Origin of the sequence: Paenibacillus sp. CFBP 13594, from assembly GCF_014842675.1 — a bacterium.
In the GTDB taxonomy this organism is placed as follows: Bacteria; Bacillota; Bacilli; order Paenibacillales; family Paenibacillaceae; genus Paenibacillus; species Paenibacillus amylolyticus_B.
Genome location: NZ_JACYVQ010000010.1, coordinates 173,015 through 230,685 on the forward strand (window position 1 = coordinate 173,015; position 57,671 = coordinate 230,685).

The following is a 57,671-nucleotide window of genomic DNA, read 5'->3' on the forward strand; positions in this document are numbered from 1 at the left end:
ACAAAATCGGCTGAAGGGTCACTGTTTGGCAAAATCATTAAAATGGTGGAGGAAGCGCAGGCAGAAGTGCCGGATTCCCAGCGTTTTATGGAGCGGTTTGAAGGGGTATACGCACGCATTATTGTAGGGGTGACTTTACTTGTGATTGCAGGAACTCCACTGCTGCTTGGCTGGACATGGAACGAGGCATTTTATAAAGCGATGGTATTTCTGGTTGTTGCATCACCTTGTGCATTGGTGTCTTCGATCATGCCTGTCATGCTGTCCGCGATGTCCAGCAGTGCGCGCCGTGGCATTCTCTTCAAGGGTGGTGCCCATATGGAGAATATGGCACGCACGCAGGTCGTGGCTTTTGACAAAACAGGTACATTGACCATGGGCACCCCGCAAGTCACCGATATTATCACGGCTGAAAATGTAGATCGCGCCCAGCTCTTAGCTGCGGTAGCGGCAATTGAGAACCTCTCCATGCATCCTTTGGCTCGTGCCATCGTAGATCAGGCGAACATGGAGAACATTACACTTCAGGAAGCGGAGCACGTCCAGGCTCTAACAGGCTGGGGTATCGAAGGAACTATAAATGGTGTGGTCTGGAGCATTGGCAAAACAGGTGTATTGGGATCAATGCAGTCAGAGGAGATGAAAGATAGCAACGTTGGTGATCCAGATGAACATGGTGTTAACCATGTGAGGGTATCTTCTGAGTGGGGCGATGTACGCTCCCGTCTTGAGGGGGAGGGGAAAACCGTATCCGTTGTTATGGCTGATGGTGAATTAGTTGGGCTGATCGCCATGCGGGACACCGTACGGCCACAGGCAGCAGCTGCAGTGAAAAAGCTGGAAGCCATGGGTGTAAAAGTTGCGATGTTAACAGGAGATCGGGCCAGATCAGCTTCTGTGATTGCGCGTGAAACGGGGGTAAGCATGGTCTATGCAGACTTGCTGCCAGAAGATAAAGTGAAGAAGGTCCAAGTGCTCCGCAAACAGTATGGTCCTGTGCTGATGGTAGGGGATGGCGTAAATGATGCACCAGCACTTGCAGCAGCTACTGTGGGTATGGGGATGGGATTGTCCGGCAGCGGAACTGCACTGGAGGTCGCTGATGCGGTACTGATGAACGATAACATTGAAGAGATCGCTTGGGTCATTGGGCAGGCTCGTCGAGCTCAGCGTACGGTGAAACAAAATATGTTTTTTGCCATCACCGTTATTCTGGCCTTAATTGCAGGTAACTTCCTCCAAGACGTCGCATTGCCTTTGGGTGTGGTAGGTCATGAAGGCAGTACAATTCTGGTTATTCTGAATGGGCTTAGGCTGCTACGGTAATCAGATTTGGAGAGGAAGATGGTTAATTGGTTTCGCTGGTAGTATGCGGCTGGTTGAACGGCTTACGTTTGAACCTTGGGTCAGTGGGTAATGATTCGAAGAGACGGTTCGATAATAAGGGAGCTGTGAAATATGGGACGTTATGTACAAGTGGAACCAAATGTAAAAGTATATGTTGAAGATATTGGCGAAGGCACCCCGGTTGTCTTTTTGCACGGCTGGCCTGTTAATTATAAAATGTTTGAATATCAGTTGAATGTACTGCCGAACCACGGCATTCGTGCCATTGCGATAGATTTTAGAGGATATGGCTTATCGGATAAGCCTTCCACAGGATATGATTATGATCGCATGGCAGATGATGTTCGTGCCGTTATCGATGATCTGGAATTGAAAGACGCGGTACTCGCAGGGTTCTCCATGGGTGGAGCGATTGCAGTACATTACATGGCCAGACATAAGGGACATGGTGTCTCCAAGCTGGCCTTGTTATCTGCGGCAGCACCTGTGTTCACACAGCGTGAAGGTTATCCGTATGGACTGACTCCAGAGCAGCTGAATGAGCAGATCATTGAGCCGATCTTTGCAGATCGTCCGAAGTTGCTGGAGACATTTGGCGGCATGTTCTTCGCGAAGAAACACAGCCAGCCATTCATGGATTGGTTCCACGCTCTCGGCATGGAAGCTTCATCTTATGGTACCATTCGCAGTGCAATTGCGTTGCGGGATGAGGACTTGCGAGGTGACCTGAGTTCGATTCGGGTGCCAACAGCCATTTTGCACGGGAAAAAAGATGAGATCTGTCCGTTTGAGTTCGCCGAGCAGATGCACCAAGGCATCGCTTCGTCTCAACTGATTGCTTTTGAAGAGAGCGGTCATGGTGCATTCTATGATGAATTGGAAAAATTCAATTCGGAACTGATTCGTTTCATCCAATCCTGATCAGGAGAGGGCGAAATACCTCTGACAGACGGTCCCAGTAATTTCATGGAATCTTCATTTGTGGCTAAACAAAGAACCCGGTCGACAGTCTTGGACTGTTCGCTCGGGTTCTTTAGTCTTCAATTAAAACAGTTCGGTCAGACCAATCATCGTGATGAGCCCGAGCAAAAAGGACATCGTCGCCACACGTGCATTGCCATCGCCGTGACTTTCGGGAATAAGTTCCTTATAAACAATGAACATCATCGCACCAGCTGCAAAGGCCAGACCATAAGGCACAAGACCAGCTACGAGACTGCTTAATGTGTAACCAATCATAGCGGTAATAATCTCTACCGCTCCAGTCAGGGTGGCAATACCCAGCGCTTTGAAGCGGCCAATGTTCTGGTTCACAAGAAAGAGGGCGACCAGGAATCCCTCCGGTGCATTCTGCAATCCGATGGAAAAGGCAATGAGATTGCCCAGGTTCTCATCCGAGCTTGCATAGCTAACGCCAACGGATAACCCTTCTGGCAGGTTATGCATGGTGATGGCTGCAATAATCATGAAGGCTTTGGTTTCAATTTTAAAAGGCATTTTCTCGGGATTCTCCAGATCGACGTGTGGAATCTTCATCTCCAGCACCAGTAGAACCAGGCTACCAAGCATAATACCAAATGCAAGTACAAAGAGATTCGATTGGCCAAGCGCTTCCGGAATGAGATTATACACCGAGGCCGAGGTCATAATACCTGCGGCGTATGCCAGCAAGATATCACGCAGACGGTGCGATATTTTGCGCATAAATAGAATGGGTACGGCCCCTAGGCCGGTTGACATGGCTGATATAAAACTGCCAATGAGTGCATCGTTCATGCTTCCATTTTCCCTCCTGATGAAGACTTCTTCATAATCGCTGCCGAGCATTGACACCGTACATAAAAGAGATCATAATGAACAACAGATTAGAATGATTATAAATTAGAATTCCGTTTCTGCATAGGGCCATTGTCATATCACATGCAGGTCTTGTGGACATGATATGGGCTTTTCGTTCTAGTGTATGCAAAAGCCTAAGCTTTTGATGCCGGAGGGTCTAACCTTTTTGCAGAACCCGGGGGAGGAACTATACATGTATAAATCAATTATTATTGGAACAGGCCCTGCAGGGCTGACAGCAGCAATCTATCTGGCACGTGCCAACTTGAACCCGCTCGTTATTGAAGGTCCACAACCTGGTGGCCAACTGACAACAACAACGGAAGTGGAGAACTTCCCAGGTTTCCCTGATGGCATCATGGGTCCTGAACTGATGGACAACATGCGTAAACAAGCTGAGCGTTTCGGTGCTGAATTCCGCACTGGCTGGGTGAACAACATCGACATGAGCGAGCGTCCATTCAAGATTCAAGTTGAAGGTATGGGGGAACTCGTATCCGAAACATTGATCCTGTCTACAGGCGCATCTGCTAAATACCTGGGTATCCCAGGTGAAGAAACGAATGTAGGGCGCGGTGTCAGCACATGTGCAACATGTGATGGATTCTTCTTCCGTAACAAAGAGATCATCGTGATCGGCGGTGGTGACTCTGCCCTTGAGGAAGCAAGCTTCCTGTCCCGTTTCGGTTCCAAAGTAACGCTGGTACACCGTCGTGAAGAACTGCGTGGCTCCAAAATCATGCAGGATCGTGCACGCAGCAACGAAAAAGTAGAAATGGCTTTGAATCGTACACCACTTGAAGTCCTTGCTGGTGACAACGGCGTAACAGGTCTGAAAGTATTGAACAACGAAACAGGTGTAGAAGAAGTGATTCCGGCAAGCGGCGTATTCGTAGCCATCGGTCACACACCAAATACCGGATTCCTTGGCGGACAGATCACTACCGACGAACACGGTTATATCCTGACTACACCAGGCACATCCGAGACAAACATCCCAGGCGTATTCGCATGTGGTGACGTTCAGGATACACGTTACAAACAAGCAATCACAGCGGCAGGTAGCGGATGTATGGCTGCCATGGACACAGAGAAATACATTGAGAGCTTGGAGCACAGCGCAGTTGTTCTGTAATAGAACTAGCTGATTCCAACCAAACTATAGATTAATATAAAACCATATGAGGTGAATTAAACATGGAAAACGTAATTGTATATACATCAACGAACTGCCCGAACTGCAAATCCGTAAAAACATTCCTGGCTGACAAAGGTATCTCTTATGAAGAGCGCAACATCGAAACTAGCGATGAATTTGCACAACAAGTATGGGACATGGGCGTACGTGCCGTGCCATTGACTGTAATTGGTGAACACCGCATTCTGGGTATGAACAAAACTCAATTTGCTAAAGCATTGGACGCTTAAATCAGGCTGATTATCTGAATCATCATATGTTGAAAGAAATTTTCGATTCATATGCAATTCCGGTTTTCGCGAGCCGTTAGGATATAGAAAGAACCGTACCCGGAAGGGTACGGTTTTTTGTGCATAAGGCAGAATATAATTTAGAAAAAAATACTCATGAAAGTCTGAAACACAACATATACCAGCACTCCTGACAGCATGTACATGAAACCAGCCTTCTTTTTGCTCTGAAACAATCGGAGTATGCCAAGGCTGAACAGGGGCGCAAGCACAATCAGGAACAGGAGTACGGTGACAAACATTTGCGCCGAGATATCTGAAGTATCCACGTAGGTCACGCTTCTTTTCACTCCGTTTCGTTATCGGAATTAACACAGCTATATCCACACAGCCATGACAAAAATCACATAACCCCATTATACATCTGGATTTCTTTAACAAAAAGGGAGGAAATGGGGCGAAATGATGTCAATTTTCATCTGTTATTAGACGGACACTCTTATTTTACCTAAAAATTGGGATATTGCAGAGTAAGCGGCACCAACCCGGGTGGAACGGCTGCCTAGAGCTGCCCATTCAATCTGCAAACTGCGGCGATGATAGGGTAACGTACGTTCTTCGACAACCTGTTTTAATGCCGTTTCAATCCAGGGACCTGCTTCAGAGAGCGGTCCACCAATAATAATACGTTCCGGGTTGAAACTGTTAACAATATTGGTAATGCCAATCCCCAGTTTGCGTCCAATCGTGTTGTATAATTCTTGAACAGCATCGTGGCCTTGCTCCGCATAATGAATAAGCTCGCGTGTGGTATGAGCAGGTAATTTTAGCTGATGATCCGGGTGCTCATAGGCTTTTTCCGATGCGTATAACTCCCAGCAACCACGATTACCACAGGAACAGGGAAGACCTTCCGCTTCAATGGACATATGGCCTGTTTCCCCGGCGTATCCCCACGCACCTTTGTATAATTCACCATCCACCATGATGCCTGAACCAATCCCCATGCCTGCACTGATGTAGATCATGTGACGGACACCGATACCTGCCCCAAAATTCAGCTCTCCATGGGCACCAGCATTGGCTTCATTATCGATCGTTACAGGCAGTTCAAATTCTTCTTCAAGCATCGAGCGCAGAGCTACCTTCTCCCACCCCAAGTTGGGTGCAAACAGGACCGTTCCTGCCTCATCCACCATGCCCGGCACTCCGATGCCAATACCAATGACACCGTGAGGGGAAGCAGGAGCTGCTTCAATGAGCTGTTTTGCTGCCAATTTCAATTGCTCCAGTACAGAGGAGACGTCATGATGTTCCAAGGTTACTGCGTACTCTGTAATGATGTGTCCTTCGAGATCTGTAAGCACGCCTTTCAAATGGGTCACACTGAGTTCCAGACCGACTGCATAGCCTGATGTCCCTCGAAATAGCAGCATAAGTGGTTTACGTCCGCCGCTGGATTCCCCAGGGCCAATCTCCTGTACCAGGTCATCACTGATCAGATCAGCAACCAGGTTGGATACCGTTGCTTTGTTCAGCCCCGTAACCTCGGACACTCGTGCGCGAGAAAGAGGGGCATGGCGCCGGATCGTATCCAGAACGATCGACTTGTTTATTTTTTTGACCAGCATCTGGTCTCCGGTTATTTTCATATCGTTAAGGCACTCCTATTCTTCTGTTAAAGGGTTCTGACCCACATCCGAAACAAGTTATTCGACTATTATAGCGTAAACAAGCGTGTAAAAAACAATTTTATTTTTACTTTGTTTAACCAATAGACAAAGTAAATTCGATGTGATAGGATAACGGTGTAAACGATTTCTTAAAACTATTGAGGAGGCATTTTACACATGGCCTATTTTGAATCCGTTAATAAAATTTCATTCGAAGGTAAAGATTCCAAGAATCCTTTTGCTTTTAAACATTATAATCCGGAAGAAGTGGTAGCCGACAAATCGATGGAAGAACATTTCCGTTTCGGCATGGCTTACTGGCATACATTAACTGCAGGCGGCAGTGACCCGTTCGGTGCGGAGACAGCTGTTCGTTCGTGGGATAAATACTCGGGTCTGGACCTCGCGAAAGTACGCGTGGAAGCGGCATTTGAATTTTTGGAAAAAATGAATCTCCCGTTCTTCTGTTTCCACGATGTGGACATTGCACCAGAAGGCAACAACCTGCGCGAGTTCTACAGCAACATCGATACAATCGTTGATCTGATTGAAGATCATATGAAATCCAGCGGCAAAAAACTGCTCTGGAACACGGCGAACATGTTCTCGAACCCACGCTTCATGTTTGGTGCAGCTTCGACTTGCAACGCAGACGTGTATGCTCATGCTGCAGCACAGATCAAGAAAGGTCTGGAAGTGGGTAAACGTCTGGGCGCTGAAAACTATGTCTTCTGGGGCGGTCGTGAAGGTTACGACACATTGCTGAACACAGACATGCAACTGGAGCAAGACAACATTGCTCGCATGTTCCACATGGCTGTAGACTACGCGAAGGAAATTGGTTTTGACGCACAATTCCTGATCGAGCCTAAACCAAAAGAGCCAACGAAACACCAATATGATTATGATGCAGCAACTTCCATTGCTTTCTTGCAAAAATACGGTTTGGACAAACACTTCAAACTCAACCTGGAAGCAAACCATGCTACACTGGCTGGTCATACATTCGATCACGAAATCCGCGTTGCTCGTACCAACGGTATGCTCGGTTCCCTTGATGCGAACCAAGGCGATATGCTGATCGGTTGGGATACGGATGAGTTCCCGGTTGATATGTACGATGCTACGTTGACTATGTATGAAGTATTGAAAAACGGCGGTATCGGCCGTGGCGGAGTGAACTTTGACGCGAAAGTACGTCGTGGTTCCTTTGAAGCAGACGATCTGTTCCTGGCACACATCGCAGGTATGGATACGTATGCTAAAGGTCTGAAAGTGGCTGCAAAACTGATCGAAGATCGCGTATTCGATGACTTCATCGAAAAACGTTACAGCAGCTTCAGCGAAGGTATTGGCGCAGATGTGGTTGCAGGTAAAGCAACACTTGCTTCCCTTGCTGAGTATGCACTCAACAACGAAAGCCCACGCAAGAACCAATCCGGACGTCAGGAATTGCTGAGAGCACAACTCAACCAGTACATCTTGGCTGACTAATAGCGCATTAGGCAGGGTTGGTGCACGTCGACCACCGATGGTTACTCAACTCATATGTGTTGGACATTAGTATCCAAGCTTGCCTGTGCACAAGATTAGCTTGTACCATGGAACGCCTGAACAAGCATGACATTCGGACCGTCCCCGACTTTCCCTTGGGAAGACGGGGGCGGTTTTTTGGTTAAATAACGCGATTTTTTAAAATTTTTGATATAAATGTTGTTTAAGATGGTGCATGCAGAACGAAGTGAGCAGAAAGGACCCGAGGAAGCGGAGCGTGCGCTAAGAGCTTTCTGAAAGAAAGCTGGCTTCGGAAGCATAGGCTTATCCCCGGATTTCACCCTTGCTAAAGGGTATAAAGGAAATCTGGGGGTAACGGCGATCCGAGGGTTTTCTGATCACGAAGTGACCACATGAGCATCAAGGATTTCATTTATAACCAATGACGAATCAATGTCATTGGATCAATCTTTCTGTTATAAGAACGAGTATGTTTTACACGTTTCATATCCATGTGTGTCCAGTACCATGCATGCAAAACGGAGTGAGCAGAAAGGACCCGAGGAAGCAAAGCGGTCGCATTTATCCCCGGATTTCACCCTTGCTAAAGGGTATAAAGGAAATCTGGGGGTAACGGCGATCCAAGGGTTTTCTGATCAGGTAGTGACCTTATGAGCATCAAGGTTTCATTTATAACCAATGATGAATCAAGGTCATTGGATCAATTTTTTTGCTACAAAAACGAGTACGTTTTTACTGTTTTGATATAAATGGTTGTCTAAGATGGTGTATGCAGAACGGAGTGAGCAGAAAGGACCTGAGGAAGCAAAGCGGTCGCATTTATCCCCGGATTTCACCCTTGCCAAAGGGTATAAAGGAAATCCGGGGGTAACGGCGATCCAAGGGTTTTCTGCTCACGAAGTGACCACATGAGCATCGAGGTTTCATTTATACAAACCTGTTATAAACGAGAGGAGTTAACCTATGAGTTACGTAATTGGCGTCGATCTGGGAACCAGCGCGGTCAAAACCGTGTTGGTCAATCGCGAAGGAAAAGTGGCATTTGAAGCATCCGAGGCATACCCGTTGTACCAGCCCAAGGCTGGATACAGCGAACAAAATCCCGAAGATTGGGTAGAGCAGACCATTGTTTCCTTGCGTAAATTGTTGGAAGTGTCTGGCGTGCAGCCTTCGGAAATCGAAGGATTGAGCTTCTCGGGCCAGATGCATGGACTGGTCTTGGTGGATGCAGAAGGTAAACCGCTGCGTAACGCAATCCTGTGGAACGATACACGTACTACGGCTCAGTGCCGCCGGATCGAAAAAGTACTGGATGGCAAGCTGTTAAGCATTGCCCGGAACCGTGCACTTGAAGGCTTTACATTGCCAAAAATTCTGTGGGTTCAGGAGAACGAGCCTGAATTGTTACAGCAAGCATCCTTGTTCCTGTTGCCTAAAGACTACGTGCGTTATCGCCTGACCGGGGATTACGCTATGGATTATTCGGATGCAGCGGGTACCTTGCTGCTGGACGTTGCAGGCAAACAGTGGAGCAACGAGATTGCAGAAGCTTTCGAGCTGCCCATCTCCCTTTGTCCACGTCTTGTGGAATCGTTTGAGGAAGTGGGCACGTTGCTTCCTGAGATTGCGGATCAAACGGGTCTGGTGGCTACGACGAAAGTATATGCAGGTGGTGCGGATAATGCGTGTGGTGCGATTGGCGCAGGCATTCTGAGTGAAGGACAGACAATGTGCAGCATCGGAACGTCCGGGGTGGTGCTTTCCTACGAAGAGCGCAAAGATCTCGACTTCGAAGGCAAAGTACACTTTTTCAATCACGGGGAGAAAGATGCCTTCTATATTATGGGGGTAACGCTTGCCGCAGGATATAGCCTGTCCTGGTTCAAGGATACGTTTGCCGCGGACAAATCATTTGATGTGCTCTTACAGGGCATCGATCAGGTTCCGGCGGGCAGCAACGGATTGTTGTTCACACCATATATCGTTGGGGAGCGTACACCTCATCCGGATGCGAATATCCGTGGCAGCTTCATCGGTATGGATGCAGGACACAAGCTGGAGCACTTTGGACGTGCGGTGATGGAGGGCATTACCTTCTCGCTGCGCGAGTCCATTGATATTCTGCGTGGTGCAGGCAAAACCGTCAATGAAGTCATCTCCATTGGTGGCGGTGCCAAGAACGAAGCTTGGTTGCAAATGCAGGCGGATGTCTTTAACGCCACGATTGTGAAGCTGGAGAGCGAACAGGGACCTGCGATGGGTGCAGCAATGCTGGCTGCCTATGGTTGTGGCTGGTTCACGTCCTTGCAGGAATGTGCAACAGCGTTTATTCGTCCAGCGAAGTCCTATGAGCCGAACCCGGAAACGGTTGCCGTCTATGATGGACTGTTCACACTGTACCAGGAAGTCTATGGACAGACACGTAGTCTCAATGATCGTTTGGCTGAATACCGTTAATTCATTTATTTCACTACATTAATCTTGTGATTACCTTAAAAGCATCCGCGAAGGCGGGTGCTTTTTTTGTCGTTCATCAAGATTAACCCCATGAAAGGTTTACTTGGCCTGCATATCCGCATTCCGGCTCTGCATAGATTGGAAATAGAGGATTGTGATTCGTCCAGGTATCGTGTGTCCGACATTTTAATAGGTAGAAGCTTGAGCAAGGGGGTGAAGCTTTGGATAGACATGAGGAACATGGAAGACCACATATTACCTTGTCGATGATCGTTCGTAATGAAGAGAATCGCTATCTCAGGCAGGCACTGGAGAGACATCGTCCCTGGATTGATCGCGCAGTAATCATTGATGACGGAAGTACAGATGCAACGGTCGCGCTGTGCCGGGAACTTCTGGACGGTATTCCACTCGTATTAGTGGAGAACGCTGCTTCACGTTTTGCAGACGAGGTAAGCCTGAGAAAACAGCAATGGGAAGAGACGGTGGCGACCAATCCGGAGTGGATTTTGAATCTGGATGCGGATGAGATTCTAACCAGTGACTTTGGGGTGGTACGTGATCTGCTGCTCAGTGGCAATGAAGATGCGATCTATTTCAGATTGTTTGATATGTGGAGTGAGACGCATTACCGGGAAGATGAGTTCTGGCAGGCGCATGCCTATTATCGGCCATTTCTGATTCGTTATCACCCGGGGATGAACTATGAATGGAAAGAGACACCCCAGCATTGTGGGCGTTTTCCGTTAACGATCCAGCATTGGTCCTATGGGTGTCATGCTCCCCGGGTGAAGCATTATGGCTGGTCGCGCGAAGAAGACCGCATCCGCAAATATGAACGCTATCAAGCACTGGACCCTGAAGCAAAATACGGTTGGAAGGAACAATACGAATCGATATTGGATCAAGAGCCGCGACTGCTGGCATGGCTCGAATAAGGAAAGGAGAGTGAGCACGTTGAAGAAAGACCCGTTACATCCATCGCAAGAAGAATCCAAACCTCAAATAGAGACGAATTCCGAAGAAGATGAGAAGCAGAAAGAGAAGCAACATGAAACCCAACATGAAACCCAACATGAAACCCAACATGAAACCCAACATGAAACCCAACATGAAACCCAACATGAAACCCAACATCCAATCGAGAAAGAGAGCAAGAGCAATCAAACACCGCCCAGACGTTCGGCCGAATCGCAGGAAACCCGCCAATCGGAAAAGCATGAAACGCTTGGTCAGAAGAGAGTACTGATTGCCAGCCCGGTTCGCCAGACAACGCCGGTGCTCCGTGAATTTCTGGATTCTCTGCATGCACTGGAACGAACAACAGTGAAGACGGATTATCTGTTTGTTGACGATAACGTGGAAGAAGCCGCATCGAATATATTGCAAGAATTTGTGCTTCAGCATAAGGGGACGGTTATTCAAGCAGATGAACATGGTAGCGGTAGTCCTGACAACAAAGGGGTGTACAGCAAGGATGAGGGAGGACACTATTGGCAGGATGAGCAGATTTGGCGTGTAGCCGGTTTGAAAAATCGCATATTGCAATATGCACGCGACAATCACTACGATGCGGTTTTCCTGATTGATTCTGACTTGGTGCTGCATCCGCGGACGCTGGAGCAACTTGTATCGAGTGGCAAAGACATTGTATCCAATATCTTTTGGACCCGCTGGCAGCCAGATGCCAGGGAAATGCCGCAGGTATGGCTGCAAGATGAGTATGCCTTGTATCGCCGCGGTGGTAAAACATTAGACGGAATCGAGGCGGAGGACGAAGGCACACAAACGACTGCTTTTCTGAGTCAGTTGCGGATCCCGGGTTGTTATGAAGTTGGAGGGCTGGGGGCATGTACTCTTATTCGCAAAAATGTTCTGGCAGCAGGAGTTTCATATGACCAGATTCCCAATGTATCCTTCTGGGGTGAAGATCGTCATTTTTGCATTCGTGCTCAGGCACTGGGTTTTCGTTTGTTTGTCGATACTCATTTCCCTGCGTACCACATTTATCGATTGTCCGAACTGCCGGGGGTATCCGCCTTTAATCGCAGGGCGAGAAGAGGTGAGGAGACGATCAGTATTACCCTGTGTATGATTGTGAAAAATGAAGAAGCTTCCCTCGCCAGATGTCTGGACTCGGTCAACGGTATTGCCGATGAGATTGTAATCGTGGATACCGGTTCGACGGATCGTACCCGTCAGATTGCTTCCAGATATACGGATCGTATTGTTGATTTTGAGTGGGTGGATGACTTTGCAGCAGCACGCAACTATGCTTTCGATCAGGCAAAGAGTGAATATATTCTGTGGCTGGATGCCGACGATGTGTTTGAACCGGAAGATCGGGCGAAACTGATCGCCTTGAAACGTTCGCTGGACCCGGATGTTGATAGTGTCACGATGGATTACAATCTGTCATTCACAGCAGATGGCAAGGTAGCCTACAACCTGCGCCGGAATCGTCTGGTGCGTCGGGATCGACAATTTCGCTGGATTGGCGCGGTGCATGAATATCTGGCTGTAGCGGGCAATCTGCTGCATAGTGATATAGCGGTTACCCACAAGAAAGATAAGGAGTATACCGATCGGAATCTGCGGATCTATCGCAAAAGGGAACAGGCCGGAGAGGAATTTGGGCCGCGTGACTTGTACTATTTCGGTAATGAACTGAAGGACCATGGACAGCATGAAGATGCGGTGAAGTACTATGAGAAGTTTCTGGATACCGGATTGGGCTGGATGGAAGATCAGATCGCTGCGTGCCAGAAAATTGCGGATTGTGAAGCTGCACTTGAACGTCCGGAACAGGAAGTCACCGCGTTGTTCCGATCATTTGCCTATGATTTGCCAAGAGCCGAGATTTGCTGTCGATTGGGTGGTTATTTTGCTGACCGTGAAGATTATCGCAAGGCCCTGTTCTGGTACGAACAGGCGACTCGTGCTGTACGTCCCGATGATCCTATGGTAGTGCTGAATGAAGCAGCCTGGACCTGGATGCCGCATCTGCAACTATGTGTGTGTTATGATCGGATGGGTAACCGTGCCAAGGCCCGAGAACATAATGATATCGCACTCGCCTATCATCCAACACATCCGAGCATGTTGTATAACGATCGATACTTTAAAGATTTGGAGAAGGATAACGTATTGGAAAATGCTTAGTATTTTCAGTCGAAATACTGCCTCTTTCGTGGAATTGAATGGGTGAATCATCCCCATTTCCATGGAGAGGTTTTTTGCATTGTGATAAAAGCACATCATAGAGTTGGTGACAGACGCATTCACATTGAAATGGATTAATGGATTTCATCCAGGGGAGGATATGCCTTACAATAATGAATAACGGAAAAGCGGTGACCATGATTGCCTGTCTTCGGCTGCCGAATTGATGAAGCAAGGGGAACTGGATATGAATCTGACGGAAGTTTTATTAGAGTCGAGGCTGGTCGCGATTGTGCGTGGTATAAGTCGTGAAGCGGCAGTAACAGCTGGACAAGGTATGACAGGTGGTGGCATCCGACTGATGGAAGTCACACTGAACACACCTGGAGCACATGATATTATTGCAGACTGGCGTGAGCGGCATGAAGGAAAGGCTTATGTTGGAGCGGGTACGGTTCTGAATGTGCAGATGGCGAAGGAAGCAGTCGCTGCAGGAGCACAATTTCTGGTGTCTCCCAATGTCGATCTGTCTGTCATTGAATATGCTGTAGAACATGGTGTCGAGATCTGGCCTGGAGCCATGACACCCACGGAGATTGTCGCTGCCCATGAAGCGGGAGCACGAGTTGTGAAGTTGTTCCCGATGGCGAGTCTGGGCATACCGTATCTGCGGGAGATCAAAGCTCCATTGAATCATATTCCACTGCTGGCAACAGGCGGCGCCACACTGGAGAATATTGCTGACTACTATGCAGCAGGTGCTGCTGCCGTAGGTCTGGGAAGTGCACTTTTACCACGAGAAGCTCTTGTGGCAGGAGATCATGAGCGGATTGCAGCATGTGCACGGAGATTTGTGGAAGCAGCTGAAGTCTAGGATTCCAGCGTCAGATGAGGAATATGTATATTTGGGTATATATAAGGGTGCCTATAGATTATTTTTGAATCAATCTTTATCATAAAAACCCATGTGACTTAACATGCCGTTCACTCTATTGTTTTATGATGGATGTATGCCAGAATTCGGAGAGGAGAGATGCCCTGTGAAAGCTAAAACAATGATAGGCGGCATGCTCGCCGTGGCCGCAGTAACGGCAGGTGGTTTATGGAAGGCAGCGGTAAAGAGCCAGACACCTAAGAAGATTCCAATCACACTGACACCCCCAATGCCATTTGAGGATGTGACCTTTGACAGTGGGGGAGGTCGGGTGCATGGCTGGTTCATCCCGGCCAGAGCCGACATTCCGAAACCATGGCCGCTCGTTATCATTGCACATGGATGGGGCTCCAATCGCTCCCGTGTTCTTCGTTACGCACGTCCGATCTGGGAAGCTGGATATGCCTTATTTATGTATGATGTGCGTAGTCATGGGGCCAGTGATCCGGTTCGTGCTGCATCTGCCTACCTGTTCCGGGATGATCTGCTCGCGGCGTTGCAGTATACGACTGCACGACCAGAGATTGATGCGGATGCCATCGGAGTACTTGGACATTCTTTGGGTGGACTGGGTACGATTCTTGCAGTGACGGAGGGAATTCCTGTATCAGCAGTGATTACGGACTCGATGCCATCGCAATTTGAGGTAATCGTCAGTTCAGAGCTGAGACGCCGGCGTCTGCCCTTATTTCCACTGGCCCAGTTAATTCCGAGAATCTGGTTCTGGCGACTGGGTGAATCTCTGAAATCCTATCGTCAGCGTGAACCGGTGATGATGCTGAATGAACGGCGCAGGGGGATGCAACTGCCAATGCTTATGGTGCACTCCAAGGGAGATAATTTCATTCCCCCGAGTGAGCTTGAATATTTTATGTCCAAAGCCGATCCGCCTGTTGAACATCTATGGGTCAACAGCGGAGGACACAGTTGTTCCGAGGAAGATCCCGCCTTCTGGGATACCGTGATTCCCTTTTTGAAAATCCATGTTCAAGGTCAGGCGAAGTCGAACGATTCGTCTATAGCGAGTAGTTGACAAGGTAGAATCAGCCTACATAAGAGTGCAGGCTAATAGAGAAAACGCCAACGTGGTTGGCGTTTTTTTTGCTGTTAATAGCAATATGCAGAAATTCACATTTGTAAAATTGCCCCGAAAACGACGATTAAAAAGGAAGCTTATGGTATCATAGAATAGACTGGCAATATTCATGCGAGGTTATTTGTTATGCTTCTTTGTATGAAATTGAAGGGAGAGGTCCAGATTTGAGTTTGAATTGGAAGTGTAATCTAACTTTGAAAATGTTCGCAACCAAAGCAACAACCGCAGCGATGGCAACACTGCTGCTTGCTTCGCAAACACCAGGTTTTGCAGGCAGTGCATCAGCCGCGCAAGCAGAGCAGTTGACCGAAGCGACAACGGGGGAAAATGAACAACTAGACGCAACGAGCAATGACGTGCCAGAGGGAGCAAAAATCTCATCCAGGCAAGCCAGTGAAAATATACTGAAATTGTTTCCATTGTTAAAAAAAGCAACAATCTCATCTGCACGATTCGATTCACCTAATTCCTATCCAACGCCAGACTACAAGGCATGGGAGATCGGGTTCCAGATTACACAAGGTAATCATACGTCGGGATTCAGTGGAACTGTACATGCAGGCACAGGGGAAGTGTTAAGTGTACATTTGCCGTCGGATATCCTGGACAAACATGTCTCGGAATCGGATGTGAAGCTAACCAAAGCTGAAGCTGAAGAAAAGGCCGTGGCATTGTTGTACCAAGCGATTCCAGGTCTTAAGGACAATGAATATGCTCCGCTTGGAGATCTGTATTCTTCCATTGAACAAGAGTCATTGTTTGGCAGAACAGAGTATCGATACGGGTACCAGTTAAAACATGATGGATTGTTATCTGATGCAGAGACAGTCTACATTAATGTGGATGAAAGTGGTTTGGTGACAGGTTACTCACGAGGTACTATTGAAGCCAAGTATCCCTCATCGAAACCGGCAGCTTCAGAAGAGAAGGCAAGACAGCAGTTTGAAGAACAGTTCGATGTGGAACTGGCTTATATCGCCAAAGATCGTCTATCTTCCAAACAGGGTCAGCAGTATTATCTTGCATATACACCAAAAAATATCAGTATCGTTCCGATTGAAGCCAATACGTTGGAACGGATTAATACATTAACAGGTAAAGCTGTGAATGAAGATTCTTTGCAGCAGGATACGAAGTTGAAAGGTGATGTAACGCCTTTTGTGCCGGCCAATGGTACGAGGTTAAATGTTCAACAGGCCGCCAATCGGGTCGCAACAAACTTTGATATTCCCAAGGGTTATAAGCTGGAACATAGCCAGCTGGGCAAGGGATATTACTCAAGTCCGAACAATCAGGTGTGGAGTTTGAGCTGGAGTGATCGAAGTGCCAATATGTCCTATATGTTCATGCGGGATATCTCAGCACAGGTAGATGCAGTTACCGGGCAGATCTACAGCTATACGATGATGCAACGAATCGGACCGGAGATGGAACAGGAGAAGCCGGCTGAGGAGAAGGCAGGCAAATTGGTAACGCGGAAGCAGGCTGAGAAACTGGCGATGGACACAGTGATTGCGCTAGTTCCAGACGCAACGGAGCAGTTCCGACTGGCTAACGTTATTGAGATAGACGATGCTCGTACGTTTATGTTCCAACGCTATCTGAACGGAATTCAGGTGAAAGATGATACGGCACAAGTGCAGGTGTTGAACGATGGAACCGTGAACGAGTTCTATACACGCATTGCCGCAAAACCTGAACAATTGCCAGCAGATGATAAGCCAGCCATCAGTTATGAAGAGGCCAAGGCACTCTATCTGGAGGAGTTCAAGCTGATCCTCGCATATTCCCGTTATGGCGGATATGGTACGAACGGTGGTCAAGTCATCCCAGCGGGGGTGAACCTTGCTTATATGCCTACACGTGATGAGAATTCAATCTATGGCAACTATGAAGCGCTGGATGCGAACACAGGAGAGTGGAAGCTTTTATACGGGGACACAAGCTCTGCAACCAAGGCTGAACCTACGGACATCTTGGGTCATGTGGCCGAAGCAGCTCTACGCAATATGACACAGCATGGCGTATTGCTTGCTGATGAGCAGGGACGCGTATTCCCGGATCGTGTGATTACCCGAGGAGATTGGTTTAACTATCTGGCAAGAGCGATTAATCCAAATATGGATCTTTACTACAGTGGGGACGGAGATGACAAGTTATACGCTGATGTGACACCTGACAGCCCGTATTATAAGGCAGTTCGGGCATTAATCGATCAGCGCTGGCTTGCCGGAGCGGACCCTGAACAGAATTTGAATCCGCAGGAAGAGATGACACGTGAAGAATTGGCAGTGCTGCTTGTACGTATTTTACGCTATGAGAAGCTTGCCGGATTCTATACGTTGCCATCGGATCTTCCCAACATTGCGGATGCCAGTGCCATTACAAGTAAGGGAGCGGTTTCCCTGAGTCTGAAGCTGGGATTGCTTCCTTCGATTGAAGGACGGTTCATGCCTGCACGCAAAGTGACGGTAGCTGAAGCGTCACAGGTATTGGAACGGCTGGCGAAGCTTCAAGGTAAAACAGATACATTTATGAGTGGTAATCGCCTGTATTAGACGAGGAATCACTCATATCATGCCCAAGCGAATCATAGGATGAAGATAACGGGTAATCGTGATTCAATGAACTAAAGATCAAAGGGACCTTCCATAGAAGGTCTCTTTTGATTTGCTTTTACAAAACTAGAATGACGACAGACCCTTTTGTGATACAATAGGGCGTGAGAACTTTGCAAAGAAGGGTGGGTTCCTTTCATGGGTAAGAACGGGAAACGAATTATCACCATACTGCTGGCAGGCTGTCTGATTGCTGTAGCATTACCACGTACGGTTGATCTGGATCAACTATACGCTGCATCAGGAACATCAGATATATCCACGGCAACAGATTTGCGCCAGACCTTGCTTACCGCAATGTCACAGCGAACGGAGGAACTTGTTTTTACATACAAAGGCAATGTGAAAGGCCTCAAAAAACAATTACAAACCTCCATCGATGAGGCAATGAAGAGTGACCCTTATATCCAATATACCGTTAAAAGTTATGCATTCAATTATAAAGGCTCCAATGTGTCGGCCGAGGTGCATGTGACGCTCTCCTATCGGGAGACCAAGGAGCAGACCGATTATGTGAATCGTAAAGTCACAAACGTGTTGAAAGAAATCATCAAACCAGGCATGACGGATCATGAGAAGGTCAAGGTCATTCATGACTGGATTGTGCTTAACCTTTCCTACGATACCTCTCTGAAGAAATATACGGCTTATGACGGGCTTGTTACAGGCAGTACCGTCTGTCAGGGATATTCACTGTTGGCATATCGGATGCTGGAGCGAGTGGGTATCGATAACCGGATTGTGGAAGGTACAGCGGGCGGGCAGCTTCATGCCTGGAATATCGTGAACCTGGACGGCAAGTGGTATCACATGGACACCACCTGGGATGATCCTACTCCTGACCGCAAAGGTAAGGTGAGCCACAGCTATTATTTGCTGAGTGATGATGAGATGGCACGTGACCATATCTGGACAGGCAAAAGCAAGTACCCCGCTGCGCCAGCCCCATATCGAGAAGCTTTATTAAAGCTGGTGAAGGCCGGAGATAGCAAAAAAGCCGCATATCAGAAGCTGTACCACGCTCTGGACTATTCCCTGTATGATGAACAGGATGCTGTTAAAGGCCATGCTGCGCTGAAGACCAAAGTTCAGAGTAAGCTGAAGGAAGGCGGAACCTCACTCACGTTCAGGTACAAGGGTACGGAGGCTGGACTGATTGAAGATTTGCAGGATTTGTACCAACTTGGCATGAAATCGATATCTTATTATGTGTCCAAAATGGAAGGTACTACGGATCTGCGCGTCAAAATTAACTGGACACTATAACAACCGTTTGAACAGGATGCTCCGCTTGAGGAGTATCCTTTTTTGTGTTCAATTTTGTGTTCAAAAACGAGGATTTTAGTGTTGTCTATTTTTTGTATATGTCGCTTTGCTATTCTAATCTTCGGCGTATGCCAACACTACGTACGAGGAGGATATGCAAACAATGAGGAAAAAAGTGAGCATAGTGATCATTGCTCTGTTACTGGTCACGCAAATGATGCAGGGTTGGATATTTACACCAACAATGCATGCTCAGGATGAATTAACTAATTTGCCAGCCAGTGCAATCAGCGATACAGCATCAGAAGAAGGTTTGGCAGGTTCGGAAGAGGTCAACAACGTTGACGTTGCTGCCACACCGGAAGAAGAGGGGGAGGGAAACCTCAACCAGAGCAGTTTAGCAATGGCAGCTGCAGGTCCGGTAATTACAGATCAATTGATTACCAGTGTGCAGATGTACAATCAGGCACCAGAAGACAACGGGAATGGCACGATTGAAGTCAAAGGAGATAAAATCGAGGATATTCGACCACGCATTCAGGATGAGGTGGCTGTAGTCTTTGCATGGGGACTTGCAGACGACAACCACAACTACAGCGATGGCTCTACGTTCACTTTTAACTTGCCCGATAAATTCATCATCGGATCACAGCTTAAGGGTAATCTGGATGGCGGTGTAGGGGAGTATGTGGTGAATCCAGATGGCACAATCATCTTTACCTTTAATGAACTGATCGAGCATGCGAAGCTGGAAGGCAACTTCTACGTGTGGATTAAGTTCGATGAGAGCAAGATGGAAGATGGTTTGAAACAACAGATAGACTTTAGTTCCGTAGGGCAGGGCATCATTGATGTGCATTTTGCCAACACAGCCGTAGATAAGTTGAAGAAATCGGGAAGCGCAAACAAAAACAACTTCAACTCGGATGAAATTAAATGGACCGTAGATTTTAACCAAGGCGAGAAGGCTATGAAAAATGCTGTTCTTGCAGACACGTTCCCGGCAGAGCTAGAGCTCAAGGGCAATATCGAAATTCGCGAATTGGAAGTGCAATTGAATGGATCTGTTAAAGAAGGTCCAGGGGTTCGCACAGAATCACAGTTTCCAATTCAATTGGGAGACACGGATAAGGCCTACCGTGTGACTTACACGACAAGTGTTAAAGCACCAACCACTGCTCCGTTCACCAACGTGGAGTATCAAAATCAGGTTGCGCTTACAACAGATCAGAGCGAGCACAACGAAACAGATATTGGCCGAGTTCGTGTAAGTTTTAATGAGCCTTTGAACAAGTCAGGGCAAGATAGTGCGTATGATCCGGTAACACAGACGATCACATGGAAAGTGCAATATAACTACAATCAGCAAGAAATCATGCAAACGAATGCATGGATTGAAGACCGCTTTGATACGGCAAAACAGCAACTGATCAACAATTCCGTCAAAGTGTATCAAGTGGACATTAATGCAAGTGGAGCGGCTTCGAACAGAACACTGATCAATCCAAATGAATACACACTCGAAGCGATCGGTACAGGGTTTGATGATGGCTTCAGATTACATTTTAAGAACGATATTACAAAGGCCTATGAGATCGAATATGATACACAATCCATTCATCGTGTTTATACAAACGACACCATTACGAACACAGTGAACATGTATGATGGTACTTCCAAAACAGGCCGAAGAGACATTCAGGAAGTCATTTTTGCAAAGAGTGTAAAAAGTGAAAACTTCAACACAAAAGAAATTGAATGGCAGATAGTGTTGAACCGTGATTTGCAGGACATGACGGATATCGTCATCACCGACAATTACGAAGGCAGACATATGAAACTGATTCCGGGTAGTCTTCATGTGAACGGTGTTAACAAAGACGACTTTGAACTGACTCCAGACCCGGCTGATCCAACGTATGAAAAAGGATTCTCACTTCGCTTGAAGGACGGGGTAACGCTCAGTACGGAGCATGTTATTACTTACAAGACAAGCTTTGATCCGACAGCAGGTATGCCAACGAATGATGAATATCGCAACTCGGCCAAGATCGATTGGGAAGAGTCTGATGTAAAACAGACTGCGATTACAAAATCTGCTGCGGTCAAACCGCAGGACTACACGATTCAAAATGGTAACAAAAAGGGTGAATATAGCGCCAAAGATAAAAAGATCACCTGGACAATCGATGTAAACTACAATTTGTTTGATATTCAGGATGCAATCCTTAAGGATGTTTACACTGGAGACCAAACTTTCGTAGACGGCTCATTGAAGGTTCATGAGTTAGAGTTGCAGGGAGCCAATAATGTTACTGCTGTAGGTAGCGAGGTTCCGCTCACACCTAGTCAATTCCAGCTGAACCCGGACGCTAAAGGTTTTGTGTTGGATCTGGGTAACATGGGCAAAATGGCTTATCGCATTCAGTACCAAACAAGTCTGGATGGACCATATTCTGTCGTAGGCGCATATGCCAACCAGGCTGTTCTGACGGATGGTGAGGGTGGTGCAATACGATTTAATAGATCAGCCAGTGTTACACCTGCCAACGGTGGTGTATACGTCCGCAAAACAGGAAAGCAAGAAGGTACAACGGACAAAGCATCATGGACGGTAAATATCAATCCAAGTCAATCTTTCATTCCTGCGGGTAATCAATTAACAGATACCTTGTCAGAGAACCAGATTTTATTGGCTGATTCATTGAAATTATATGCAACCAATTTACCTGCCAGCAATTCAGGCAATGTATCCACCAAAGCTGGACTTGTTGATCCGGCTGATTATGAATTGGACGTGGAGGGCAATACATTTACCTTTACCTTCAAGAAAGATATTCATACCGCATTCATTTTGGAATATCAGTCTTATATTAATGCCGATCATGGTGCCCGAATTGAGAATAAGGTTGAATTTGCAGGCCAATCTTCCTCGGTAATCGGAGAAGGTAATCAGTCGGGAATCAAAGTTTCCTTGGCTGGAGCAGGTGGAGGAGCCTCTACAGGTCTGGGCAAAATCAGAATTCACAAAGTCAGTGATACAGGAGTTCCGCTGGAGGGTGCAATATTTGCAATCTATAATGCGTCTGGAACTACGCTTCTGGAAACATTGAAACCAACGGACGAGAATGGTGTGGTCGAAAGCTCCAGAAACTATCGATTAAACAATCTAACCAACGGTATACCTTATAAGTTAAAAGAATTATCTGCACCGGCAGGATACTTGGTTGATCCTGAATATGGCTCTGCCTTAGGTAAAACGATTGAATTTAAGGATGCGGATATCGCTTTTGAAATTGAAAATAAAAAGATTCGTCAAGGCTTTGAATTAACCAAGGTAGATGCGGTGGACTCCTCGAAGACACTTAAGGGTGCAACTTTTGAATTGTACTCCAAGGACGGGCCAACGCGAGAGAAAATCGATGAGTTAACGACAGGGGAAGATGGGAAGATCGCCAAAGGTGGACTATCGCCAGGGGAATATGAGCTGGTAGAAGTCGTGGCACCTGAGTTTTATCAATTGGATGCTACACCAATTCCGTTTACCATTGTAGAAAATCAGACGGAGAGTATTACATTGACGAAGTCTAATGCAATGGGTACAGGTGGTAAACTTGTCGTTACCAAAGTAAATGCCAAGGATCAGTCCGTATTAAGCGGAATTGAATTCGAATTGCGTGATCGTTCCAACAGTGTCATCGATACAAAAGTAACCGACCTAAATGGGGTCATTGAATTCGACGGTTTGGAATATGGTCCATATACATTGGTAGAGACCAAGGCAGAAGGCTATGTTATTGAACAGCCGGAGACGCTTGTATCTATTATCAAACCGGAAACTCAATTGACCATTGAAAATAAAAAAAATGATCGTTCCGTGAAATTGATTAAAACCAATGCGGGTAGAACTCAGCACCTGCAAGGAGCTGTGTTTGAATTACGGGCCCAAACTGTATTGATGGATGCAAATGGGAATTGGGAGTTCCACAAGGTAACAGGTCTGGATGAAGCTACACTGACAACCAATCAACAAGGTGAAATTGTACTTGAAGGCTTGGATATCAATAAATATCAGTTGGTTGAAATAAAAGCGCCTAACGGATATGTCTTAGACACAACCCCAGTATCATTTGAAATTACGAGTACACAAACCGAAGTTGTAATCGTGGAGAAAACAAACCAGGCTATGCCAGTATCAGGTGGATCGAGTGGGCCTTATAATCCGGGAACACCTAATACGGGGGGAACGCCGCCAGATCCGGATAAACCAACAACACCGGAACCGGAAACACCAGGAACGTCTATCCCAGGCACTGTTGTTACTGAACCTACTGAACCTACAGAACCTGGAGGCGGAACCGAAATTCCAACAGATGAAGATAACGGAGTAGCTCCTTCTTCACCAGGCGATTCCAACGGTGACGATACTGCATCTCCAGTTGGGGATACAGATGCACCGGATGGGGATGGTGCACTTGCACCTCCTACTGGAACGGATACAGATGGATCCCAGGGCAATGGAAATTCTGCATCACAGCCAAACGGAAATTCTGGATCTCAGGGAATGCTGCCACAGACAGGTGAAGAGAGTACAATGGCTTACACTGCTGTGGGCATGATGCTGATGGCGTTAGGTAGCGCGGGATTCATGTACTTCCGCCGCAGACAACAGCTTCAACGCTAGATTCAAACACGTAATATCTAAAATTCATCGTGTGTAGATAGAAATACCCTCTAGCAATCACTACGAAGACTTAGCGTCGACGTGTGAATATGCTAGAGGGTATTTTTTGGTGATATTTAGGGAGGGTCAGGTCCCCGCAACAATCGGTTTCACTTCAATAGCTCTTACAATTAGGCGATGTGTTGGATTGACGAGTGGATCACAGGTAATCAAGGTAAGGACCTGTCCAAGTCCGGGATCCTCCAGCACAGATAAGTCAGTAGGCTCCACTATGGATATCTGATCTACCTTATATTGGATAGTCGTTCGATCTGCCAGGGTGACTTCCATTGAATCACCAATCTGGAGTTCTCCCAGACGATTGAACAACCGACCTTTTTTGTGGGCGCGATGAGCGGCTATGGCAGCATTACCTTTGTTACCGATACTAGTGGTTTCGACAAGATGGGTTGCAGCTACCTTCATGTTGTCCTCCGTTGCACCTTCCAGAATCGGTAAGCGGACATCAATCTTGTCAATCGATAGTATCCCCAACGTATCCGAAGAGGCGTCTTGCACTGTATCTGTACTATCCGTAGTCGGCTCGGCAGAAGCTGCATCCTGTATGCCTTGTTCGAAGGAATGATTAAGCTTAGACAAGCCGTTTTGCAATTGCTCCAGATCGTTCATGACACGGGTTTGCTGCCAGTCATAATACGTTTCCCGCAGGAAAGGAAAGCTGATGATCAGGATGCCCAATAGAACGAGCAGAATAGAGAATTTTTTCATTATACATCAACTCCCGTTGTCCAAGAAAAATAGTATACCCTTCTCTATTCTACTTACGGATCTATACAAAATATGGACAGGGACGAAAGGACGTACAGAAATGTTCGAAGGGGGAGCCGATCCAACACAAAACCTCCCCGTTTCGCTACAGTAGGAAGACTGCAACGCCCCGGGGAGATATTATTATATGGTGTCAATTGTATCAGCTGTATAAGTTAAACTAACCATTTACATGAGAACGTAGAGGACAGAAATAGCGTGATTCTTCGTTAGTGCTTATCACTTGGTGAATCGGTAGGTGTGAAGTCACATTCCTGCAGCGGCACCACCTTGGTCTTTTTGATCCATTTGTAACCGAGCCACAACACCAGGAATAGGGGTACGCTCAGGTAGGCAACGATGGCTCCACTCCAATCGATCTGATCACCCGTGAATGCCTGGTAGTTCTGTCCGATGATCACGATGATACACAGGACAAAAGCAAAGATCGGCCCAAACGGGAACCAGCGTGCACGGTAAGGAAGATCGCTCAGATCCCTGCCTTGTGCAACGTATGCACGACGGAAGCGATAATGACTGATAGCGATACCCAGCCAAGTGATAAAACCACACATACCGGATGCATTCAACAACCAGGTATACACAATCCCATCGCCGAACAGGGAGGCAAGGAACGCCAACATACCAACAGCTGTTGTAAGCAAAAGTGCATTCATTGGAATGCCTTTTTTATTCAGCTTGCCCAGGAAACGAGGGGCTTTACCGTCACGGGCAAGGGCATAGAGAACCCGGCTCGAAGCGTACATGCCTGAGTTACCGGCAGAGAGTACAGAAGTCAGAATAACTGCATTCATGACGGAAGCAGCAATGGCGAGGCCGGCTTTCTCAAACACCAGTGTGAACGGGCTGACACCGATATTCTCCAGATCACCCTTGAGCAAATTTGGATGCGTATACGGGATGATCAGACTGATCACGGTAATTGCCAAAATGTAAAAAATCAGAATGCGCCAAAATACCTGACGAATTGCACGAGGGACATTTTCGCGCGGGTTTTCACTCTCACCGGCGGCTACCCCGATAAGCTCGGTACCTTGGAATGAGAATCCCGCAGCCATGAACACACCAAGCACAGCGAAGAATCCGCCATGGATGGGCGCATCACCGATGGTGAAGTTACTGAAACCAACCGCTTCTCCGCCCATAATACCAAAGATCATGAGCACACCAACGGCCAGGAAGATGATGACAGTAGCGACTTTGATAATGGCGAACCAGTACTCGGACTCTCCATAACCTTTAACGGACAACACGTTCAAGGCAAAGATCAGCACGAGGAATAATAAGCTCCATAACATGGACGAACTGTCGGGGAACCAGTATTTAATGAGTACTGTAGCGGCAGCAAGCTCTGCTGCAATGGTTACCGCCCAGTTGTACCAGAAGTTCCAGCCCATGGCGAACCCGAGAGCAGGATCGACAAAACGTGCGGCATACGTATTAAATGAACCGGAGTCCGGCATAAAGGTAGCAAGCTCACCAAGGCTGGTCATTAGGAAATAAACCATGATGCCAACGGCCGCATAGGCAATTAATGCTCCACCAGGGCCTGCGGTTGAGATGGCGGTACCACTTGCGAGAAACAGCCCGGTACCAATCGAGCCACCGAGGGCGATCATCGTCATATGGCGTGCGCGTAATCCTTTTTTCAGGGAAGGTCCAGTTGTTGTTGGGTTACTGCGGTCTTGCATGGAAACACTCCTTCATTCGATATACTGATGTTTGCGATACTTGAATTCATAAACAAAAAGACCACAGGCATCAGCCTGCGGTCTTTAATATTTCAATGTCCGCACCATGTCCCAGATGATTAAGATAGCTCAACACAGAAGAATTCATACCTTTATATAAAGGAAATGTACTTCCGTGACAGTTCTGCGCCTTTCGACAGCAGCCCCAGCTCACCGGACCGTATAAGGAACGTCCAGCGAGCTTCGGCGGGTACACCTTTCGGCTGATCTCATAAGCGGCTCCTTAGCGCCTCCATCAGCGTACTGATCGCACCCGCGACCTCTACCTCACCATCAATGGATGAGGTGTATCTATTGTCTATGAAATTATGAACAACACAACTTAACACCGTGTGTCCTGTTTAGTAAACAGACAATCAGTATAACGCGCATGGTTTTCCAGTGCAATAACAATTGTTGGATGTGAGGTCTGAGAGACGACTATTCCTCTTTTTTGTTACGACCAGCCATTTGCTGCCATACTGTTCCAGCGGCCTGTTCGCCCGATTCGATCCGCTCCAGAGCCATCTTGGCCTGCAGGCTGACTTCAAATTCGGGATCATCGGCTGCAACTCGCAACGCTTGCTCTGCTTCTTCAGTTCCGACCTCATAGAGGAAACGTGCTGCACGCCAGCGTACAAGTTTACTTTTATCGGATAACGTGGCTGTCATAGCTGGGGTTGCGGCAGGGTCCCCAATATCAGACAAGGTATCCCCGGCAGTCCGGCGTACCGCAGGAGAACTGTCCTGAAGCGCTTCATACAGCAATTCCATCGCTTCCGGTGTACGAATATCACCCAGGTATACCACGGCCAAGCGGCGAATCTGCATTTTGTTGTCATGCAGGGCATGCGCTACGAGGGGCAGTCTTTCTGCCGTAGGCTCCATGCCGTCAAATGCCGCATAGCGAACATTCCAGTCCTCGTTTCGCAGAGCCTCTTCAAGTTCGGCTCCATCCAATTCACGGCGGCGCTCGACGAACTCTTCGGATTTGGTACCATGTTCAATGGCCTGTTTGATGACCTGCTCCAATCGTTCCGGCGGGTAAGCGGCTTCCAATTCTTGCTCGACTTCACGTGCAATATCAGGCAATTCACCATATCGAACACCGTAATCACTCAGTTTGCGTTCTTTGATCATCGTTGCACTGGCGACTTCTGTTACGGCTTTGACAAAACGGTCTGACAACGAGATTCGTTCTTCCTTGACCCCGGCCTTGACCCTAATTTGCATCGGTACGCCTCGGAAGAATTGTACAAATACCTGTGCTTCTCCGAAGTGCTCGCCTGAACCATCTTCGGATTCAATCCAGTCCAGATCAATGCCTTGTTGTCCAAGGCGATTTTGGACTTCACCCAAGATAACGGACCAGTCGGCATTCCCTTTACGATCAAGTGCGACAAAGTCTGTTGTGTGGAACACACTCTTTACACCAGGAATATGAAGCATCTGGCGAATGAACGCCGGAGCAGATCGTTCGTTGTCCAGTGTATATGTTTTGCGAATTCCGTCCTCCAGACGTTCATCGAGATGTAACATCATCGTATTTGGACTCGGTGTTGGTTCAATGGAAACAATATTCATCAATGTAACCTCCTATAGTACCAGATTCATCTATAACTTCCCGTAAATTAAATCACACGGGTATTTCTCTATTTTACATCAATGTGAGGAATCTGCGAAATCATTCAGAAGTGAAGGGGACCTTTCTAACACTTAATGTGAAGAAGTACGAAATTTGTTAACACTTCTTTCATGTTCACGCACAAACATTTTTAAACGAAAATTGGCACAATAAAGATAAGAATCAACTGGAGGTTATACCTATGGAACCCATTACCGTGCTCTCGGATGGAAAACGTCGTATTGCATATGAGAATATTATTCAAGTGTTCAGGAACTGGTTTGAGGACTCCGCATCTGGTTCTGCGATAGAAACACATCGTGGAAGTTGGGAAAATGCCCGTTACTGTATTGTTGATTATCAGGTTGCCGAAGAAGCGGTGTCAGCGGCAAATGCCATTCGGGCTTTTATGCCACAACTTCCGTTACTGGTCATTACGGATTTCAAATCCCTTATTCGGAAGCGTCATCTTCAACAGATTACAGGTACAGGTGAGATGAAGATGATTCTCTGGAATGAGCAAGAGCCGAATCAACTAATCAAGGATATGGAAAATTGGTTACATTTGTCGTCTGTCCATAAATCAGAAATAGCCATACCGCCCATCTTATCCATGAGATAAAAGAGGGATATGGCAGAGGGTGTTTAACTTCAAGCGTTACGGTCCTATTAGATCACATATTTATAGCCTGTTCCCCAAACCGTCTTAATATAACGTGGGTTCTTGGGGTCAGGCTCTATTTTTTTACGCAGACTTGAGATATGAACATCAATGGTACGATCCAGATAGGCGCGTTCAGAGCCTTTGATCCGATCCATCAGCTCATTGCGGGTGAACACTTTACCCGGATTTCGGTACAATTCCTTCATAATCTCAAACTCAATATGAGTGACCTCGATCTCAACGCCATCCACAAACAGGGTTCTTCTATACTCATTCACATTCACATGTCCAGTAACCTCTGCCTGCTTATCTTCTTTTACCGGTTTATCCTTATAGGAAATGATTGATCTTCGTAGCAGTGCTTTAATCCGGGCATCCAACTCTTTCAAACTAAATGGTTTGCACAGAAAGTCATCCGCACCATTATGCAATGCGCGAAGTCGATCATTCAGCATGGTGCTTGCCGAGATCATCAGAATGGGCACAGTGGAGTGCTGGCGAAAGGCTTCTACGAGATCATTTCCATCCATTTCAGGAAGCATGAGATCCGTTACAACAATATCCGGCTGGAATTGTGGAAACAGTTGAAGTGCCTCGCGGGCATGATGAACCCGTTCAGTGATGTATCCTTCCTCCTCAAGAAAGAAAGCAATCATGTCGGCCAGATTTTTCTCATCTTCTATAAGAAGTACTTTGATAGTCATAGGGTCACACTCCTGGTGAAAATAATATGTTAAGAAAATGCTAAAAAAACAAGGTGAATTGTGAATAAATGCCGCAAATTTTTTAATGTTTCTATCCCAAAATATAGGATGTATATGTAGAGAAAGAATAAGCTTTTTGAATGAACTTCAATATTCTAGCATGAATGCAGTTTGGTTGCCGATCAATCAGAATTTCCCAAAGCTACACCAAGTATTAATTACAGTATAATGGATCAGAACGAGTTAAGGGGAAAAAAAGTAATATTGTATCCGCTTAAGTTTATAGGGGGAACCAACGTTGTTGTTGAAAACAGAAGAAAAAATGATCCATGAGGGCAATTGCTTATGGATCTTATAAAGGCAAAACGGCTGCTGGAGTGGGTCGTGCTGAAGCTAAGGATACCATGGTTTGGAACCAGCATACTGATCATTCTTGGCTCACTAAGTACTATTTTTCCACTTACCTTATTCTATGGCGTGCAGTTTATGGTTGGCAGCGCAGCAGCACTCATCGCTCTTCGTTTGCATGGGACTATCTATGGATTTGTCACCATTACATTCATCTATCTGTTAAATACCACCGTTGTCGGCTTCGAGCCGCGGAACTTAACGGTAATGATTGCGCATTTCATTGAGCTGATCTGGATGATCGGTTGGCAATTGCGTTGGAAGAATGGCAGCCTAATCAAGGCTAATGCTGTCTTTTGGGTAGTGATGCTGCTTCCCGTCATCTATTGCGGACATTATTTATTGGGACTGAATATAGAAGATTTGAAGTATGAGTATATGTATATTGCCGTGATTGGTATGGTGAATGCGTTGATCGCGGGTATTGTGGTGGACTTCTGGATTACTACGGGTGAGCACAAATCAAAACGTACAGGAACTATTCCTATCACCAGAATCGCATTTAAATACGTAGTCGCCTTTGTGGTGTTTGTTTCTCTCCTATTGTTATCCGCAGATAGCCGCAGACAATTAAGTCAAATGAATGATGCCATTATACTTGATATGAAACATGCAGCAAGTGCTGTTGTTCAGGATCTGGACGAACAGTATGTTACCTCGGAGAATATGGATCAGAACATGGCACGGTATCATCATTTATTGGGTGTGAATGTGATTCTGCTGAATCGGAATGATACAGTCGTTACTTCTGGTTTGAATACACTACAGGCTGGTGAGTATCTGGACATGGATAGATACAGTCTCCTTAAGTCGAAAGATAACCTTATGCTATTAAGCTCTGAGAATATTCATTACAGTGCTGTATTGAATCACTGGAAACAGGCATCTTTCATCTATGAAGCGGAGATGACAGCTGTAACACCTTATCGGGTATTCATTGAGACCAGCTCAACCAAGTATTATCCTCGAATAGAATCGATCTATCTTACCACATTGCAATACCTGTTCCTCATCATCGTGGCTTCCATGATTGTAGCGGCTCCTCTGAGCAGTAAGGTCGTTAGTCCACTCTTAAGACTAACCAGAATGACAGGTTCTCTTCCGAGGTTGCTGTTTCGAAATGGGAAGATGGAGTGGCCAACGAGCCATGTAACTGAAGTACAGATTCTGATTGGTAATTTGCGTAAAATGGCTGATGTACTGCTGGAACAATTCGAACAGATTCGTCACGATAAGTTAACTCTGGAGGACAGGGTCATAGAGCGGACCAAGGAACTCAAGAATAGTGAAGAAGTCAAACGTGCCATTATTGAATCGTCGATAGATGCGATTATCGCTGTGGACTCCAGTGGGCTGATCGTTGAGTTTAATCCGGAGGCGGAAAGAATGTTTGGATTGCGTCGGGAAGAAGTGATTCTACACAAGGAAGCGCCGACTCTTTTTCAAGGGGCCAGCTGCAAGGAGATCAAGAGTTTGCTGGAGCGATTTGAATATGTTGAAGGTAAAAGATACACCATCGTTGAAGAAATTTCAGGTATCCGACGGGATGGTTCCGTATTTCCGATTGAGTACAAAATTGTTGAGATCCAGTTGGGCAAAAATGAGACATTATATAACTTGTTTATTAAGGATATTACGGAGCGGACCAGAGCAGAAGAAGATCGTGTACGTCATGCCCTTGCGCTGGAGAAGCTGAACTTGGAGTTGTTCAATGAGAAGATTGCCATTCAGGAACAGCGAGATATCAGTGAGCAATTTATTGAATCCGTACGGGAAGGGCTCGTGATGTCTGATCGATCAGGGACCATAACCATCGTCAACCGAAGGATAGAAGAGATGTTTGGTTTGGGTGATTTTATGGGCAGATCCATTGAAGATTTGGCGCAGGCGATTGATACGATGGTATTAACGGACAACTTCAATCTGATGGAACAGACGAGAGCATTCCTGAATGGAGAAACGGCGTTTATCGAGACTGAATTTATATTCAATAATGTGGATAAAAGTGTATTTTCCTTGTACATGAAGCAGATGGATGTCCCGGGTAAAAACCATGGGTTTCTGCTGGTGTTCCGTGACCGAACAGGAGAAGAACGGCTGGATCGGATGAAAAATGAGCTCATCAGTGTGGTATCTCATGAGCTTCGGACGCCTGTAGCCACCATTATGGGATATGTGGAACTCATGATGATGTATGACCTTCCGGCAGCTCAACAGCGGGAATTCATGCAAACCATCTCTTCGGAGGGCAAGCGGCTGAGCAGTTTGCTCGATGATGTACTCGATATTCAGCGCCTCGACAACGAAGGTATGACTTACCACATGACATATGTACCGCTGGTTGAGTTGGTAGAAGGGGTTGCCGAACAGTGGAATATGAAGTCTGCCCAACGGATCTACGTGCATACGTTTAATGGAGACTTCTTTGCTTATGCTGACCAGAACAGGATGGTTCAGGTTCTGCATAATCTGGTGGGCAATGCAGTCAAGTATTCTCCGGGAGCCGATCGTATTGATGTTACGTTATGGGAAGAAGAGGAATGGTTATGTCTTGATGTGCGTGACTACGGAATAGGTATTGCGGAGCAAGAGAAGGACATGCTGTTCAACAAATTCTATCGGGTTGATAATTCGGATCATCGGCAGATTGGTGGAACAGGAATCGGGTTGTACATTTCCCGTAAAATTGTAGAGGATCACAAGGGTACGCTGACTTTTATATCTGCACCGGACAAAGGAAGTACGTTCAAGGTTCGACTGCCCAAACAGGACGTATTGGTGTGAATTTAATGAAGGATGAAGAAATGTATTTCACTTTTTTATGAATAATGTTTATGTACGAGAACTACGGATAGAGCCTTTACCCTTCAACGCGTGAGCGTGATAAGGGGAAAGGCTTTTTTTGTTTTTCAATTTCCCCGGATAAAAAAACAACTTCTTTTGCAAACTGTCTATAGAGCCATAATTTGCATCCCATGCAAAAGGAGGACGGCAGGTATATGTTCCGTAAACAAGAGAAAACACTCATTATCGTCTGTCTGGTTGCAGCTGTGGTTGTGCTGTATGCCGTTGTGAAGAGCATCATCCGAATCATGAGTTATTGAGATACATGTTCAAGCAGAGTAATTGCTGCCGTACATAACGATTATGTGAAAGAGGAGTGTAACCATGTCATCCCTGGATCCTGTTCTGCTCAGCCGGATACTAACCGGCCTTACCTTGTTTGTGCACATTATTTTTGCCTCTATTGGTGTAGGTGTTCCACTTATGATTGCCTTGGCCGAGTGGCGAGGACTCCGAACCAATGATATGCATTACACCTTGCTGGCACGCCGATGGGCACGAGGTTTTGTCATCACCGTTGCTGTTGGTGTCGTTACAGGCACCTCGATCGGATTACAGCTCAGTCTGTTGTGGCCGATGTTTATGCGGGTAGCGGGTCAGGCAATCGCCCTGCCGCTGTTCATGGAGACGTTTGCCTTTTTTATAGAGGCGATCTTTCTTGGAATTTACCTCTATACGTGGGATCGTTTCAAAAAGAAATATACGCATATGCTGCTGTTGATTCCGGTAGCTCTCGGCTCATCTGCATCTGCGATCTTCATTACAACGGTGAACTCCTTCATGAACCAGCCTCAGGGATTCACCCTGATTAATGGCATTATGAAGGACATTCATCCGATTGCTGCCATGTTGAATCCGGCAACGCCAACCAAAGTGTCCCATGTACTCGCCTCATCCTACACCTTGAGTGCAGGTATCCTGGCGGGGATAGCCGCCTTCAGTTTGCTTCGGGGACGGGATCATGTGTATTACAAAAAAGCACTGAAACTCACGACGGTATCTGCACTCGTATTTGCCATCAGTACCGTCATGATCGGTGATTCCTCCGGTAAATTCCTGGCGAAATATCAGCCGGAGAAGCTGGCTGCCGCAGAATGGCATTTCAAGACGATGAAAGAGGCACCGCTCGTTTATGGGGGTATTTTGGATGAGAACAATGAGGTGAAATATGCGATTGAGATTCCGTATGCCCTTAGCATTTTGGCAGGTAATCGTCCCGATACGGAAGTGAAAGGTCTCGAAGAGTATCCTGCGGATCTGAGGCCACCATTGTCTATTCACTATATGTTCGACCTGAAGGTCACAACCGGAGTGATCATCCTGATGATTCCTGTGTTATATGTACTGCGGCGGTGGTTACCAGGGCGCAAGCCATATCCCAAATGGTTGCTGCTCGGCATTGTCTTGCTGGGGCCTCTGGCCATGATTGCCATCGAGCTGGGGTGGATGTTCGCCGAAGTTGGCAGGCAGCCTTGGATCTTACGCGGGTATATGAAGGTGGCGGAAGCAGCCACGACGTCAACTTCGGTTGGATGGATGTTAGTGTTGTTCATCTTGCTGTATCTGATCCTGTGTTTCTCATGCATTCGGGTACTCAGCAAGCTTTTCCGCAACAAGGAAGCAGAGAAAGAACTGGAGTCTCTGGGGCTTGAAGGAGGGATCGTGCATTGAGTTTCGAAATTGCAGGCATCGCAATATTGTGGACGTTTTTGTTCGGTTACCTGATCGTTGCTTCGATTGATTTTGGCGCCGGGTTCTTCAGCTTTTACAGCATTTTGACCGGGCACGAGAACAAAATTCATAACATCATTCAGCGCTATCTGTCTCCCGTGTGGGAAGTGACGAATGTGTTTTTGATCTTTTTTGTGGTTGGACTGGTCGGGTTTTATCCGGATAGTGCCTTTTATTACGGGACAGCTTTGCTGGTGCCGGGTTCCTTGGCCATTGTACTGCTTGCAATCCGGGGTGTGTATTACGCCTACAATACCTATGGCAACCATGGGCAGAACAGCCGGATCTACATGGCATTGTACGGGGCGACGGGATTGCTGATTCCGGCGGTATTTTCCACCATTTTGGCGATATCCGAAGGCGGGATCATTGAGCAGGTGGGCGATCAGGTGTTTTTTCGCTGGCGTGAATTTTTGACGAATCCCTATACCTGGTCGGTTGTTTTGCTTGCACTGGTCAGTGTGCTGTACATCTCGGCGATGTTTCTATCTTATTATGCGAAGCGGGCAGGGGATGAGCCGGCATATGAGGTGCTTCGAGAGTACGCGCTGTTATGGAGTTTGCCTACCATTTTTGCGAGCTTTCTGGCTTTTCTGCAGATTAACAAACAGAATCCCGCACACTTTGAGCAGATGGTGAATATTTCGTGGATGTTCATCGCTTCGTTTATTTGTTTTGTTATTGCCGTGTCGCTGGTGTGGAAAAGTAAATATCTGGGTTGGTGTTTTGTCGCTGTCATGCTTCAGTTTGCCTTTGCCTGGTATGGTTACGGGCGATCCCACCTTCCGTACATTCTGTATCCTTACATCAATATTTACGACAGCTTTACGAATCGGACGATGGGGATTGCACTCATTACAGCGTTTAGTCTGGGGCTACTCGTGCTCATTCCTTCGCTTGTGCTGATTATGAAGCTGTTTCTGTTTGATGCCAATTATGTGCGCGGTAATTCTGGTAAAAAGAAAGGATGAGTCTGTCCATGCACCCAAACATGTTCTTACTCATGACTCCCTTGCTGAATCCACTATCTACTGAGGGAGTTACGGGGATACCCGGTATAACCGGATTGAGCTTTTTTGAGACATTCACCATTATGTACGCCCCTCCACTGATCATAGCGGCTGCTATTGTCTTTCTGTTTGTATATCTGGCCGTATATAAGAACCCAAAGGATTGATTGGTACGTCCATTCCCGTTTGGGGTAATCTCTTGTTAAGAAATGAGGAAGGGAGGAGGGCCCTTTCATGCCGAAAATCCGTTATAACAATATCGATAATGTAAGTACGGACAAAACGCTGAAGGAATTCAAACAATGGAGGGAGCAGCGGCGGAGCAAAGTGAAGGACTACTCCTACACCGTGCCCAAACACCCGCCTGAACTGGATTATCTGCATGCCAACCGGGATGACACAAGTATTACCTGGATTGGTCACTCCACGTTTTTCATTCAATATTATGGATTGAACATCGTGACTGACCCGGTGTGGGCCGAAAAAATGGGATTTCAACGAAGGCTCGGTGCCCCCGGCATTCCGATTCAGGATATTCCACCGTTGGATGTCATTCTGATATCCCATTCCCACTATGATCATCTGCATCTGGCTTCCTTGCGTAAGTTGATTACAGCCAAGACGTTGCTCATCGTTCCCGATGGTCTGAAGCGCAAGATGATTCGCAAAGGATTCCATCGATGCCAGGAGATGAAGTGGTGGGATCATATGACACTTGGCGGAGTCAAAATAACCTTTGTCCCTGCACAGCACTGGACGCGCCGAACGTTGTTTGATACCAATACTTCCCATTGGGGCGGTTATGTATTGGAATCGAACCATCCGGCAACGACTTCAGCAGCGGAAAGTGCTGCAACAACGAGCAATCAGGATGTATCATCCACGGAATCAGGGAAGAACGAAACATCCAAAACATCAGGCGGTCCGCCAGTGTTGTATTTTGTGGGTGATACAGGTTACTTCCAGGGTTTCAAAACGATTGGAGAACGCTTTGACATTGGTGTTACCCTGATGCCCATCGGTGCCTACGATCCGGAGTGGTTCATGACTTCTCAGCATGTGACACCCGAAGAAGCGCTGCAGGGGTTCGTTGAATCCGGTTCACAGCTCATGGTGCCCATGCATTACGGCACATTCAAGCTGGCGGATGATACGCCGAAGGAAGCGCTGGATCGGCTGGAAGTCGAACGTGAACGGCTAGGCATTGGCAAAGAGCGGATTCGGGTGCTTGGTCATGGCGAGACACTCCGCATTCACCATGAGGAAGGCAAACAGGGCTAACAAAAAAGAGTCAAATATGTTAATGTAGGGATATGCCTGCATGAACAGTGTATTTACCAAATCTTTAATAAGTAAAAAGCGGCCAATTTTCGAATTTGCCGCTTTTTTGTGTTATAATATGGTGCCAGAATAGGCATCGGGATATTGAATCCATGATTTACGCAACTTGCTATTCATGCAGTATGCAGATTAACCAATAAAGGATGGTATGCTTAATGATCAGTACAAGCGGCATCACGCTCCGCTACGGAAAACGTGCACTTTTTGAAGATGTAAATATCAAATTCACACCAGGAAACTGTTACGGCCTCATCGGCGCCAATGGAGCCGGTAAATCAACATTCTTGAAAATTTTGTCCGGTGAAATTGAATCAAACTCGGGAGAGGTGCACATCACCCCGGGCGAACGTATGGCCGTTTTGAAGCAAAACCACTTTGAATATGATGAGTATCCGGTTCTCGAAACGGTAATTATGGGTCATAGTCGTCTCTATGCCATTATGAAAGAAAAAGATACGCTGTATGCCAAAGCGGACTTCACGGAAGAAGATGGCCTGCGTGCAGGTGAACTTGAAGGTGAATTTGCCGAGTTGAATGGCTGGGATGCTGAGCCGGATGCAGCGGCACTCCTGATCGGTCTGGGTATCGACCGTGACATGCACGATAAGAAAATGAATGAACTAAGTGGTAACGAAAAAGTTCGTGTCCTGCTTGCACAAGCATTGTTTGGTCGTCCAAACAACCTGTTGCTGGATGAGCCTACCAACCACTTGGATCTCGAATCCATTCAATGGCTTGAGAACTTCTTGATGGACTATGAAGGTACTGTTATTGTGGTATCCCATGACCGTCACTTCCTGAACAAAGTATGTACGCACATTGCGGATATCGACTTTGGTAAAATCCAGTTGTACGTAGGTAACTATGACTTCTGGTACGAATCCAGCCAATTGGCACTTGCTTTGCAACGTGATGCCAACAAGAAAAAAGAAGAGAAGATTAAAGAGCTCCAAGCCTTTATTCAACGTTTCTCTGCGAACGCCTCGAAATCGAAACAGGCAACTTCTCGGAAGAAACAACTCGACAAAATCACGCTGGATGACCTTCGTCCATCGAACCGTAAATACCCGTTTATCAACTTCAAACCTGAACGTGAAGCCGGTAAACAATTGTTGACCGTAGATCGTATCAGCAAATCCATTGATGGTGTAAACATGCTGAATGATATCAGCTTTGTCGTGAACAAAGGGGATAAAATTGCATTTGTTGGCCCGAACGGGAATGCCAAGTCACTCCTGTTTGATATTCTTATGGGTGAAACGGAATTGGATAGCGGCGAATATACTTGGGGGGTAACTACAACTCAAGCTTATTTCCCGAAAGACAACTCCAAATATTTTGACGGTGTAGACATGACTCTTGTGGATTGGCTCCGTCAATATTCCAAAGATCAGGATGAAACGTATCTGCGTGGATTCTTGGGACGTATGTTGTTCTCAGGTGAGGAATCCTTGAAAAAGGCAAGTGTACTCTCCGGGGGCGAGAAAGTTCGCTGTATGTTGGCGAAAATGATGCAGACTGGTGCTAACGCATTGATTCTGGATGAGCCTACGAACCACTTGGATCTCGAATCCATTACAGCGCTGAACAATGGTATGATTGATTTTGACGGCACCATGCTGTTCACATCCCATGACCATCAGTTCATTCAAACCATTGCTAACCGGATTATCGAAATTACGCCGAATGGCATCATTGATCGCCAAATGAGCTATGACGAATATCTGGAAAGTGATGAAATCAAAGAACTGCGCAATAAAATGTATCCGGTAGAAGCTTAAACCAAGCATCATTTACGGCACATTATTATAGGAACACCAAAGAACCGCAAGCCTCTGTGAAGAAGGCTTGCGGTTCTTTTTGTCATTCAATGGGTTTCTCTGCGGCTTTAAGACCTAAGATCCACCAGTACGGCGACGCTGGTTGTTAGGCTTCTTGTTGTTTTGACTCTTCATCGCTTTAGGTCCGCCTTCAAAGTAGGCGCTGGATTGGTTACCGGAATTTGCTTGCTCTTTCTTTTGCGCCAGCTTTTGGCGTATAGCATCCTGCAAACTGACCTTTTTCGGTTCGTTATTTTCGCTCATCGTTATTTCCCTCCCGGTCTTACAGTGAGCCGTCCAGATTGGACGGGATGTACCTATTTTATACGTTTTACAAAAGCCCTACAAGGGCAACCTGATAAAATGCTCAAAACCTTTGGTTTTACCCAGGCCAACATTTTTTCTCATTAACTACAGCCCTGCCGTCTGGCAACTTTGTTTCGGCTTGCCTACAGCAATGGAGCCTGGCAACACTGTTTCTGTAGACCCACACGCTCCACATTTGTTAACATGAAAAAACCGTAATACGAAACGTTAAAAGGGGTGTCGCCCGGTTTGAACGCTTATGAAGAAATTCGAAAAGGGGAGCGAGGGGCTTGGGTTAGTATCGCAGCCTATCTCGTCTTGTCCGCCTTTAAGCTGATCTGTGGTTATTTATTTGCTTCCAGCGCCTTGTTGGCCGATGGTTTTAATAACCTTACGGATATTGTGGCATCCGTTGCTGTATTGATCGGGCTTCGGATCTCCCAGAAACCACCTGATTCGGATCATGCCTATGGTCATTTCAGAGCGGAGACTGTTGCTGCCTTGGTGGCTTCATTTATTATGGCTATGGTTGGGCTGCAAGTATTGGTTGAAGCCGTTCGCTCCTGGTATGAAGGAGCCTTTGTTGCTCCAAACCTGTGGGCGGCAGCGGTGGCTGTAGTCTGTGCTGTGGTGATGTTAGGCGTGTATCGTTACAATCACCGTCTGGCTAAACAAATTAATAGTCAGGCTCTGATGGCTGCGGCGAAAGATAATCGTTCGGATGCCTGGGTCAGCATAGGCGCTGCAATTGGAATTATAGGTGCGCAGTTCGGACTTCCATGGCTGGATAAAGTAGCTGCCATTGCTGTAGGTCTGTTGATCTGCAAAACGGCTTGGGAGATTTTCCGGGATTCTACACATCGTCTTACCGATGGATTTGACCAGAAGGAACTGACGGATCTCAGATCCTCGGTAGCACGCGTTCCCGGTGTTGAGATGATCAAGGATGTGAAGGCACGTGTGCATGGCAGTCATGTACTTGTGGATGTAGTCATTGAAGTGGACGGAGGCCTAAGCTTGATTGAAGGCCATCGGATCTGTGACCGTGTTGAAGAGCGGTTGAAGCGATCGCATAACATCATGCATGTACATGTACATGTGGAACCAAAGACGGAAGAAGTCACAAGGAATCCTTGAACAGGGAGTGAACATCTTGGAAAATCAAAAGAGGACAGCCGCGATTGTGCGTGCTGTCCTCTTTACTTATCGTTAGAACGAATATACGATGTTACTTAATGGCAACGTGGATCCACGCTTTGCCTTTCCACGTGTACACTTGCACCCACTCGCCGCCATCGAATCCGTCAACCACTTCACCTGTTGTATCGATGACTTGGGAGCCTAACGCACCGATTGGTTTACCGTTAGGTGCATCATAGAACCAAGTGCGCTCCAGAAGGTTCAGCAACATTGTAGGCATCAGTACTTCATCGCCTGGTTTTACAACTGGTTCGTCAAATAACTTATCTGTTGTAGGAGAAGGATTATTACCATTAGTGCTGTAGGTAGCACCGGTTACTGTCTCAGTAGTACCTTCTACTGTTTCTACAGCAGGTTTGTTCACTTCAACAGCCGGAGTTGTTGTCGTTGTTGTAGCTTCTGTTCCTTTTTCCGGAGTCACCGTTCCAGTAACCGCTTCCTCCGCACCCGCAGCGGCAGCCATCGAACCCATCAATGTTAAAGCAGCAGCAAAACTTACGATTTTTTTCATTTTCTTTTCCTCCTCGGTAGGTATGTAAAATGTTGTCCTGATTACAAGTAACCAAGCAAGCACCCTTATGAATCACAAATTATAACAATATTTTCTTGGATCCTCCAGTGTCAACTGACGCATATATGGGTATATAGCAAGCCTGTAAATATCATACTTCGGTGGGATAAAACCGGGTTGGCTATCTCAATAAGGTCCTGTTTTTTTGGGATTCATACGAGAGCGGATTGGAATAAAGCAGAAGGGAGTGCAATACATAGTATAGAAAAGTTGAACTATGCCTGAACGCACAAAAGCCAATCGGCTTGGTAGCACGATCGGCTTTTGTATGTATTCGTTTAGTAAGACTCAGTCATATCAGAGCCTGAGGTTATCGCATTCGGCTGCGTCCCGTAATCAGGGAGATTACGAACAGTACAACAAAGATGAAGAAGAGTACTTTCGCGATTGAAGCAGCTGCTTCAACAATACCGAAGAATCCAAAAATACCTGCTACCAGTGCAATAATTAGAAATAATACAGACCATTTCAACATAAGTATTCATCCTTTCGTATAATTGATTGTGCAGTGAGTTGTGTTCACCTCACCGCCTTGTGTAGTCTAACTTTAACCGAGTGCTAACCACTTGAAACATTGGTTTTTTTTCCAAGCGAAGGCATATTATGAAGGGATATATAATATTGTTTCGTCCGGGAAATCGCCGGGTAACTATAGCAATAACAAACTGATGCACATATGGAAAGAGAGGTTCTTCTATGATCTATCAAATTAGCGTGGCCCTGATTGCAGTGGCATTTGCAGTACTGGTTTTCTTTTTAATTCGTACCTTGAAATCCGCTCAGGGGTCTTTGGACAATGTCTCACAGACATTGCAGGAGGTACAGAAAACCATTGATGAACTTAGTTATGAAGTGAAGCAGACGGTAAGACATGCCAATGATATTACGGTGGATGTACAGCACAAAATGAAAAAAATTGATCCTGTTATGGAATCTGTTGAGAATCTGGGTGAAGTGTTGAATGAAGTGACGGCAGCAGCCAAACAAGTCTCCACAACGCTGATGGCGAAATTTCAGACCAAACGTAACAACGCTGAACAGACCAAACATGCTGAAGCGGTTCATGTAACCGCACCGCCTGCTACATCAACGGACCGTACCCTGCAATCCTATGAAGCTACATATAATGGTGAAGCTAAGGGCGGGAAAAACTGGATGAAGTATATTGATGTTGCAGCGAATGTATGGCAACGGATGCGCAAGTAACATGACCGCTTTGTAACCATAAAGAAGCCTTCAGAGCGGTGATGAACCTGATGAAAGGGTGAGAATCATGATGAAACTACTGCTTGTGATGTTTAGCGTAATTTCTCCCTTTTCCGTTCAACCGGCAGCGGTACCCGCTGCTCACGATATGCAATGGACGGCAATGGAAGAGAAGGCGTCAGAGGTAACTCTGGCTGTTGATCGATCCGAGACTTTCCAGCATTTTCGGACTCTGAATGGCATTTCTCTGGATGACACCATGGATGATTTGTTGGCCAAGAAGGGCCAGCCGGGGCATAAGCAGGAAGATCCTTATCTGGGGTGTCCTGAATATCACTTTCATGATGTAAAGGTTGGTTTGTGTGAAGATACGGATGTCATTCAATATGTGCATATCGATGCATCTGAGAATCACATCATGTTAAACGGAAAGAGAATCGAGATGAATATTGAAGCGATCCATCATGCTCTCGGGAAACCTTATTATGTGGCAGAGGACGGAGAAGTGTTTCTGCGTGGAGACCAGGCTCTGAAAGTATATATGAAGTCAGGCTCTCAGCAGATTGAAGGCATTGATCTTTTTGATGACACAGTTTCCTAGGATTGGTTATTACCGAATCGTTTCAACCCCATATAGTATGGTTATATATTAAGTAGCTCGATACAGAAGATTAAATCAGAGGAGAGTGGAAACGATGAATTCAACCAATGAGCAAGCTTATGCAAAAGTGGTAGAAAACGGAGTCCAGGCGGTAGAAGCGGTGAAAGAATTGCAGATTACCGGATACCTTGCTGATCAAATCTTTGTTCTCGCCCATGAGAAGGATCGTACAGATCGAATTGCAGATACAGCAGATGCCAAAGAAATTGGCATAAAGGAAGAAGGCGTATTTGATTCCTTGGCGAATCTGTTCCGCTCACGTGGTGATGAACTCCGGGCCAAAATTGTTTCGATGGGCTTTACCGAAGCCGAAGCGGACTTCTACGAGAGTGAACTCGACAAAGGTAAAGTGCTCGTTATTGCTAAAAAGAAAGATTAACCCGATAAGTTGAAGTTTGCTGAACATGGACAAGCTTCTGAATCATTTATGTAAAATGCTTAATCAAAAACATAGATAAGGAATGGGGCTTTCCCCATTCCTTATCTATGTTTTTGCAAGTTTGGAAGCGGGATCAGGACGCTGCAAAAACAGGGCGAAAAGCGGTGAACATTACCCGTGATGGTGCCATTTACTGATAGAGTTTTTTTGATTTTACGATTATAGTTATACTAGGAATTATTATGTCTACTGCCGTTTTGTATGAAAAATTTGTATAATTAACGTTCGTTTTTACTTAATAAGAATCGACAAACCCGGACGCCACAGATAAGGAGATATCAATGAGAATACTTATTGTTGACGACAATCCGACGAATGTCATTATCATTCGAGAAATTCTGAAAAAAGAGAACTATCGTGACATTGTAACGGCGAGTTCCGCCATGGAAATGTTTGAAGTGTTGGGAATTGGGGAGGAAAGCAACGAAGTTCGTCCAAGACCGTCGGATATTGATCTAATTTTGCTAGATATGATGATGCCCGAGATGGACGGTATCGAAGCCTGCAGTATTGTGCAGAAATTTGAGAATCTGAAGGATATACCGATTATTATGGTGACTGCCATCGGAGATTCCAAGAAACTTGCCGAAGCATTGGATGCTGGTGCATCTGACTATGTGACCAAACCGATTAATAAAGTCGAACTGATGGCGAGAATTCGACTCGCACTTCGTTTGAAACAGGAGAAGGATTGGCACAAAGAGCGTGATCAACGTATTCAGGATGAGCTCAAGTTGGCAGCGATGGTCCAAAATGCGGTTTTAAGTCCGGCAATTAGGGACCCGCTGTTCCAAGTGCATGCCATCTATAAACCATCCTTTGAGCTTGCCGGTGATCTCTATTCTTGGTACCCCCTTGGGGAAGGCCGTTACGGAGTACTGCTGCTCGACATGATGGGACATGGGATATCTTCATCCCTGTTTACCATGTTTATCGCTTCTGTGTTGAAAGATACGGTTACCACTTATGTGGATCCAGAGAAGGTCATTCAGGAGTTGAACCGTCGTTTTAACCAGCTCCATCTGGAAAAACAATTGGTGCAGTATTATTTCACGGCAATTTATCTGGTCGTTGATACACGGATGAAGCGCATTGATTATGTTAATGCAGGGCATCCACCTGCTTTATTTTTCCGAAACGATGGCAGTGTCACCACATTTGACAGCGTCTGCTGTCCTGTGGGTTTATTTGACAAGATGGATATTGAACCACAAACGATCCATTACGAGGGTGACGGGCATATTGCACTTTATACGGATGGATTATTGGAAGCTGTTCAGGGCGGGCAGGAAGAACAACATGAATTCCTGATCGAAAAACTGACAGGTTCACATCAGTGGAATGAAGCTGCCATGCAGGCGATGTTTTTTGACGACGAAATTCCCCAGGAGCGGGATGATGATAAATGTCTGGTCTGGATTACTTTGGATAAAGGGGCGGGGGATGAATGAAGATCAGGAATAAACTGCTGATTGGTTTTACCGCTCTGATGGCTATTCTGATCGTACTCACATTTGTGAGTTATGAACGCCTGAACAGTAGCAATAAGCAGATTGATCAGATGTATCAGGAACGTTATCTCAAAGTAAGGTTCACCTCAGCTGCCCGCGGAGAGGTTAATGACATTGCCAAAGTGCTGGCTAACTTGTTATTAAACCCAACCAACTCCATTGGGGCAGCAGATGGGGATTTGAAAGCGATGAAAGAGCGTGGCGATCGTAACCTCGAGGAAGTGAGAAAAAGGGCAGACAGTGCACCTGAACATCAGCTGGTGGATCGTGTCAACACGGCATGGGAGGCTTATAACAACTATGCAACTAGGCAGGTTAGCCTGATGTCCCAAAACCGGGTGGAAGATGCGAATAACTACCGCAATTCAACAGGACTCGCGGTGCAAAAAGAAGCTGTGGATAGTTTGAATGCTCTTTCCCGTTATCAGGACCAAGAGATTGATGCCGAGATCAAAAACGCTAATGCAGCGTATACGAGAGCCGTACAGATCACGATAAGTATCATGATTGCGGGGTTGTTGCTGGCATTGGGTGTCATTATGTGGGTGCTGCCGAGTATTACGCGGGGGCTGAACACGGTATCTATGATGATTACCAGCTTTGGTAAAGGGCGTTACCGAACCATTCGGCGCATACAGGTCAAATCAACCGATGAGATTGGTCAGATTGCCAGTGTGTTCAAAGATGTATCCAGTGATCTGGAAGAAAAACTGGAAATCGAGAGGGCTTATGTACAGGCTCAGCAGGATCAAAACTGGATGAGTTCGAACATCGCAAGAGTTCCGGAGCTGCTTCGGGGAATTGGCTCCATTCGCCAAATCTCACAGATGTTTATCAGTGAGTTCACACCTGTGCTTGGCGCTCAGTTGGGTGTCGTCTATCTGATCGATGAGGAGAAACATCCCGACGAACTGAGACGTTACGGTGCATACGCATTTGAAGAGAACGAAGATGTTGGTAAAGAAATGTATCGCATCGGTGAAGGCCTGATTGGTCAAGCCGCGCTGGATATGACACCGATTATTCTGGAAAATACGCCTGAAGATTATGTGCATATTGGTTCAGCATCAGGCTCAACACGTGCTGCGGGTATCATGATCTATCCTGTCGTGTTTGAAGATGAACTGATTGGTGTAGTTGAAGTGGCTTCCTTTGAAGGTTTCAATGAACTTCACAAACAGTTGTTCACACAACTGATTATGAACCTGGGCGTAATTTTGAACAACGTTCGACGTCGTTTGCGTGTGGAGGAGCTGCTGCGCGAATCCCAGGCACTGACTGAGGAACTGCAGGTTCAATCGGAAGAATTGCAGACACAGCAAGAAGAACTCCGTCGTTCCAATGAGAACCTGGAGGAGCAGACAGAGGCGCTTAAACGATCCGAGGAATTGCTGCAGCGTCAGCAGGAAGAACTGGAACATTTTAATACGGAACTCATTGCCAAGACGCGGGCGCTTGAAGAGCAAGTGCGTGAAGTTGAAGAGAAAAATGACGAAATTGAGAAAACGAAGACACAATTGGAACAGCAAGCTACACAGCTGTCGATGACAAGCAAGTACAAGTCCGAATTTTTAGCGAATATGTCACATGAACTCCGTACACCATTGAACAGTCTGCTCATTTTGTCCCAGCTATTGTCGGAGAACAAAGGTGGAAATCTGACTGACAAACAGCAGGAATATGCTCAAACCATCTACATGTCGGGCGCGGATCTGCTGAAGATGATTGATGAGATTCTGGATCTGTCCAAGGTGGACGCAGGTAAGATGGATATCAATTATGAGACAGTTCGAATGGAAGAGCTGACCAGCTTTGTTCAGCAGAACTTCGGACCGATGGCGAATAAAAAGGAACTGAACTTGAATATCGATTTCGACAGCGATCTACCGGAATGGGTGTACACCGACAGTCATCGCGTCAAACAGATTTTACGGAATTTGTTGTCGAACGCATTTAAGTTCACCAATCGAGGTTCGGTTAGTCTGATTGGACGACGGATGAAACCGGAAGAGCTGCCGGGTTATATGAACACCAATCAGGAATATCTCGGATTCAGTGTGAAAGATACAGGTATTGGCATTCCATCGGATAAAACGGATCTGATCTTTGAAGCATTCCAGCAAGTGGATGGGACTACAAGTCGGAAATACGGTGGAACTGGCCTGGGATTGTCCATTAGCAGGGAACTGGCACGTTTGCTTGGTGGCGCAATACAGGTGGAATCATCCGAAGGCGAAGGTAGCTGCTTTACCTTATACCTGCCGGATAATCATGAAGAGGAAGCCTTGGCAGAGGAAGGTGCTTCAAGAGAAGCGGCTGTATCCTCAGAGGATCTTTATGAACAGTCCATCGAAACACGGACCATGCTTTCAAGTCATCAGTCCATTCTCTCTCCTGATCCGGAGCGTAGCGTGGGTACAGATCTTTCTCCTACCCATACTCCAGATGTCACGCAGATCGAAGATGATCGGAAGAATCTTATGGAAGGTGACAAAATCCTTCTCATCATTGAGGACGATGTGAACTTTGCACATATTTTGATGGATATGGCGAGAGGAAGAGGATTCAAAGCAATTGTTGCCCTTCAAGGTGATAAAGGACTTGAAATGGCACGTCAATATCTGCCGGATGCCATTATCCTAGATATTCAATTGCCGGTGATGGATGGTTGGACCATTCTGGGCGAGCTGAAGAGCAGTTCGGCAACACGTCACATTCCGGTTCATGTGATTTCAGTTATTGATGATATGAAGCAAGGTCTGATGATGGGCGCCATTGCGTATCTGAAAAAACCTTCGAGCAAGGATTCACTGGATAAAGCATTCTCGCATATCAAATCATATACTGAGAATCAATTAAAACGACTGTTGATCGTCGAAGATGATGAAATTCAGCGTAAAGCCATTATTGAATTGATTGGTCATGATGATGTTGCAATCACCGCTGTATCGACAGGTAGTGAGGCATTGAATGAATTACACAGCCAGCGTTATGACTGCATGGTACTGGATCTAATGTTAACGGATATGACCGGGTTTGAGTTGCTCGACCAGATTCGCGATGATGAATATCTGAACGATCTGCCGATTATAATTTATACAGGCAAAGAACTGGATTCCAAGGAAGAAATGAAGCTGCGCAAATATGCGGAATCCATCATTATCAAAGATGTCAAGTCACCGGAACGTTTGCTGGATGAGACGACTTTGTTCCTGCATCGGGTAGAAGCCAATTTGCCGGAAGACAAGCGTCGAATCTTACAGAAACTACACAACAAAGAAACGTTGTTTGAAGGCAAGAAAATATTGCTTGTAGATGACGATATTCGTAACGTATTTGCCCTTTCAAGTGTTCTTGAAGGCTATCGGATGGATGTGACGTTTGCTGAGAACGGCCGAGAGGCTTTGGAGATTTTGGACAAAAATCCGGAATTTGATCTGGTACTGATGGATATGATGATGCCAGAGATGGACGGTTATGAAGCAATGACACGAATCAGACAGATCCCGCAGTTTGAAAAGTTGCCGATTATTGCGCTTACGGCCAAAGCGATGAAAGAGGATCGCGGTAAATGTATTGAGGCTGGGGCATCTGATTATGTGAAAAAACCGATCCAGACAGATCAATTGTTATCCTTAATGCGCGTATGGCTGTATTCGTAAGTTCATTATTCGTATGTTCATTGTTTGGGTAATGAAAGACAATACGACGAATACGCAAGTAACAAATGAAGAAGTGGAGAGAAGTTATGACACCGTGGGAACCAACCGAGACAGGGGCAGATTTGGTCCGCATGCCGCAAGATGAAGAGCGAGAGCTGATCGAGATTGAGTTGCTGTTGGAAGGCATGCACCGTTTATATGGATATGATTTTAGAAACTATGCATTGCCATCCCTGAAACGAAGAATCTGGCATCATGCACATGCTGAAGGTGTTAAGAGCATATCCGGCTTGCAGGAGCGTGTGCTTCATGACCGTTCCGCGTTTGACCGTTTTGTACAGAACTTATCCATCCCTGTAACGGAAATGTTTCGAGATCCTTCGCTTTTCCGAATGTTTCGGGAACAGATTATTCCTATTCTGAGAACCTACCCGTATATCCGAATTTGGCATGCGGGATGTTCTACGGGAGAGGAAGTTTATTCCATGGCAATTATGTTGCATGAGGAAGGACTGTATGACAAGGCAAGAATCTACGCAACGGATATGAATGATCGCTCTTTGCAACAGGCCAAAGAAGGCGTATATGGCATTGAGAAAATGAAACTATTTACTACAAATTATTTGGAGGCAGGGGGTACCAGAGCCTTCTCCGAGTACTATACAGCGAAATACAATTCGGTGATATTTCATCCTTTTCTAAGGAAGAACATCATTTTCGCCGAGCATAACCTGGCAACAGACCGGTCATTTAACGAGTTTAATGTTATCTTTTGCCGTAATGTCATGATTTATTTTAATGATGAACTGCGGAACCATGTGCATGGGCTGTTTCATGAGAGCTTGAGCCACTTTGGTATTCTGGTTCTGGGGTCAAAAGAATCTATACATTTTACAGAGTTCAGTGATACCTATGAGCCGTTAGACCGGACCGAAAAAATATACCGGAAGATCAAATAGGGGGTTAGGGTTAGCCATGGGGCTCAATGAACCAATCCACATATTATTGGTAGATGACCGCCCTGAGAACTTGCTTGCTCTTGAAGCAGTTCTGGAATCGGAACAATATAAACTCGTTAAGGCAACTTCCGGAGAAGAGGCACTCCGCTGTCTGCTAAAAGACGAATTTGCGGTTATCGTTCTCGATGTGCAGATGCCTGGAATGGACGGAATTGAGACAGCAAAGTTAATTAAGGCACGGGACAAGTCCAAGGATGTGCCGATTATATTCATCTCTGCCAATAGCAGAGAAGCGGAGCACTTGTTTGCCGGGTATTCAGCCGGGGCTATTGATTACATGGTTAAGCCATTTATTCCTCAGATTTTGAAATCCAAAATCGAGGGTTTTGTAGAGATGTTTATCACCAATAAACGTTTGAAGACCCAGACCATGCTTCTTCACCAGAAGACACAGGAACTGGAGAAGATGAACCAACAACTCATTCAGGCCAAGGAAGAAGCAGAAATTGCAGCCAATGCAAAGACCGAGTTCCTGGCAATGATGAGTCATGAGATTCGTACACCGATGAACGGAGTTATCGGCATGGTTGATCTGCTGATGGAGACGGAACTGAGGGAAGATCAGAAGGAATATGCAGACATCGTTCGTCGTAGCGCGGATGCACTTGTCACGGTCATCAATGACATTCTTGATTTCACCAAGATGGAATCCGGCAAAATGGAACTTGAAGAGCATCCTTTTGAAATTGCCTCCTGTATTCGGGAAGTGTTGGGACTGTTTGCTGCAGAAGCAGGCAAAAAGAATCTGGAATTGGATTATTTCCTGGAAGATTCTGTACCTGAATTAATCTATGGAGATATGGCAAGACTGCGTCAGGTTCTCTTGAATCTAATTGCAAATGCGATCAAATTTACTGACCAGGGTGGAGTATATCTGATCGTGTCAGTGAATGAAGAAAAAGACGGACAAATGTCATTGGAGTTTGCTGTTAAAGATACAGGGATAGGTATCGCTTCAGACAAAGTTGATCGCCTGTTCCAGCCGTTTTCCCAGCTGGATACATCCATGACACGTAAATACGGTGGAACTGGCTTAGGACTGGCAATATGCAAGACTCTGGTTGAAATGATGGGTGGACAGATCTATCTGGATACAACAGAGCAACGGGGAGCGACGTTTGTATTTACAATTCAGGCGAAACGTTATGTAGAAACTGAACTGGTCCAGAGGAACGGGGAAGAGAAACCAACGGATGTGAAAAATGAGAATAAATATCCTACGGTATTAATTGTGGATGATCATCCGATTAACCAGAAGTTGATGGCGATTATGCTTGGTAAGCTGGGGTTGCTCTCAGACATTGCTGAAGATGGGCAGAGCGCACTCGATATGGTAAACGGTAGCCGGTATCCCTATGACTATGTGTTTATGGATCTGCAGATGCCTGTGATGGACGGTTTGGAATGTACACGGCGGATTCGAGAGAGTCTGTCCCAGTCTAATCAGCCAATCATTATAGCCATGACTGCTAACGTGATGGAAGGTATTCAACAGCGCTGTATTGCTGCCGGCATGGATGATTATATTAGTAAACCGGTGAAAATGGGCAATGTAAAACAGAAAATAGCCCAGTTTCAGAAACAACGGCAAATGTTAGACCCAGGCCCTTCAGCCATGAATCAGGCCAATTGAAATATTTTCCAAACTTCTTTTTGTTTCACTCGTGCGGAAGTTGGGTTATTAGGTAAGGAAACCATTGATCAGGAGAGAGATGTCTAATGAATACAAACAAAAACGAAAAATTCAATGCAAGAACTGAAACACAGGACGGCGTGTGCACGGTGTATCTGACTGGCGAACTGGATTTGTCGGTTGCTCCTGACTTCCGCTTGGTGATGGAGCCGCTGGTGGATAACAAGGAACAGGATCTTGTGATCAACATGAAAGAATTGAAGTATATCGATAGTACAGGGATTGGTATCCTGTTATCTGTTCTGAAGGCCAGACATGGAATGGAAGCTCGCTTTGAAGTACAGGAAGTTCCTGCGCAAATCCAGAAACTTTTTGACATGACGGGCATCGCCAAATTCTTTGTCACACAGAAGAATTCCCAATAGGAAAGGATCGAAAAAGGAATGAATGCAGAAGTTCAAAGAGTCACCCTTAATTTACCGGCGACAGCTGATTACGTTGATATTGTAAGACTTAATCTTTATGGAGTAGCATCCAAAATGGGATTTTCTTATGAAGACATTGAGGATATGAAAGTTGCTGTATCCGAGGCCTGTAACAACTCTGTACTGTATGCTTACTCACACGAAGGCGGCATGGTTGAAGTTGTATTCGAAGTCGAAGGCGAAACATTGTCCATTACTGTTAAGGACGAAGGTGCCAGCTTCGAGAACATGAATCCTGCTGTGTCACGTGCTGGTCTTCACGACAAAGAACTGACAGAAGCGCAGATTGGCGGACTTGGGTTCTACCTGATGCAAGCCTTGATGGACGATGTCAGTGTGGAAAGTGAGACGGGCAAAGGTACGAAAGTAGTACTCGTAAAACGTCTTGCAAGAAGTGAGGAGAAAGTATGAATGAAAAAGTGACTCCCCCAGAGTCCATGTCTGAAGCTATAGGTTTGATCTGGGAATACCAGCAGACCCAAGATAATGAAATTGCAACAGTTCTCATCCGTAAATATGAACCGATGGTTAAGATGGCAGCAGGTAAAATTGCTCGGAATCGCCCCGATCTATACGAAGACTTGTATCAGACCGGGCAGATGGCCTTGATTCGTTTGCTTAAGCAATACGATATCAACCTGGGTATTCCGTTTGAACCTTATGCCATGAAGAGCATGATCGGTCATATGAAGAACTACTTGCGAGACAAATCCTGGTATATTCAGGTGCCCCGGAGGATTAAGGAAAAGGGAGCACTTGTGCAACATGCCATTGATGAGTTAACCGTGAAGCTGGAGCGCTCACCCGGTGTGAACGAAATTGCTGAATACCTTGATTTGACTGCAGAAGAGACGATTGAAGTCTTGGCTGGTCGGGAATGTTATCACTATGTGTCACTGGATTCTCCTTTATCTCAGGATGACAGTGCAGCTACATTGGGTGAACTGATCAGTGCGGATGTTAATGACTATGATTCGGTCGAAAAACGGATGGACTTGCAACAGGCATTGGGACAATTGAAGGAACAAGAGCAGCAGGTACTTATTCTAGCCTTTCAGGATGGCCAATCTCAGCGGGCAATTGCCCAGAAGCTTGGTGTTTCACAGATGAGCGTATCTCGTATTCAGAAGCGAGCTACAGAGAAATTGAAACAGATCATGTCTAATGCTTCAATGTTATGAAAAATGGAACCCTGATGTTGTTGAGTACGGCATAAAGAAGGACACGTCATTGCGCTGAAATGCATACGTGTCCTTTTTGGGATCAAAAAGATGGGTATGCAATGAAGAACATGAGTGCAGGAGTGGATAAAGTGATTGTGAACCAAATCAAGTTGGAAGCTCGCCGTGACAAGTTATCTTGCTCGGACCATTGGCAATGGTGGGATTGGGTTGCACCTGACACCGATAGCATGAACGATGCTTTGGAGGAGCTGACAGAGGCGTTTCCGGATATGCGGTATTGGCTTTATAAAATTCCGGAAGTAGAATCGAATTATTTGTCCGTCCGTTTCGTGAATGGTAAAGAACCAGTCATATTTGGTTCATTGTTGTATGCGATCAAGAATGAGAGAGATGACAAAAGAAAAGATAATCAGATGTTCTTTTATGTCGATCGTAATAACCTGGTTACCTTAAATATGGATGACAATACACGAGGTATTATGAAGACGGATGAACGTGCCCATATGTTACAGCAATGTAGTGAGGCCAGGGACGGGATGTTTGTACTCTTTCGAGCTATACTGCATTACTACCATGTGGGAATGGATCATTTTGAGATGAACCTGCGTGATCTGGAACGGAAGATGGAATCTCGCAATGCACGCACCTTGATGGACCAGATTCTCGCCGCTCGATTTGAATTATTGTATTGGAGTAATCTGTTCATCCCTTACTCGGAACTGATGGCTGCTTCACATGAGGCTTACCTTGATGAAATAAATGAAAATCGATATTTCAAGCAGCTCCAACATCGAGTAGAGCGAATGGAACGTTTGTTTAGTCACTACGAGAAAGAGATTGATACGTTAATCTCCATTGATAATGCGATCTCCGGTGTACGTGGCAATGAGATCATGAAGACGTTGACCATTGTCACTGCTGTGTTCATACCCGCCACGGCAGCTGGTGCGATATGGGGGATGAACTTTGAGAACCTGCCCTTTATCGACAAATCATGGGGAGTTGTACTGGTCCTTGTTGTCATTATCTTAAGCATGATCAGCATGTATGTATGGCTGATGATGAAAGGCTGGACAGGAGATCTGCTCAAAGTGAAATCCTCACAGCCTTCAGCTGAAGAGATAGAGAAAAAAGGAGCTACGGAAAAACGTAAGGGATAGCCTACTATTGGTTAGTCCTCTTAGTTTTTGTAATCTTCAATATAACCAAGCAAGTCAGCGATATATTGGCCCACAATAGGCATATTCACAAATTGGCTGAGAATGAATGCCAGCAAACCGAGAACAACAAAGGTACCCACAGTCAGACCGAGACCTCGTGCCATGCCCGCTGTGAAATTGGTAATAATCCGCTTTTTGGGACTGCTATAATTCTCAATAATATCCTTGATCTGTGCTCTCTCCAGACTGTCCGCAATCTGGTCCAAACGGGTGTTTAATCGCTTTACCTCATGACGCAATTCAAAAGGATGCTCGCTTGTATCATACTGCTGTGCGGGTGTTCCTCCTGTAATTGGAGTATTACCGTTGATTGTAACTTTACTCATATTATTTGTCCTCCTCAACTCTCATTGGATAAAAAATAGCCAGCTGGAGTGCAGCTGGCTATTGGTCACTCGATCTGTATCGCCTTACAGGCTAGTCGAGTTAAGTTCTTTACGTGCATCTTCCTTCGCTTCAACGGAAGCGGCAGCCACTTCATCAGATGCACGGGATGCTTCGTTAGCCACATCAGCGGACGCTTTTCTCACAGAGTCCATTACATCATTGCGGCCTTGATTTACCGTTTTTGCAATATCGGAAGTTTTGGAAGAGACCGTTTTAGCCAGTTCAGTGGCTTTGTCACTTACAACAGTTGCCACTTCTTTGGTGCGGTCAGTAACGATGCCCACTTTCTCGGAAAGGTCACCACGCAATTCACGTCCCGGTTTAGGCGCAAAGAGTAGTGCTGCTGCAGCTCCCAGCAAACCCCCGATGAAAATACCTTTTGCGAAAGTTGAACCCGTCTGTACAGGATATTGCTCTTCTGCTTTATTCATGTCTAATCACTCCTTCTTCAATTTAAGAAACAAATACGAAACAACGAACACCTTGTTGCCCGAATCAGGCAGCCTGTCTTAGCAGTCTGGACACAAGCCCCAGCAAGAAAACAAAGAGCGCTGTACCAATGATGGCAGGGATGATGGCAAAGTTACCGATAACGGGTCCCCAGTTACCAAGCAAAAGTGCTCCCAGCCAGGCTCCGGCAAATCCTGCAATCATTGCACCGATTATGCCTCCAGGCATGTTGTGACCGGCAAGTGCATCTCCGATCAAACCGATGATGACAGCCATCACAATGCTGATAATGATGCCCCACATAACAACCGCCTCCTTTAAACTTGATGTAGGATGTTGTCTGTTCGCGTTTGCTTACTTCGTATATAAACCCCGTGCAACCCTGTGAAACAATAAAGATGAAGATGAATGAACTGGAAATCAGAGGAATTCATTCTTTTAGCGGCTTTGTTTAATGCCCTTAACCATGCAGAAGATCCATGCCAATCCAGCAGTAAATCCAGTAAATACATCCGTAGGATAATGAACACCCAACATGATCCGGCTGAGGCCGATCAAGAAAATAAAACTAATACCAAATAGAACAGGAAGCCACACACCGGAATATTTATGTTGTTGTCGTTCCAAGGCCCAGATTACAAAGAGCATGCCGTAAAAGCCCATGGAGATCATGGCATGTCCGCTGGGAAAGCTGTACCCGTGAACGACCAGCAGATGATCCAGTTCAGGCCTGCTTCGTCTGAAAAATTCTTTCAATAACGTGTTCAGAATCCACATCATGGCAAAACTTCCCGTGAGCGCATATCCATATACAACAAACCTTGGACTGCGTTGAATGAAGAAAAGAAGAGCAAAACCTCCTGCAGCCACAGCAGAGATTTTGAAAGAACCCAGTGCGGTTATGAATGCAGTGTAAGGGAATAGATGAAGACGTGAATCTGAATTCAGATAAAATAATTGCTGAATTTGATCATCCAGACGAATAATAACATCAGCACCCAACCAGGCACCCAGACCTGCCAGGATGAATACAACCGATGCGCTGAGGGCCAGACCAGCCAAACTCCAGTTGAGGAGTGGACGTAATAACGTACCGGAATTTGAACTGAATGAGGCTGGTGAATACGTTTTGCGCGGCATAATGAGTTTCTCCTTCAGTTATTGTAGTAGATGAACATAGATGATAAAGCTATACCCGAAACGCCTGTCGAAAAAACTGTAAAAACGTCGCTTTTGTACTATACTATTTAAGATATCCCATGCGGCGTCGTGACGCAAAGCAGAGATGAAATCGGGAGCACAAAGGAGAGAACTCGCATGGAGAGTGCCTTGTTAATTAAAGAATACCGTGCAGGCGTTATGGAATGCGCCCATTACGGAAACATAAGTATTACGGATGAGTATGGCCGAATTGTATACTCGGCTGGTGACCCTCATTTTAGAGCGTTCACTCGCTCATCTGCCAAACCTTTTCAAGCCATTCCAGGTATTCGGGCAGGAATTGCCAGTCACTATGGCCTATCCGCACAGGAGATTGCCATTATGTCCTCTTCGCATCGTTCAGAACCGGAACACATTCGGGTGCTGGAGCAGTTATCTGGTAAGATCGGATTGGGAGAAGAATGCTTAATCTGTGCACCAAGCTATCCGCTTAATGAAGAAAGCCGTAATCAATGGTTACGTGGACAAGGAGAGAAACGGCGCATCTTACACAACTGCTCCGGAAAACATCTGGGAATTCTAGGGTACAGTCAGATGAAGCAGGTTGACCTGGGTAGTTACGCTGAACCGGATCATCCGGTACAACGAGAAATTCTTGAAACCTTTGCCGACCTGGCAGGTATTGAGGAAAAAGAGATTGAGCTTGGGACGGATGGCTGCGGCTTTCCGGTATTTTCTTTGCCGTTGTCGGCATTGTCGAACGCTTATCTGAAGCTCGCTTGTCCGGATCTTATCGCTGATCCTTCCACAAGAACAGCTGTAGAGACCATAACATCAGCTATGAATGAACATCCGTTGATGGTAGGTGGCACGGAGCGTGTAGATTCAGTGCTGCTGGAAGACGATAACATTGTAGCGAAGGGTGGATTCAAGGGGGTATTCGGATTTGGTCTGAAAAAAGAAAGACTGGGAATCACCTTCAAGGTGCTTGATGGTTCCGAGGAAGAGTGGGCTTTCATCACCCAATCCATCCTAAGACAGATTGGTTATTCCAATGAGAGAACCATTGCACGATTGGCTGAAGTGTTCCCTTCGGACATCCGAAATGATGCGGGTACCGTTGTAGGTCATGCAGATAGTGAGTTCATTCTCCACTCACTTGAAGATAGCGTATAACCTTAAGAAGGGGCGTGATTAGAGTTGCCGGACCTCGGGTAAAGATGACATACCAACTGGTATTCATCTATACAATTCATATACACGCATGGACTGCCGCGGTAATGTGGCAGCTCTAAACCCTTGGAGGTGGATGAACATGATTAAAGTGGTGACATCGGAAGAAAGGCACACGTCGGATCGAGGTTGGATACACAGTGAATTTAGCTTTTCGTTTGCGGATTATGATGATCCAAGCAACGCCCATTTTGGCTGTCTGTTGGCTCATAATGAAAACACGCTGATGCCGCAAGAAGGCTTTAAGAAACATCCACATCATGATCTTGAACTTGTCAGTTATGTCATTTCGGGCACACTCAAACATACGGATAGTATGGGAACAGAACAATTGCTTGAACCGGGTACGGTCCAGGTGATGAGTGCGGGGACGGGAGTGGAACACTCCGAGACCAATCCGTCAGCGGATGAACCGGTACGTTTCCTCCAGATGTGGTTTTTGCCATCGGAGCGTATGCTGAAACCTTCCTATATGAATCGGAGAATAGAGCCGCAGGAGCACTTGAATCGTCTATGTCCGATTGTATCCGGGCAAGGGGGAGAGGGAAGCGAAGGCGCATTGCCTATTTCCCAGGATGTAACCTGTTACCTCTCCCATTTGGAGTCCGGGAAAAAGTTGA

The 57,671-nt window shown here is 46.1% G+C and carries 48 protein-coding genes and 1 riboswitch (2 of these 49 running past the window's edge); of the genes, 34 read left to right on the plus strand and 14 right to left on the minus strand.

Annotated features, from left to right (window positions below):
- Together IFU39_RS26460 and IFU39_RS26465 are read left to right on the plus strand one after the other, a co-directional pair.
- A protein-coding gene (locus IFU39_RS26460) for a heavy metal translocating P-type ATPase (protein WP_192135781.1) crosses the window boundary here: on the plus strand, positions 1 to 1,326 show its 3' portion. 690 nt of this gene lie to the left of the window's left edge; only the last 1,326 of its 2,016 coding nucleotides appear in the window; the start codon falls outside the window, past its left edge; it ends in the stop codon at positions 1,324 to 1,326.
- Between the two features lie 132 nt (positions 1,327 to 1,458).
- Complete coding sequence (locus tag IFU39_RS26465; protein WP_192135783.1) at positions 1,459 to 2,268, plus strand: alpha/beta fold hydrolase; 810 nt, start codon at positions 1,459 to 1,461, stop codon at positions 2,266 to 2,268.
- A 123-nt stretch (positions 2,269 to 2,391) separates the two neighbouring features.
- On the opposite strand, the gene IFU39_RS26470 is transcribed toward IFU39_RS26465, so the two are convergent.
- The gene (locus IFU39_RS26470; protein WP_036606933.1) at positions 2,392 to 3,123 is read right to left on the minus strand and encodes a ZIP family metal transporter; all 732 of its coding nucleotides are present in this window, start codon (positions 3,121 to 3,123) and stop codon (positions 2,392 to 2,394) included.
- Positions 3,124 to 3,379: 256 nt separating this feature from the next.
- Between IFU39_RS26470 and trxB the strand changes: the two genes are divergently transcribed.
- Together trxB and IFU39_RS26480 are read left to right on the plus strand one after the other, a co-directional pair.
- Positions 3,380 to 4,321 (plus strand): thioredoxin-disulfide reductase, encoded by a 942-nt coding sequence (gene trxB / locus IFU39_RS26475; RefSeq protein ID WP_105601888.1) that lies wholly within the window; start codon positions 3,380 to 3,382, stop codon positions 4,319 to 4,321.
- 62 nt (positions 4,322 to 4,383) lie between these two features.
- Positions 4,384 to 4,614 (plus strand): glutaredoxin family protein, encoded by a 231-nt coding sequence (locus IFU39_RS26480; RefSeq protein WP_036668031.1) that lies wholly within the window; start codon positions 4,384 to 4,386, stop codon positions 4,612 to 4,614.
- Positions 4,615 to 4,754: 140 nt separating this feature from the next.
- Here the strand turns inward: IFU39_RS26480 and IFU39_RS26485 are convergent, their stop codons facing one another.
- Together IFU39_RS26485 and IFU39_RS26490 are read right to left on the minus strand one after the other, a co-directional pair.
- On the minus strand, positions 4,755 to 4,952 hold the full coding sequence (locus tag IFU39_RS26485) for a hypothetical protein (RefSeq protein ID WP_053779005.1): 198 nt from the start codon (positions 4,950 to 4,952) through the stop codon (positions 4,755 to 4,757).
- A gap of 147 nt (positions 4,953 to 5,099) precedes the next feature.
- The gene (locus IFU39_RS26490; RefSeq protein ID WP_105601886.1) at positions 5,100 to 6,266 is read right to left on the minus strand and encodes an ROK family transcriptional regulator; all 1,167 of its coding nucleotides are present in this window, start codon (positions 6,264 to 6,266) and stop codon (positions 5,100 to 5,102) included.
- 198 nt (positions 6,267 to 6,464) lie between these two features.
- Here IFU39_RS26490 and xylA point away from each other — a divergent pair, with 198 nt between their 5' ends.
- The 9 genes from xylA (at position 6,465) to IFU39_RS26540 (ending at position 24,019) form a co-directional block, all read left to right on the plus strand.
- A complete protein-coding gene (xylA, locus tag IFU39_RS26495) occupies positions 6,465 to 7,781 on the plus strand; it encodes a xylose isomerase (RefSeq protein ID WP_192135785.1) in 1,317 nt (438 codons plus the stop codon).
- A gap of 984 nt (positions 7,782 to 8,765) precedes the next feature.
- Complete coding sequence (gene xylB / locus IFU39_RS26505; RefSeq protein ID WP_192135789.1) at positions 8,766 to 10,259, plus strand: xylulokinase; 1,494 nt, start codon at positions 8,766 to 8,768, stop codon at positions 10,257 to 10,259.
- Between the two features lie 221 nt (positions 10,260 to 10,480).
- A complete protein-coding gene (locus IFU39_RS26510; RefSeq protein ID WP_244661128.1) occupies positions 10,481 to 11,197 on the plus strand; it encodes a glycosyltransferase family 2 protein in 717 nt (238 codons plus the stop codon).
- 1,153 nt (positions 11,198 to 12,350) lie between these two features.
- Positions 12,351 to 13,421 carry a glycosyltransferase family 2 protein gene (locus IFU39_RS33630; RefSeq protein ID WP_197997933.1) on the plus strand — a complete coding sequence of 357 codons (1,071 nt, stop codon included), beginning with the start codon at positions 12,351 to 12,353 and terminating at the stop codon, positions 13,419 to 13,421.
- A 247-nt stretch (positions 13,422 to 13,668) separates the two neighbouring features.
- On the plus strand, positions 13,669 to 14,295 hold the full coding sequence (locus IFU39_RS26520; RefSeq protein ID WP_192135793.1) for a bifunctional 4-hydroxy-2-oxoglutarate aldolase/2-dehydro-3-deoxy-phosphogluconate aldolase: 627 nt from the start codon (positions 13,669 to 13,671) through the stop codon (positions 14,293 to 14,295).
- Positions 14,296 to 14,461: 166 nt separating this feature from the next.
- Entirely contained in the window at positions 14,462 to 15,388 is a 927-nt protein-coding gene (locus IFU39_RS26525; protein ID WP_223199777.1) for an alpha/beta hydrolase, read from the plus strand.
- Between the two features lie 227 nt (positions 15,389 to 15,615).
- Positions 15,616 to 18,009, plus strand: a complete 2,394-nt coding sequence (locus tag IFU39_RS26530) for an S-layer homology domain-containing protein (RefSeq protein WP_192135795.1) — start codon at positions 15,616 to 15,618, stop codon at positions 18,007 to 18,009.
- A 198-nt stretch (positions 18,010 to 18,207) separates the two neighbouring features.
- Entirely contained in the window at positions 18,208 to 19,335 is a 1,128-nt protein-coding gene (locus IFU39_RS26535) for a transglutaminase domain-containing protein (protein ID WP_036606951.1), read from the plus strand.
- Between the two features lie 163 nt (positions 19,336 to 19,498).
- On the plus strand, positions 19,499 to 24,019 hold the full coding sequence (locus IFU39_RS26540; RefSeq protein ID WP_192135797.1) for a collagen binding domain-containing protein: 4,521 nt from the start codon (positions 19,499 to 19,501) through the stop codon (positions 24,017 to 24,019).
- A gap of 126 nt (positions 24,020 to 24,145) precedes the next feature.
- Here IFU39_RS26540 and IFU39_RS26545 read toward each other — a convergent pair whose 3' ends face one another.
- The 3 genes from IFU39_RS26545 to IFU39_RS26555 form a co-directional block, all read right to left on the minus strand.
- The gene (locus IFU39_RS26545) at positions 24,146 to 24,787 is read right to left on the minus strand and encodes a class D sortase (protein WP_192135799.1); all 642 of its coding nucleotides are present in this window, start codon (positions 24,785 to 24,787) and stop codon (positions 24,146 to 24,148) included.
- Positions 24,788 to 25,056: 269 nt separating this feature from the next.
- Positions 25,057 to 26,538 carry an amino acid permease gene (locus tag IFU39_RS26550; RefSeq protein WP_192135801.1) on the minus strand — a complete coding sequence of 494 codons (1,482 nt, stop codon included), beginning with the start codon at positions 26,536 to 26,538 and terminating at the stop codon, positions 25,057 to 25,059.
- 117 nt (positions 26,539 to 26,655) lie between these two features.
- Positions 26,656 to 26,871: riboswitch (Lysine riboswitch) on the minus strand.
- 147 nt (positions 26,872 to 27,018) lie between these two features.
- A complete protein-coding gene (locus tag IFU39_RS26555; protein ID WP_047841582.1) occupies positions 27,019 to 28,161 on the minus strand; it encodes a virulence factor in 1,143 nt (380 codons plus the stop codon).
- A 242-nt stretch (positions 28,162 to 28,403) separates the two neighbouring features.
- On the opposite strand from IFU39_RS26555, the gene IFU39_RS26560 reads away from it, so the two are divergent.
- Positions 28,404 to 28,823, plus strand: a complete 420-nt coding sequence (locus tag IFU39_RS26560; protein WP_192135803.1) for a hypothetical protein — start codon at positions 28,404 to 28,406, stop codon at positions 28,821 to 28,823.
- A 47-nt stretch (positions 28,824 to 28,870) separates the two neighbouring features.
- Here IFU39_RS26560 and IFU39_RS26565 read toward each other — a convergent pair whose 3' ends face one another.
- Positions 28,871 to 29,569, minus strand: a complete 699-nt coding sequence (locus IFU39_RS26565) for a response regulator transcription factor (RefSeq protein WP_036668013.1) — start codon at positions 29,567 to 29,569, stop codon at positions 28,871 to 28,873.
- A gap of 345 nt (positions 29,570 to 29,914) precedes the next feature.
- Here IFU39_RS26565 and IFU39_RS26570 point away from each other — a divergent pair, with 345 nt between their 5' ends.
- From IFU39_RS26570 to IFU39_RS26595, 6 genes are all read left to right on the plus strand, one after another.
- Positions 29,915 to 32,761, plus strand: a complete 2,847-nt coding sequence (locus IFU39_RS26570) for a PAS domain-containing sensor histidine kinase (RefSeq protein ID WP_192135805.1) — start codon at positions 29,915 to 29,917, stop codon at positions 32,759 to 32,761.
- Positions 32,762 to 33,145: 384 nt separating this feature from the next.
- Positions 33,146 to 34,492: a cytochrome ubiquinol oxidase subunit I gene (locus IFU39_RS26575; protein WP_124118119.1), complete on the plus strand. Its 1,347-nt coding sequence runs from the start codon at positions 33,146 to 33,148 to the stop codon at positions 34,490 to 34,492.
- A complete protein-coding gene (locus IFU39_RS26580) occupies positions 34,489 to 35,523 on the plus strand; it encodes a cytochrome d ubiquinol oxidase subunit II (RefSeq protein ID WP_076212671.1) in 1,035 nt (344 codons plus the stop codon). The genes IFU39_RS26575 and IFU39_RS26580 overlap by 4 nt, the downstream gene beginning before the upstream one ends.
- 20 nt (positions 35,524 to 35,543) lie before the next feature.
- Entirely contained in the window at positions 35,544 to 35,729 is a 186-nt protein-coding gene (cydS, locus tag IFU39_RS26585; protein ID WP_192135837.1) for a cytochrome bd oxidase small subunit CydS, read from the plus strand.
- Positions 35,730 to 35,796: 67 nt separating this feature from the next.
- A complete protein-coding gene (locus IFU39_RS26590; protein WP_192135807.1) occupies positions 35,797 to 36,843 on the plus strand; it encodes an MBL fold metallo-hydrolase in 1,047 nt (348 codons plus the stop codon).
- 215 nt (positions 36,844 to 37,058) lie between these two features.
- Positions 37,059 to 38,684, plus strand: a complete 1,626-nt coding sequence (locus IFU39_RS26595; RefSeq protein WP_062836460.1) for an ABC-F family ATP-binding cassette domain-containing protein — start codon at positions 37,059 to 37,061, stop codon at positions 38,682 to 38,684.
- A gap of 114 nt (positions 38,685 to 38,798) precedes the next feature.
- On the opposite strand, the gene IFU39_RS26600 is transcribed toward IFU39_RS26595, so the two are convergent.
- Positions 38,799 to 38,987 carry a hypothetical protein gene (locus IFU39_RS26600; RefSeq protein ID WP_017692261.1) on the minus strand — a complete coding sequence of 63 codons (189 nt, stop codon included), beginning with the start codon at positions 38,985 to 38,987 and terminating at the stop codon, positions 38,799 to 38,801.
- A gap of 291 nt (positions 38,988 to 39,278) precedes the next feature.
- Here IFU39_RS26600 and IFU39_RS26605 point away from each other — a divergent pair, with 291 nt between their 5' ends.
- Positions 39,279 to 40,166 (plus strand): cation diffusion facilitator family transporter, encoded by an 888-nt coding sequence (locus IFU39_RS26605; protein ID WP_091019327.1) that lies wholly within the window; start codon positions 39,279 to 39,281, stop codon positions 40,164 to 40,166.
- A gap of 91 nt (positions 40,167 to 40,257) precedes the next feature.
- On the opposite strand, the gene IFU39_RS26610 is transcribed toward IFU39_RS26605, so the two are convergent.
- Together IFU39_RS26610 and IFU39_RS26615 are read right to left on the minus strand one after the other, a co-directional pair.
- Entirely contained in the window at positions 40,258 to 40,740 is a 483-nt protein-coding gene (locus IFU39_RS26610; protein WP_047841576.1) for a hypothetical protein, read from the minus strand.
- Between the two features lie 370 nt (positions 40,741 to 41,110).
- Positions 41,111 to 41,275 carry a DUF1328 domain-containing protein gene (locus IFU39_RS26615; RefSeq protein WP_017692264.1) on the minus strand — a complete coding sequence of 55 codons (165 nt, stop codon included), beginning with the start codon at positions 41,273 to 41,275 and terminating at the stop codon, positions 41,111 to 41,113.
- A 221-nt stretch (positions 41,276 to 41,496) separates the two neighbouring features.
- Between IFU39_RS26615 and IFU39_RS26620 the strand changes: the two genes are divergently transcribed.
- The 11 genes from IFU39_RS26620 to IFU39_RS26670 all read left to right on the plus strand — a co-directional run bounded on the left by IFU39_RS26620 (position 41,497) and on the right by IFU39_RS26670 (position 53,760).
- On the plus strand, positions 41,497 to 42,006 hold the full coding sequence (locus tag IFU39_RS26620) for a DUF948 domain-containing protein (protein WP_036668007.1): 510 nt from the start codon (positions 41,497 to 41,499) through the stop codon (positions 42,004 to 42,006).
- 67 nt (positions 42,007 to 42,073) lie between these two features.
- Positions 42,074 to 42,607 carry a hypothetical protein gene (locus IFU39_RS26625; RefSeq protein WP_091019329.1) on the plus strand — a complete coding sequence of 178 codons (534 nt, stop codon included), beginning with the start codon at positions 42,074 to 42,076 and terminating at the stop codon, positions 42,605 to 42,607.
- A 94-nt stretch (positions 42,608 to 42,701) separates the two neighbouring features.
- Positions 42,702 to 43,046, plus strand: a complete 345-nt coding sequence (locus IFU39_RS26630) for a general stress protein (RefSeq protein WP_017692267.1) — start codon at positions 42,702 to 42,704, stop codon at positions 43,044 to 43,046.
- Between the two features lie 341 nt (positions 43,047 to 43,387).
- The gene (locus tag IFU39_RS26635; RefSeq protein WP_091019331.1) at positions 43,388 to 44,557 is read left to right on the plus strand and encodes a PP2C family protein-serine/threonine phosphatase; all 1,170 of its coding nucleotides are present in this window, start codon (positions 43,388 to 43,390) and stop codon (positions 44,555 to 44,557) included.
- On the plus strand, positions 44,554 to 48,279 hold the full coding sequence (locus IFU39_RS26640; protein ID WP_192135809.1) for a response regulator: 3,726 nt from the start codon (positions 44,554 to 44,556) through the stop codon (positions 48,277 to 48,279). The genes IFU39_RS26635 and IFU39_RS26640 overlap by 4 nt, the downstream gene beginning before the upstream one ends.
- A gap of 86 nt (positions 48,280 to 48,365) precedes the next feature.
- Positions 48,366 to 49,238 (plus strand): CheR family methyltransferase, encoded by an 873-nt coding sequence (locus tag IFU39_RS26645; protein WP_074096446.1) that lies wholly within the window; start codon positions 48,366 to 48,368, stop codon positions 49,236 to 49,238.
- A 16-nt stretch (positions 49,239 to 49,254) separates the two neighbouring features.
- On the plus strand, positions 49,255 to 50,931 hold the full coding sequence (locus IFU39_RS26650) for a response regulator (RefSeq protein WP_192135811.1): 1,677 nt from the start codon (positions 49,255 to 49,257) through the stop codon (positions 50,929 to 50,931).
- Between the two features lie 86 nt (positions 50,932 to 51,017).
- Complete coding sequence (locus IFU39_RS26655; protein WP_036606989.1) at positions 51,018 to 51,356, plus strand: STAS domain-containing protein; 339 nt, start codon at positions 51,018 to 51,020, stop codon at positions 51,354 to 51,356.
- Positions 51,357 to 51,374: 18 nt separating this feature from the next.
- Positions 51,375 to 51,827 carry an anti-sigma B factor RsbW gene (gene rsbW, locus IFU39_RS26660; protein WP_076212654.1) on the plus strand — a complete coding sequence of 151 codons (453 nt, stop codon included), beginning with the start codon at positions 51,375 to 51,377 and terminating at the stop codon, positions 51,825 to 51,827.
- Positions 51,824 to 52,597, plus strand: a complete 774-nt coding sequence (locus IFU39_RS26665) for a sigma-70 family RNA polymerase sigma factor (protein WP_047841571.1) — start codon at positions 51,824 to 51,826, stop codon at positions 52,595 to 52,597. The genes rsbW and IFU39_RS26665 overlap by 4 nt, the downstream gene beginning before the upstream one ends.
- A 101-nt stretch (positions 52,598 to 52,698) precedes the next feature.
- Positions 52,699 to 53,760: a magnesium transporter CorA family protein gene (locus tag IFU39_RS26670; protein WP_244661130.1), complete on the plus strand. Its 1,062-nt coding sequence runs from the start codon at positions 52,699 to 52,701 to the stop codon at positions 53,758 to 53,760.
- A 20-nt stretch (positions 53,761 to 53,780) separates the two neighbouring features.
- On the opposite strand, the gene IFU39_RS26675 is transcribed toward IFU39_RS26670, so the two are convergent.
- From IFU39_RS26675 to IFU39_RS26690, 4 genes are all read right to left on the minus strand, one after another.
- Positions 53,781 to 54,146 (minus strand): DUF5665 domain-containing protein, encoded by a 366-nt coding sequence (locus tag IFU39_RS26675; protein WP_017692276.1) that lies wholly within the window; start codon positions 54,144 to 54,146, stop codon positions 53,781 to 53,783.
- Positions 54,147 to 54,230: 84 nt separating this feature from the next.
- Positions 54,231 to 54,638: a YtxH domain-containing protein gene (locus tag IFU39_RS26680; protein WP_076212649.1), complete on the minus strand. Its 408-nt coding sequence runs from the start codon at positions 54,636 to 54,638 to the stop codon at positions 54,231 to 54,233.
- A 64-nt stretch (positions 54,639 to 54,702) separates the two neighbouring features.
- Positions 54,703 to 54,960, minus strand: coding sequence for a GlsB/YeaQ/YmgE family stress response membrane protein (locus tag IFU39_RS26685; protein WP_017692278.1), 258 nt, complete (start codon positions 54,958 to 54,960; stop codon positions 54,703 to 54,705).
- Positions 54,961 to 55,095: 135 nt separating this feature from the next.
- Positions 55,096 to 55,797 (minus strand): phosphatase PAP2 family protein, encoded by a 702-nt coding sequence (locus IFU39_RS26690; RefSeq protein WP_091019338.1) that lies wholly within the window; start codon positions 55,795 to 55,797, stop codon positions 55,096 to 55,098.
- A gap of 177 nt (positions 55,798 to 55,974) precedes the next feature.
- Here IFU39_RS26690 and IFU39_RS26695 point away from each other — a divergent pair, with 177 nt between their 5' ends.
- Together IFU39_RS26695 and IFU39_RS26700 are read left to right on the plus strand one after the other, a co-directional pair.
- A complete protein-coding gene (locus IFU39_RS26695; protein WP_192135815.1) occupies positions 55,975 to 56,994 on the plus strand; it encodes an asparaginase in 1,020 nt (339 codons plus the stop codon).
- 139 nt (positions 56,995 to 57,133) lie between these two features.
- Positions 57,134 to 57,671 carry the 5' portion of a pirin family protein gene (locus IFU39_RS26700; RefSeq protein ID WP_105601866.1) on the plus strand. Its footprint extends 188 nt past the window's final position, so 538 of the gene's 726 nt are visible here — the first part of the coding sequence; the start codon lies at positions 57,134 to 57,136; the stop codon falls past the right edge of the window.

Coding starts and splice junctions, on each gene's coding strand:
- IFU39_RS26575 (WP_124118119.1), top strand. CDS start 33,146: ATGTCATCCCTGGATCCTGTTCTGCTCAGCCGGATACTAACCGGCCTT.
- IFU39_RS26540 (WP_192135797.1), top strand. CDS start 19,499: ATGAGGAAAAAAGTGAGCATAGTGATCATTGCTCTGTTACTGGTCACG.
- IFU39_RS26645 (WP_074096446.1), top strand. CDS start 48,366: ATGACACCGTGGGAACCAACCGAGACAGGGGCAGATTTGGTCCGCATG.
- IFU39_RS26565 (WP_036668013.1), bottom strand. CDS start 29,569: ATGACTATCAAAGTACTTCTTATAGAAGATGAGAAAAATCTGGCCGAC.
- IFU39_RS26570 (WP_192135805.1), top strand. CDS start 29,915: ATGGATCTTATAAAGGCAAAACGGCTGCTGGAGTGGGTCGTGCTGAAG.
- IFU39_RS26680 (WP_076212649.1), bottom strand. CDS start 54,638: ATGAATAAAGCAGAAGAGCAATATCCTGTACAGACGGGTTCAACTTTC.
- IFU39_RS26685 (WP_017692278.1), bottom strand. CDS start 54,960: ATGTGGGGCATCATTATCAGCATTGTGATGGCTGTCATCATCGGTTTG.
- IFU39_RS26635 (WP_091019331.1), top strand. CDS start 43,388: ATGAGAATACTTATTGTTGACGACAATCCGACGAATGTCATTATCATT.
- IFU39_RS26545 (WP_192135799.1), bottom strand. CDS start 24,787: ATGAAAAAATTCTCTATTCTGCTCGTTCTATTGGGCATCCTGATCATC.
- IFU39_RS26650 (WP_192135811.1), top strand. CDS start 49,255: ATGGGGCTCAATGAACCAATCCACATATTATTGGTAGATGACCGCCCT.
- xylA (WP_192135785.1), top strand. CDS start 6,465: ATGGCCTATTTTGAATCCGTTAATAAAATTTCATTCGAAGGTAAAGAT.
- IFU39_RS26690 (WP_091019338.1), bottom strand. CDS start 55,797: ATGCCGCGCAAAACGTATTCACCAGCCTCATTCAGTTCAAATTCCGGT.
- IFU39_RS26670 (WP_244661130.1), top strand. CDS start 52,699: ATGAAGAACATGAGTGCAGGAGTGGATAAAGTGATTGTGAACCAAATC.
- IFU39_RS26675 (WP_017692276.1), bottom strand. CDS start 54,146: ATGAGTAAAGTTACAATCAACGGTAATACTCCAATTACAGGAGGAACA.
- IFU39_RS26600 (WP_017692261.1), bottom strand. CDS start 38,987: ATGAGCGAAAATAACGAACCGAAAAAGGTCAGTTTGCAGGATGCTATA.
- IFU39_RS26615 (WP_017692264.1), bottom strand. CDS start 41,275: ATGTTGAAATGGTCTGTATTATTTCTAATTATTGCACTGGTAGCAGGT.
- IFU39_RS26555 (WP_047841582.1), bottom strand. CDS start 28,161: ATGAATATTGTTTCCATTGAACCAACACCGAGTCCAAATACGATGATG.
- trxB (WP_105601888.1), top strand. CDS start 3,380: ATGTATAAATCAATTATTATTGGAACAGGCCCTGCAGGGCTGACAGCA.
- IFU39_RS26480 (WP_036668031.1), top strand. CDS start 4,384: ATGGAAAACGTAATTGTATATACATCAACGAACTGCCCGAACTGCAAA.
- IFU39_RS26695 (WP_192135815.1), top strand. CDS start 55,975: ATGGAGAGTGCCTTGTTAATTAAAGAATACCGTGCAGGCGTTATGGAA.
- IFU39_RS26470 (WP_036606933.1), bottom strand. CDS start 3,123: ATGAACGATGCACTCATTGGCAGTTTTATATCAGCCATGTCAACCGGC.
- IFU39_RS26655 (WP_036606989.1), top strand. CDS start 51,018: ATGAATACAAACAAAAACGAAAAATTCAATGCAAGAACTGAAACACAG.
- IFU39_RS33630 (WP_197997933.1), top strand. CDS start 12,351: ATGATTGTGAAAAATGAAGAAGCTTCCCTCGCCAGATGTCTGGACTCG.
- IFU39_RS26620 (WP_036668007.1), top strand. CDS start 41,497: ATGATCTATCAAATTAGCGTGGCCCTGATTGCAGTGGCATTTGCAGTA.
- cydS (WP_192135837.1), top strand. CDS start 35,544: ATGTTCTTACTCATGACTCCCTTGCTGAATCCACTATCTACTGAGGGA.
- IFU39_RS26590 (WP_192135807.1), top strand. CDS start 35,797: ATGCCGAAAATCCGTTATAACAATATCGATAATGTAAGTACGGACAAA.
- IFU39_RS26535 (WP_036606951.1), top strand. CDS start 18,208: ATGGGTAAGAACGGGAAACGAATTATCACCATACTGCTGGCAGGCTGT.
- IFU39_RS26630 (WP_017692267.1), top strand. CDS start 42,702: ATGAATTCAACCAATGAGCAAGCTTATGCAAAAGTGGTAGAAAACGGA.
- IFU39_RS26625 (WP_091019329.1), top strand. CDS start 42,074: ATGATGAAACTACTGCTTGTGATGTTTAGCGTAATTTCTCCCTTTTCC.
- IFU39_RS26520 (WP_192135793.1), top strand. CDS start 13,669: ATGAATCTGACGGAAGTTTTATTAGAGTCGAGGCTGGTCGCGATTGTG.
- IFU39_RS26595 (WP_062836460.1), top strand. CDS start 37,059: ATGATCAGTACAAGCGGCATCACGCTCCGCTACGGAAAACGTGCACTT.
- IFU39_RS26665 (WP_047841571.1), top strand. CDS start 51,824: ATGAATGAAAAAGTGACTCCCCCAGAGTCCATGTCTGAAGCTATAGGT.
- IFU39_RS26490 (WP_105601886.1), bottom strand. CDS start 6,266: ATGAAAATAACCGGAGACCAGATGCTGGTCAAAAAAATAAACAAGTCG.
- IFU39_RS26610 (WP_047841576.1), bottom strand. CDS start 40,740: ATGAAAAAAATCGTAAGTTTTGCTGCTGCTTTAACATTGATGGGTTCG.
- IFU39_RS26640 (WP_192135809.1), top strand. CDS start 44,554: ATGAAGATCAGGAATAAACTGCTGATTGGTTTTACCGCTCTGATGGCT.
- IFU39_RS26550 (WP_192135801.1), bottom strand. CDS start 26,538: ATGCAAGACCGCAGTAACCCAACAACAACTGGACCTTCCCTGAAAAAA.
- IFU39_RS26465 (WP_192135783.1), top strand. CDS start 1,459: ATGGGACGTTATGTACAAGTGGAACCAAATGTAAAAGTATATGTTGAA.
- IFU39_RS26560 (WP_192135803.1), top strand. CDS start 28,404: ATGGAACCCATTACCGTGCTCTCGGATGGAAAACGTCGTATTGCATAT.
- rsbW (WP_076212654.1), top strand. CDS start 51,375: ATGAATGCAGAAGTTCAAAGAGTCACCCTTAATTTACCGGCGACAGCT.
- xylB (WP_192135789.1), top strand. CDS start 8,766: ATGAGTTACGTAATTGGCGTCGATCTGGGAACCAGCGCGGTCAAAACC.